At 72.3% G+C, this 56,775-nt stretch carries 50 protein-coding genes (2 of these 50 cut by a window edge); 36 read left to right on the top strand and 14 right to left on the bottom strand.

Annotated elements, in window-relative coordinates:
* A protein-coding gene (locus tag NOSIN_RS12030; RefSeq protein WP_077690824.1) for a phosphoribosyltransferase family protein crosses the window boundary here: on the top strand, positions 1–879 show its 3' portion. Its footprint begins 435 nt before the window's first position; 879 of the gene's 1,314 nt are visible here — the last part of the coding sequence; its start codon lies off the left edge, out of view; it ends in the stop codon at positions 877–879.
* Between the two features lie 195 nt (positions 880–1,074).
* Here the strand turns inward: NOSIN_RS12030 and NOSIN_RS12025 are convergent, their stop codons facing one another.
* Complete coding sequence (locus NOSIN_RS12025; protein ID WP_017588640.1) at positions 1,075–1,374, bottom strand: WhiB family transcriptional regulator; 300 nt, start codon at positions 1,372–1,374, stop codon at positions 1,075–1,077.
* A gap of 800 nt (positions 1,375–2,174) precedes the next feature.
* Here NOSIN_RS12025 and NOSIN_RS12020 point away from each other — a divergent pair.
* The 6 genes from NOSIN_RS12020 (at position 2,175) to NOSIN_RS11995 (ending at position 9,094) form a co-directional block, all read left to right on the top strand.
* On the top strand, positions 2,175–2,582 hold the full coding sequence (locus NOSIN_RS12020; protein ID WP_077690823.1) for a YccF domain-containing protein: 408 nt from the start codon (positions 2,175–2,177) through the stop codon (positions 2,580–2,582).
* A 142-nt stretch (positions 2,583–2,724) separates the two neighbouring features.
* Positions 2,725–4,032: an AI-2E family transporter gene (locus tag NOSIN_RS12015; protein ID WP_171986659.1), complete on the top strand. Its 1,308-nt coding sequence runs from the start codon at positions 2,725–2,727 to the stop codon at positions 4,030–4,032.
* 280 nt (positions 4,033–4,312) lie between these two features.
* Positions 4,313–5,911, top strand: coding sequence for an ABC-F family ATP-binding cassette domain-containing protein (locus NOSIN_RS12010; RefSeq protein WP_077690821.1), 1,599 nt, complete (start codon positions 4,313–4,315; stop codon positions 5,909–5,911).
* Positions 5,912–6,110: 199 nt separating this feature from the next.
* Positions 6,111–6,317, top strand: coding sequence for a helix-turn-helix domain-containing protein (locus NOSIN_RS12005; RefSeq protein ID WP_073703459.1), 207 nt, complete (start codon positions 6,111–6,113; stop codon positions 6,315–6,317).
* 89 nt (positions 6,318–6,406) lie between these two features.
* On the top strand, positions 6,407–7,240 hold the full coding sequence (locus NOSIN_RS12000) for an enoyl-CoA hydratase/isomerase family protein (protein ID WP_077690820.1): 834 nt from the start codon (positions 6,407–6,409) through the stop codon (positions 7,238–7,240).
* Positions 7,241–7,723: 483 nt separating this feature from the next.
* Positions 7,724–9,094 carry a DEAD/DEAH box helicase gene (locus NOSIN_RS11995; protein ID WP_227014377.1) on the top strand — a complete coding sequence of 457 codons (1,371 nt, stop codon included), beginning with the start codon at positions 7,724–7,726 and terminating at the stop codon, positions 9,092–9,094.
* Between the two features lie 73 nt (positions 9,095–9,167).
* Here NOSIN_RS11995 and NOSIN_RS11990 read toward each other — a convergent pair whose 3' ends face one another.
* Positions 9,168–10,505, bottom strand: a complete 1,338-nt coding sequence (locus NOSIN_RS11990) for an MFS transporter (protein ID WP_171986586.1) — start codon at positions 10,503–10,505, stop codon at positions 9,168–9,170.
* Positions 10,506–10,715: 210 nt separating this feature from the next.
* Here NOSIN_RS11990 and NOSIN_RS11985 point away from each other — a divergent pair, with 210 nt between their 5' ends.
* From NOSIN_RS11985 to NOSIN_RS11965, 5 genes are all read left to right on the top strand, one after another.
* Positions 10,716–12,299, top strand: coding sequence for an alanine/glycine:cation symporter family protein (locus tag NOSIN_RS11985; protein WP_077690818.1), 1,584 nt, complete (start codon positions 10,716–10,718; stop codon positions 12,297–12,299).
* Between the two features lie 52 nt (positions 12,300–12,351).
* Positions 12,352–13,074 carry a DUF6518 family protein gene (locus tag NOSIN_RS11980; protein WP_077690817.1) on the top strand — a complete coding sequence of 241 codons (723 nt, stop codon included), beginning with the start codon at positions 12,352–12,354 and terminating at the stop codon, positions 13,072–13,074.
* Between the two features lie 103 nt (positions 13,075–13,177).
* Positions 13,178–14,308 (top strand): permease, encoded by a 1,131-nt coding sequence (locus NOSIN_RS11975; protein ID WP_171986585.1) that lies wholly within the window; start codon positions 13,178–13,180, stop codon positions 14,306–14,308.
* Positions 14,305–15,108 (top strand): TIGR03943 family putative permease subunit, encoded by an 804-nt coding sequence (locus NOSIN_RS11970; RefSeq protein WP_077690815.1) that lies wholly within the window; start codon positions 14,305–14,307, stop codon positions 15,106–15,108. Before NOSIN_RS11975 ends, NOSIN_RS11970 begins: the two co-directional genes overlap by 4 nt.
* A gap of 204 nt (positions 15,109–15,312) precedes the next feature.
* On the top strand, positions 15,313–16,746 hold the full coding sequence (locus tag NOSIN_RS11965) for a sensor histidine kinase (protein ID WP_375539643.1): 1,434 nt from the start codon (positions 15,313–15,315) through the stop codon (positions 16,744–16,746).
* A gap of 156 nt (positions 16,747–16,902) precedes the next feature.
* Here the strand turns inward: NOSIN_RS11965 and NOSIN_RS11960 are convergent, their stop codons facing one another.
* Positions 16,903–18,225 carry an ABC transporter substrate-binding protein gene (locus NOSIN_RS11960; RefSeq protein ID WP_077690813.1) on the bottom strand — a complete coding sequence of 441 codons (1,323 nt, stop codon included), beginning with the start codon at positions 18,223–18,225 and terminating at the stop codon, positions 16,903–16,905.
* Between the two features lie 411 nt (positions 18,226–18,636).
* On the bottom strand, positions 18,637–19,626 hold the full coding sequence (locus NOSIN_RS11955) for a LysR family transcriptional regulator (RefSeq protein WP_227014378.1): 990 nt from the start codon (positions 19,624–19,626) through the stop codon (positions 18,637–18,639).
* Positions 19,627–19,845: 219 nt separating this feature from the next.
* Here NOSIN_RS11955 and NOSIN_RS11950 point away from each other — a divergent pair, with 219 nt between their 5' ends.
* A complete protein-coding gene (locus NOSIN_RS11950) occupies positions 19,846–21,003 on the top strand; it encodes an acyl-CoA dehydrogenase family protein (protein WP_077690812.1) in 1,158 nt (385 codons plus the stop codon).
* A gap of 78 nt (positions 21,004–21,081) precedes the next feature.
* Here NOSIN_RS11950 and NOSIN_RS11945 read toward each other — a convergent pair whose 3' ends face one another.
* The gene (locus tag NOSIN_RS11945) at positions 21,082–21,876 is read right to left on the bottom strand and encodes a 4'-phosphopantetheinyl transferase family protein (RefSeq protein WP_077690811.1); all 795 of its coding nucleotides are present in this window, start codon (positions 21,874–21,876) and stop codon (positions 21,082–21,084) included.
* 102 nt (positions 21,877–21,978) lie between these two features.
* On the opposite strand from NOSIN_RS11945, the gene NOSIN_RS11940 reads away from it, so the two are divergent.
* The 4 genes from NOSIN_RS11940 to NOSIN_RS11925 all read left to right on the top strand — a co-directional run bounded on the left by NOSIN_RS11940 (position 21,979) and on the right by NOSIN_RS11925 (position 24,704).
* Entirely contained in the window at positions 21,979–22,158 is a 180-nt protein-coding gene (locus NOSIN_RS11940; protein ID WP_077690810.1) for a hypothetical protein, read from the top strand.
* A gap of 53 nt (positions 22,159–22,211) precedes the next feature.
* Positions 22,212–23,018, top strand: coding sequence for a DeoR/GlpR family DNA-binding transcription regulator (locus NOSIN_RS11935; protein WP_077690809.1), 807 nt, complete (start codon positions 22,212–22,214; stop codon positions 23,016–23,018).
* 121 nt (positions 23,019–23,139) lie between these two features.
* Positions 23,140–23,955, top strand: a complete 816-nt coding sequence (locus NOSIN_RS11930) for a polyprenol monophosphomannose synthase (protein WP_077690808.1) — start codon at positions 23,140–23,142, stop codon at positions 23,953–23,955.
* 182 nt (positions 23,956–24,137) lie between these two features.
* Positions 24,138–24,704: a hypothetical protein gene (locus NOSIN_RS11925; protein WP_236743355.1), complete on the top strand. Its 567-nt coding sequence runs from the start codon at positions 24,138–24,140 to the stop codon at positions 24,702–24,704.
* Between the two features lie 70 nt (positions 24,705–24,774).
* On the opposite strand, the gene NOSIN_RS11920 is transcribed toward NOSIN_RS11925, so the two are convergent.
* From NOSIN_RS11920 to NOSIN_RS11910, 3 genes are all read right to left on the bottom strand, one after another.
* On the bottom strand, positions 24,775–26,217 hold the full coding sequence (locus NOSIN_RS11920; protein WP_236743465.1) for an MFS transporter: 1,443 nt from the start codon (positions 26,215–26,217) through the stop codon (positions 24,775–24,777).
* Between the two features lie 194 nt (positions 26,218–26,411).
* The gene (locus NOSIN_RS11915; RefSeq protein ID WP_077690806.1) at positions 26,412–29,204 is read right to left on the bottom strand and encodes an ABC transporter permease; all 2,793 of its coding nucleotides are present in this window, start codon (positions 29,202–29,204) and stop codon (positions 26,412–26,414) included.
* 5 nt (positions 29,205–29,209) lie between these two features.
* Positions 29,210–29,977, bottom strand: a complete 768-nt coding sequence (locus tag NOSIN_RS11910; RefSeq protein WP_077690805.1) for an ABC transporter ATP-binding protein — start codon at positions 29,975–29,977, stop codon at positions 29,210–29,212.
* Positions 29,978–30,320: 343 nt separating this feature from the next.
* On the opposite strand from NOSIN_RS11910, the gene NOSIN_RS11905 reads away from it, so the two are divergent.
* From NOSIN_RS11905 to NOSIN_RS11885, 5 genes are all read left to right on the top strand, one after another.
* Entirely contained in the window at positions 30,321–31,613 is a 1,293-nt protein-coding gene (locus NOSIN_RS11905) for a sensor histidine kinase (RefSeq protein ID WP_077690804.1), read from the top strand.
* Complete coding sequence (locus NOSIN_RS11900; protein ID WP_077690803.1) at positions 31,588–32,247, top strand: response regulator; 660 nt, start codon at positions 31,588–31,590, stop codon at positions 32,245–32,247. The genes NOSIN_RS11905 and NOSIN_RS11900 overlap by 26 nt, the downstream gene beginning before the upstream one ends.
* Positions 32,248–32,480: 233 nt before the next feature.
* Positions 32,481–33,185 carry a 3-oxoacyl-ACP reductase FabG gene (gene fabG, locus NOSIN_RS11895; RefSeq protein ID WP_077690802.1) on the top strand — a complete coding sequence of 235 codons (705 nt, stop codon included), beginning with the start codon at positions 32,481–32,483 and terminating at the stop codon, positions 33,183–33,185.
* 79 nt (positions 33,186–33,264) lie between these two features.
* On the top strand, positions 33,265–34,029 hold the full coding sequence (gene fabI / locus NOSIN_RS11890; RefSeq protein ID WP_077690801.1) for an enoyl-ACP reductase FabI: 765 nt from the start codon (positions 33,265–33,267) through the stop codon (positions 34,027–34,029).
* Between the two features lie 177 nt (positions 34,030–34,206).
* Positions 34,207–34,968 carry an SDR family NAD(P)-dependent oxidoreductase gene (locus NOSIN_RS11885; protein ID WP_077690800.1) on the top strand — a complete coding sequence of 254 codons (762 nt, stop codon included), beginning with the start codon at positions 34,207–34,209 and terminating at the stop codon, positions 34,966–34,968.
* A 48-nt stretch (positions 34,969–35,016) separates the two neighbouring features.
* Here the strand turns inward: NOSIN_RS11885 and NOSIN_RS11880 are convergent, their stop codons facing one another.
* Positions 35,017–35,208: a hypothetical protein gene (locus NOSIN_RS11880; protein ID WP_077690799.1), complete on the bottom strand. Its 192-nt coding sequence runs from the start codon at positions 35,206–35,208 to the stop codon at positions 35,017–35,019.
* Positions 35,209–35,549: 341 nt separating this feature from the next.
* Between NOSIN_RS11880 and NOSIN_RS11875 the strand changes: the two genes are divergently transcribed.
* On the top strand, positions 35,550–36,089 hold the full coding sequence (locus tag NOSIN_RS11875; protein ID WP_077690798.1) for a TetR family transcriptional regulator C-terminal domain-containing protein: 540 nt from the start codon (positions 35,550–35,552) through the stop codon (positions 36,087–36,089).
* Positions 36,090–36,346: 257 nt separating this feature from the next.
* Here NOSIN_RS11875 and NOSIN_RS11870 read toward each other — a convergent pair whose 3' ends face one another.
* The gene (locus tag NOSIN_RS11870) at positions 36,347–36,856 is read right to left on the bottom strand and encodes a MarR family winged helix-turn-helix transcriptional regulator (protein ID WP_077690797.1); all 510 of its coding nucleotides are present in this window, start codon (positions 36,854–36,856) and stop codon (positions 36,347–36,349) included.
* A gap of 108 nt (positions 36,857–36,964) precedes the next feature.
* On the opposite strand from NOSIN_RS11870, the gene NOSIN_RS11865 reads away from it, so the two are divergent.
* Positions 36,965–37,546, top strand: coding sequence for a hypothetical protein (locus NOSIN_RS11865; protein WP_077690796.1), 582 nt, complete (start codon positions 36,965–36,967; stop codon positions 37,544–37,546).
* A 36-nt stretch (positions 37,547–37,582) separates the two neighbouring features.
* Here the strand turns inward: NOSIN_RS11865 and NOSIN_RS11860 are convergent, their stop codons facing one another.
* Together NOSIN_RS11860 and NOSIN_RS11855 are read right to left on the bottom strand one after the other, a co-directional pair.
* Positions 37,583–39,499 carry a helix-hairpin-helix domain-containing protein gene (locus NOSIN_RS11860; protein ID WP_077690795.1) on the bottom strand — a complete coding sequence of 639 codons (1,917 nt, stop codon included), beginning with the start codon at positions 39,497–39,499 and terminating at the stop codon, positions 37,583–37,585.
* A gap of 63 nt (positions 39,500–39,562) precedes the next feature.
* Positions 39,563–40,174, bottom strand: a complete 612-nt coding sequence (locus tag NOSIN_RS11855; RefSeq protein WP_077690794.1) for a MarR family winged helix-turn-helix transcriptional regulator — start codon at positions 40,172–40,174, stop codon at positions 39,563–39,565.
* A gap of 98 nt (positions 40,175–40,272) precedes the next feature.
* On the opposite strand from NOSIN_RS11855, the gene NOSIN_RS11850 reads away from it, so the two are divergent.
* Both NOSIN_RS11850 and NOSIN_RS11845 read left to right on the top strand, forming a co-directional pair.
* Positions 40,273–42,546: an LLM class flavin-dependent oxidoreductase gene (locus NOSIN_RS11850; RefSeq protein ID WP_077690793.1), complete on the top strand. Its 2,274-nt coding sequence runs from the start codon at positions 40,273–40,275 to the stop codon at positions 42,544–42,546.
* A gap of 514 nt (positions 42,547–43,060) precedes the next feature.
* Positions 43,061–45,289, top strand: a complete 2,229-nt coding sequence (locus tag NOSIN_RS11845; protein WP_077690792.1) for a bifunctional serine/threonine-protein kinase/ABC transporter substrate-binding protein — start codon at positions 43,061–43,063, stop codon at positions 45,287–45,289.
* A gap of 125 nt (positions 45,290–45,414) precedes the next feature.
* On the opposite strand, the gene NOSIN_RS11840 is transcribed toward NOSIN_RS11845, so the two are convergent.
* The gene (locus tag NOSIN_RS11840; RefSeq protein ID WP_171986584.1) at positions 45,415–46,368 is read right to left on the bottom strand and encodes an aldo/keto reductase; all 954 of its coding nucleotides are present in this window, start codon (positions 46,366–46,368) and stop codon (positions 45,415–45,417) included.
* A gap of 217 nt (positions 46,369–46,585) precedes the next feature.
* Between NOSIN_RS11840 and NOSIN_RS11835 the strand changes: the two genes are divergently transcribed.
* The 4 genes from NOSIN_RS11835 to NOSIN_RS11820 all read left to right on the top strand — a co-directional run bounded on the left by NOSIN_RS11835 (position 46,586) and on the right by NOSIN_RS11820 (position 49,916).
* Complete coding sequence (locus NOSIN_RS11835; RefSeq protein WP_077690791.1) at positions 46,586–47,413, top strand: histidine phosphatase family protein; 828 nt, start codon at positions 46,586–46,588, stop codon at positions 47,411–47,413.
* 185 nt (positions 47,414–47,598) lie between these two features.
* The gene (locus NOSIN_RS11830) at positions 47,599–48,180 is read left to right on the top strand and encodes a DUF3090 domain-containing protein (protein ID WP_077690790.1); all 582 of its coding nucleotides are present in this window, start codon (positions 47,599–47,601) and stop codon (positions 48,178–48,180) included.
* Between the two features lie 55 nt (positions 48,181–48,235).
* Entirely contained in the window at positions 48,236–48,988 is a 753-nt protein-coding gene (locus tag NOSIN_RS11825; protein WP_077690789.1) for an SCO1664 family protein, read from the top strand.
* Positions 48,989–49,115: 127 nt separating this feature from the next.
* A complete protein-coding gene (locus NOSIN_RS11820) occupies positions 49,116–49,916 on the top strand; it encodes an HAD-IIA family hydrolase (RefSeq protein WP_077690788.1) in 801 nt (266 codons plus the stop codon).
* A gap of 182 nt (positions 49,917–50,098) precedes the next feature.
* Here the strand turns inward: NOSIN_RS11820 and NOSIN_RS11815 are convergent, their stop codons facing one another.
* The gene (locus NOSIN_RS11815; protein WP_077690787.1) at positions 50,099–50,482 is read right to left on the bottom strand and encodes an RNA polymerase-binding protein RbpA; all 384 of its coding nucleotides are present in this window, start codon (positions 50,480–50,482) and stop codon (positions 50,099–50,101) included.
* Positions 50,483–51,451: 969 nt separating this feature from the next.
* Between NOSIN_RS11815 and NOSIN_RS11810 the strand changes: the two genes are divergently transcribed.
* The 6 genes from NOSIN_RS11810 to NOSIN_RS11785 all read left to right on the top strand — a co-directional run.
* On the top strand, positions 51,452–52,855 hold the full coding sequence (locus NOSIN_RS11810) for an ATP-binding protein (protein WP_077690786.1): 1,404 nt from the start codon (positions 51,452–51,454) through the stop codon (positions 52,853–52,855).
* Between the two features lie 9 nt (positions 52,856–52,864).
* Complete coding sequence (locus tag NOSIN_RS11805) at positions 52,865–53,269, top strand: roadblock/LC7 domain-containing protein (protein ID WP_077690785.1); 405 nt, start codon at positions 52,865–52,867, stop codon at positions 53,267–53,269.
* The gene (locus NOSIN_RS11800; protein WP_077690784.1) at positions 53,266–53,625 is read left to right on the top strand and encodes a DUF742 domain-containing protein; all 360 of its coding nucleotides are present in this window, start codon (positions 53,266–53,268) and stop codon (positions 53,623–53,625) included. Before NOSIN_RS11805 ends, NOSIN_RS11800 begins: the two co-directional genes overlap by 4 nt.
* Positions 53,606–54,298, top strand: a complete 693-nt coding sequence (locus NOSIN_RS11795) for a GTP-binding protein (RefSeq protein WP_077690783.1) — start codon at positions 53,606–53,608, stop codon at positions 54,296–54,298. The genes NOSIN_RS11800 and NOSIN_RS11795 overlap by 20 nt, the downstream gene beginning before the upstream one ends.
* Before the next feature lie 142 nt (positions 54,299–54,440).
* Positions 54,441–55,655 (top strand): cytochrome P450, encoded by a 1,215-nt coding sequence (locus NOSIN_RS11790; RefSeq protein WP_077690782.1) that lies wholly within the window; start codon positions 54,441–54,443, stop codon positions 55,653–55,655.
* Positions 55,655–56,775, top strand: partial view of a cytochrome P450 family protein gene (locus NOSIN_RS11785; RefSeq protein ID WP_077690781.1) — the 5' portion only. Its footprint extends 136 nt past the window's final position; the window shows 1,121 of its 1,257 coding nt (coding positions 1–1,121); the start codon lies at positions 55,655–55,657; the stop codon falls past the right edge of the window. Before NOSIN_RS11790 ends, NOSIN_RS11785 begins: the two co-directional genes overlap by 1 nt.

Here is a 56,775-nt window from a genome sequence, read left to right as displayed (position 1 = left end):
CGCGCCGCGCTGCGCATGATCCGCCAGGCCGGACCGGCCCAGCTGGTCCTGGCCGTACCCGTCGCCTCTCCGGAGGCGGTCGAGCTGCTGCGGGAGGAGGCCGACGCACTGGTGGTGCTCAGCGCGCCGGACAACTTCCGCGCGGTGGGGGAGTGGTACCGCGACTTCGGCCAGCTCTCCGACAGCCGCGTCACCGAGATCCTGGCCGAACGCGCGCACACGCGCCCGCGGCCGCGGTCCGACACGGCCAGGGGCGTGCGCGTGCGCGCCGGCCGGGTCTACCTCGACGGCGACCTCACCGTGCCCGCCGACCTGCACGGAGCGGTGGTCATGGCCTCGGACGGGGAGCGCGGCGACCCGCGGTGGCGGTCGGTCGCCTCGGTCCTGCAGCGGGCCGGGTACGCCACCCTGGTCCTGGAGCTGCTGACCGGGCGGGAACGCTCCTCCGAGGCATGGAGCACGGGGGCCGACGTACTCGGTGAGCGGTTGAGCGCCGCGGTCACCTGGCTGCGCCGGGCCGCCGACGCGGCCGACGAACCCCTGGGCGTGCTGGCTTCCGGTGAGGCCGCGGCGGCCGCGCTGGTCACCGCGGCCGAACGGCCCCAGGACGTGGCCGCGGTGGTGGTGCACGGCGGGCGGATCGACATGGCCGGGGACAGCCTGCCGGATGTGCGGGCGCCGGTCCTGGTGCTGTTGGAGGGCGAGGACTCCTTCGTGCGCGAACTCGGGGAGTGGGCGCGCGGCAGGATGAGCGGTCCCACCGACCTGCGGGTGACGGCGGGCGCCGAACGGCTGCTCGGGGACGCCGAGGTGTGGCGCCGGGTGGCCTCGGACGCCCTGGACTGGTTCGACCTGCACCTGGGCCGGGGAGCCCGGTGAGCCGGGCCGGGGCCGCCCCGCCGGGGGACCGTGGTCGGGAGGCGCGGGAACCGCCGGCGGACGCGGGAGTCGCTGGGGACGAAGACGCGGGCATGAGAAAACCCGCGGCGCCCTCGACGTTCGTCGTCGGGGCGCCGCGGGTTTACTCGGGGGCCGGGGCCACCGGGGAAGATCCGTTGTGCGCGAATACCTCGGCTATGCGGCGTTGGCGCGGCGCATACGGCGACGGCGCTCGGAAGCGCGCTCGTCCTCGTTCAGGCCGCCCCAGGTTCCGTACTTCTCCGGACGCGAGATCGCATAGTCCAGGCAGTCGGTCCGAACAGGGCAGGCCGCACAGATCTCCTTGGCCTTGCGCTCGCGAATCTCCCGCTCCGGCTGGCGTTCGCCGTCCGGGCCGAAGAAGAGCACAAGGTCCTCGCCCCGGCACGCGGCGGCATCCTGCCACCCCCAGCTCGGGCGGGGGCGCAGCGCGGCCTGCCGACGTACCTGAGACATGCTTGAACCACCTCTACTGAAATCACTAGTAAGCTGTCGAAAAAGCTTCAGTCACCAAAAATTGGTCATGCGGCGTGAGCGGCCACCCCGCACGACGCAAACGCCATGGGGGACTGGCGATGTTCCCCGGTGTGTCTGAGACCACGAGAAGCACAGCCTTGCGGCACTGATCCGCCGATGACGGAGTGCTCTCACGCGAACGGCTGCGGAGGCGGTGACGGCCTCCGTCCGAGCCGGTACGTAATCATGCCATCCCCACTCCCGCTCCTGCACGGGGGGTAGGGAAATTACTCGCACAACCGTTACCGAAATCTGATGGCTGTAGAACGATCTACGGTTGTTTGTCCGAGTTTGTCGCAGATCGTCAGATCTGACGTCTTGCGAAGGACACAGCACATCGTATGGTGCGATGTCCCTCCTGCCTAGGGGCTTCTGCTGATGTACCGATCACATTGTGGTCCGCGCGGAGTCCCGGGTTCGAGCCTGACCGTATGTCCTCACCCTCCGTCGCTTCCGGCCGGATGCCCGCAGAGCCCTCCCCCTGCCCTCAGCGCAGCCCCCCACACCTCCCAGGGCCCTTCCGTGCCCCTCGCGACACGCCCGGAGCCGGGCACGGGCCGGTCCCCGCGTCACCCGCCCACATGCGCTGGTGCCCTCTCCCCTAGGGGAAGGACCAGGGGGCGGCGCCGGAACAGGTCGTGGTGCGAAGGCGTCCCAGACGGTAGAAAGCAACGGAAGCGGCCCCTACTTCCGGCCGCGCTCCCGCCAGCGGGACCCGACACAAGGAGGAACGAGACACTGTGGCCCTCTTGCGGCTCGTCCTGAACGTCATCTGGGTGGTCCTCGCCGGGCTCGAACTGGCGATCGGCTATGTCATCGCCGGGATCATCTGCTGCGTCCTGATCGTCACGATCCCGTTCGGGATCGCCTCCTTCCGCATGGCCAGCTACGCCATCTGGCCCTTCGGCAGGGAACTGGTCCGAGACCCCGACGCGGGCGGCGGCAGCACCGTCCTCAACGTCATCTGGGTGATCGTCGCCGGATGGTGGCTGACCATCGGCCATATCGCCGCCGCGATCGCCCTCGCCGTCACTATCATCGGTATCCCCATGGCCTGGGCCTCGCTGAAGATGATCCCCGTCGCCCTCGCACCCTTCGGCAACGAGATCGTCCGCAGCGGCCGCTCCCGGGAGCCCTGGCAGTTCTGACGGCCCCGGCCCCGCGGATCCGGGAGAACCGGAGGGGCCGGTCACGCATCCTCCCCAACACCCCCACGCGGCTGTCGGACCCCAGGCGTCCACCGTGCAACGTCCAGAGAATGGAGTCCATGTGCAAGCCCAACGGCCGGGAGTGTGGGCGCTCCTGAACAAGTGGCTCGCCTCCCGTCGAGCCCGCGCCGAGCGCCTCGCCAGGCTGGAGGCGGAGAAGGAACAGGCCCAGGCCGAGGCACAGAGCGCGAAGGACGGACCGGACGAGCCCCAGCGGTCCAGCGACGACGACCTCCTGCGGTCGATCAGCAACGTGGCCTGGCGGATCCTGATCATCGGCGTGGTGGCGGGCCTGCTCATCTACGCGCTCGTCTACCTGTCGGTCGTCACCCTGCCCGTGATCCTGGCGGTGTTCATCACCGCGCTTCTCATGCCGGTCGCCAACTGGCTGCGCCGCAAGGGGCTGGGCCGGGGCAGCTCGACCGCCATCTCCCTCCTGACCGGGCTCATCGTGTTCGGCGGCGTGATCTCGCTGATCATCACGCCCGCCATCCAGGGCTTCGGCCCCCTCGTGGACAGCGTCACCAGCGCGGTGGGCGAGCTCCAGAACATCCGGGTGCCCTTCGGGCTCGACCCGGCGCTGTTCACCGACATGATCGACGACGCCTGGGGACAGATCCAGGGCATGATCACCCAGAACCAGGACCAGCTGCTCAGCGGCGCCTGGACCGCGACCTCGGCGGTGATCTCGGTCCTGGTCGGCATCGTCCTGATCATCGCCCTGACCGTGTACTTCGTGCACTCGGGCGACCAGCTCATGGACTGGTTCCTCACCCTGCTGCCGCCCCGCTCCCGTCCGGGCCTGAGCCACGCGGGCGACGTCGCCTACGGGGTGATGGGCCGCTACGTGCGCGGTGTGGCGGCGGTCGGCTTCTTCGACGCCGTCGGCATCGGCATCGTCCTGGTCATCGTCCTGGACATCAACCTGGCCATCCCGCTGATCGTGCTGACCTTCGTCGGCGCCTTCCTGCCGATCATCGGCGCCTTCGTCACCGGTCTGCTCGCCGCCATGGTGGCGTTCGTGACCGAGGGCTGGATCGTCGCCGTGATCGTGGTCGGCGCCGTGGTCGTGGTGCAGCAGCTGGAGAGCAACGTCTTCGCGCCGCGCATCTACGGCGCGTCCCTCGACCTGCCCTCGCCCATAGTGCTCATCGCGATCTCCGTCGGCGCCGTCGTCGGCGGGGTCCCGGGGATGTTCCTGGCCACCCCGGTGGTCGCCGTGCTGGCCGCGCTGCTGCGCAACCGCCCGCCCGCCGTCGAGGACGAGCTGTCGGACGGATCCGAGGACGCCGCCCAGGAGCAGGAGAAGGCGGGCGACACGGTCGTGGTCGGAACCGACGGGGAGAACGCGAGGGGCGGCGGGTCCACCCCCGCCGACACCACGGAGTAGGCCGACACCGCGGGGGAGGGGGAGGGGCGCCGCCGGGGCGATGACCGGCGGCGTCCCTCCCCCCGTCCGTCGCCGGGGAATGCGCCGCGCCCCCGTCCCGTTGGCCGAAAGGGTGTCCGCGTCCCGCGGAAGCGGGGAAACCCCTCGTGTCCTCCCCCACCTGTGCCGTTAGTCTGGGTCGGTTGGCCCGAGGCGAGCGCGTGGAAGAGCCGTGCCCCCACGCCGCACACGCGCGCCCGGCCGTACCGAACCGTTCCGCCACTCTTGAGGAAGCCCCACCATGCTGATCGCCACCGACCTCGAACTGCGCGTCGGTCCTCGACTCCTGTTGGAGCCGACCACCTTCCGTGTCGCCGCAGGGGACCGGATCGGACTGGTCGGCCGCAACGGTGCGGGCAAGACCACGATGACCAAGGTGCTGGCGGGCGAGGGCCTGCCCACCGGAGGCACGGTCACCTCCTCGGGCAGCATCGGCTACCTGCCCCAGGACCCGCGCACCGGCGACCTGGACGTGATCGCCCGGGACCGGGTGCTGTCCGCGCGCGGCATCGACGAGGCCTTCCGGGGCCTGCGCGAGGCCGAGAAGAAGATGGCCAGCACCGACACCAAGACCCGCAACAAGGGCGTGCGCGCCTACTCGCGCTGGGACGAGCGGCTGCACGTCCTGGGCGGATACGCCGCCGAGGCCGAGGCCTCCGCCATCGCCTCCAGCCTGGGCCTGCCCGACAAGGTGCTCTCCCAGCCGCTGCACACGCTCTCGGGCGGCCAGCGCCGACGGATCGAGCTGGCGCGCATCCTGTTCAGCGGCGCGGACACACTGCTGCTGGACGAGCCCACCAACCACCTGGACGCCGACTCCATCGCCTGGCTGCGCGACTTCCTCAAGTCCCACCAGGGCGGGCTCATCGTGATCAGCCACGACGTGGAACTGGTCGAGCACGTGGTGAACAGGGTGTTCTACCTGGACGCCAACCGCAGCGTCATCGACATGTACAACATGGGCTGGAAGCTCTACCAGCAGCAGCGCGAGGCCGACGAGCGGCGGCGCAGGCGCGAGCTCGCCAACGCCGAGAAGCAGGCCGACACCCTGCGCAAGCAGGCGGACAAGTTCCGGTCCAAGGCCACCAAGGCGCGCGCCGCCCAGCAGATGCTCAACCGGGCCGACCGCCTCCTGGACGGTGTGCAGGGAGTACGCAAGTCCGACAAGGTGGCCAAGCTGCGCTTCCCCGACCCGGCGCCCAGCGGCCGCACGCCGCTCATGGCCGAGGGGCTCTCCAAGTCCTACGGCTCCCTGGAGATCTTCACCGGGGTGGACCTGGCCATCGACCGCGGCAGCCGCGTGGTCATCCTCGGCCTCAACGGCGCGGGCAAGACCACCCTGCTGCGGCTGCTGGGGGACGTCGAGAAGCCCGACACCGGCCGGGTCATCCACGGCCACGGGCTCAAACTCGGCTACTACGCCCAGGAGCACGAGACCCTGGACGTGAACCGGAGCGTGCTGGAGAACATGATGAGCGCGGCCCCGGATCTGCCGGAGGTGGAGGCGCGGCGCACACTCGGATCGTTCCTGTTCACCGGCGACGACGTGGACAAGCCCGCGAGTGTGCTCTCCGGCGGTGAGAAGACCCGGTTGGCCCTGGCCACGCTGGTGGTCTCCAGCGCCAACGTGCTGCTGCTCGACGAGCCCACCAACAACCTGGACCCGGCCAGCCGCGAGGAGATCCTGGGAGCACTGCGCAGGTACAAGGGCGCGATCGTGCTGGTCACCCACGACGAGGGCGCGGTGGAGGCGCTCCAGCCCGAGCGGGTCATCATGCTGCCCGACGGCGTGGAGGACGTGTGGAACGCCGAGTTCGAGGACCTCATTGCGCTGGCGTGAGGCGGTGGCGCCGACCGACGCCCAGTGCGTCGGGAGGTTCACCTCCCTCCTTTCGGGTCGGTGATTACTGCGTTCCGAAACCGGGTTTGGGAACGCAGTACCCCGTGTGACGCCGGAAGATGTGGCGGAGCGAGAGCGGGATGCCTGATCATGAAGGGGTTTCCGCGAAGGGTGACCGAACGACTCGGAGGAGTGATCCGTGAACGACGTGCCGGGAAAGGGCAGGCGGTTGGTGGGAGCCGACCGCTCCGAACTCGCCGCCCAGCTCAAACGCCGCTACGAGGCGGGGGAGAGCATCCGCATGCTGGCGGCGGCCACGGGGCGCTCCTACGGCTTCGTCCACCGGCTGCTGAGTGAGGCCGGGGTGGACCTGAGGGGCCGTGGCGGAGCCACACGCAAGGCGTGATCCTCCGGCGCGCGGGCCCCGGCCCGCGCGCCCCTCTCGGTTACTGATGAGTAATATCCTGGGTGATACCGAACACGACGGAGGAACCCATGACACAGGCGTCGAACGGCCCCACGCTGCCGCCCACCGAGGAGGAGCTCTCCCGGGCCCGGCTCGAACTGGTGGTGGAGGGCCCGGTCGCCCGCGTCACCATCAACTGCCCCGAGCGCCGCAACGCGATGACCGGACGCACGTGGACCACGCTGGCCCACATCGGCCAGACCCTCCCCGAGGATGTCCGAATCGTAGTGATCTCCGGGAAGGGTGACATCTTCTCCGCCGGAATCGACCTCGGCATGTTCAGCCCCGAGGGCGTCGACGGAGAGCGCTCCATGGTCTCGGGCCTGGCCGACGGCACCTCCACCGAGGCCGAGGTCCAGGACTACATCGCCGGCCTGCAGGAGGGCTTCCTCTGGCTGCGCCGCCCCGACCTGGTCACGATCGCCGCCGTACGCGGCCACGCCGTCGGAGCGGGCTTCCAGCTGGCCCTGTCCTGTGACCTCCGCGTCCTGGCCGACGACGCCCAGCTGTGCATGAAGGAGCCCGCCCTCGGCCTGGTTCCCGACCTCACCGGCACCAAGCCCCTCGTCGACATCGTCGGGGTCCACCGCGCCGTCGAGATCTGCCTGACCGCACGCCGCGTCGGCGCGCAGGAGGCGCAGGCGCTGGGCCTGGCCGAGCTCGTCGTCGCCTCCGACGAACTCCCCGGCGCCGTGGACGACGCCGTCGCCGCGCTGCTCGCCACCGACCGCGAGGCCGCCACCGCCACCAAGGCCCTGCTCCAGCAGGCGGCGGGCAACACGCTCCAGCAGCAGGCCGCGGCCGAGCGCGGGGCCCAGGTGGGCCGGCTCGCCGCCCTGGCCCGGGGAGCGGCCGGGCGCTAGACCCGTCGGCGCCCGTGCGCGCGGGACCCGTGCGCACGGGCGGGGCCTCCACCGGCGGCCGGACCCTCGTCGGCGGCCGGGCCGCCACCTGCGGGAAGGGATCTCCGACAGGTTCGGCAGCGGTGCGGAGAGACCCGTATCACCGGCGGAAAACAGGGGTCCGGTCCCCGTCGCGAGACGATTTCTAGTAGGCTTTCGGAAGCGGTCGAGACATGCCGCGCGCATCCGAGCGCGCCGAGGCCGCGCAAGACGCGGAGAGCGTGTCGACCCGGTCGGCACCACTCTTACCCGAGAGTTGCTCGTCCCCCACAGCAGTGTGGAAATCGCGAGCTCAGGAGCCCCGCACCATGCAGGGGCCCGCTTCCGCGTGTGATCAGGCGCGTTTGTGTGATTTCTTCGCTGGCCCGGCCGTGTGGAGCCTTCCTCGAAACGCTGCCAAACGATGAGGAAGGTATACGTCACTTGACGACGGACACTGCCGTAATGCCTGCTTTCGACACGCTGGGGCTTCCCCAGGACATCGTCGGAGAGTTGGCCAAGAACGGTGTGACCACCCCGTTCCCGATCCAGGCCGCCACCATCCCCGATGCTCTCGAGGGCCGCGACGTCCTCGGCTGCGGCCGTACCGGATCGGGTAAGACCCTGGCCTTCGGCCTGCCGGTCCTCGTGCGCGCCGCCGAGCGCCGCGCCGCCTCCAGGCGCCCCCGGGCCCTGATCCTGGTGCCCACCCGCGAACTGGCCCACCAGGTCCGCGACGCCCTGCGCACCTACGCCCGCATCGTGGGAGCGCGCGTGGGCGACGTGGTCGGCGGCAGCTCCTACACCCGCCAGATCAACGAGCTGCGCCGCGGTGTCGAGGTCCTGGTCGCCACTCCCGGTCGTCTCAGCGACCTCATCGACCAGGGCGTCTGCGACCTGGGCGACGTGGAGGTCTCGGTGCTCGACGAGGCCGACCAGATGTGCGACATGGGCTTCATGCCGCAGGTCAGCGAGCTCCTGGACCAGGTGCGCCCCGGGGGGCAGACCCTGCTCTTCTCGGCCACGCTCGACGGCGACGTCGACAAGCTGGTCCGCAAGTACATGACCGACCCGCGGACCCACTCCGTGGACCCGCCGGTCTCGCAGGTCACCGCGATGGAGCACCACCTGCTCAAGGTGCTGCCCCGCGACAAGAACAAGATCGTCACCCAGATCGCCGCCCGTGACGGCCGCACCCTCCTGTTCGTGCGCAGCAAGTACCGCGCGGACAGCATCAGCGAGCAGTTGGCGGCGGCGGGCGTGCCCTCCGCCTCCCTGCACGGCGGAAAGACGCAGAGCGTGCGCACCCGCACCCTCGCCAAGTTCCGCGAGGGCAAGATCCAGGCCCTGGTCGCCACCGACGTCGCCGCGCGCGGCATCCACGTCGACGGCATCGACATGGTCGTCAACATCGACCTGCCCACCGGGCACAAGGACTACCTGCACCGCGGCGGCCGCACCGCCCGCGCGGGCGCCTCCGGCCTGGTGGTCTCCCTGGTCGCGCCCAACCAGCGCCGCCTGGCCCGCCGCCTTCTCGGTGACGCCGGCGTCGAGGCCAAGCAGCACCTGGTCAACCCCGGTGACGAGCTCCTCTCCGAGGTGACCGGAGCCAAGGAGCCCTCCTGGGAGCCGTGGATCGAGCCGCCGGAGCCCGTGCGCGACCGCCGTGGCCGTGGCGGCCCCCGCCGCGGTGGCGGCGGCTACCGCGGGGGTTACCGCGGCGACCGCAGCGGTGGCGGACAGCGCGGCGGCGGCTACCGCGGCGAGCGCCGTGACTCCGGTCCCCGCGGCGGCGGTCCGCGCCGCGGCGACCGCTACGACTCCGCTCCCCGCTAGGCGGCGGCAGAACGCGAACGGGCCCGGGCCCGGCAGGTGGCACCTGCCGGGCCCGGGCCTTTTCCGGGGTTGGTCACTTCTCTCGGACACCGGCGACCCGGCGCAGGTCGCTGCCCCGGGTCTCGCGGGCGAACGCGACGGCGACCAGGGTGATCGCGCACATCGCCGCCACGTACAGCGCGATCGGCGTGCTGGTGCCGAACGAGGCCAGCAGCGCGGTCGCGACCAGCGGTGCCACTCCGCCCGCCACGATCGACGCCAGCTGGTATCCCACCGACGCGCCCGAGTAGCGCACCCGGGTGCTGAACAGCTCGGAGAAGAAGGCCGCCTGGGGGCCGTACATGGCGCCGTGCAGGACCAGCCCCACCGTCGCGGCCAGCGTCACCGCCCCGAAGGTGCCCATGTCGATCAGCGGGAAGAACGCGAACGCCCAGACTCCCATGCCCGCCGCGCCGATGGCCGTCACCGGCCGCCGGCCGATCCGGTCCGACAGGGCGCCCCAGGCGGGGATGGTCACCAGGTGCACCGCCGAGGCGGCGAGCACCGCGTTGAGGACCTGGCCGTTGGGCATCTGCGCCTGCTGGGTGGCGTAGACCAGGATGAACGCGGTGACGACGTAGTAGGACACGTTCTCGGCCATGCGCACGCCCATGGCCACCAGCGCCTCGCGCCAGTGGTCGCGCAGCACGCCCAGGATCGGGGCGCGCTCGGGCCGGGCCGAGACCGCGGCCTGCTCACGCGCGTCGCGAAAGACCGGGGACTCGCTCACCGCCAGGCGGATCCACAGGCCGACGAGCACCAGCACGCCCGAGATCAGGAACGGGATGCGCCAGCCCCAGTCGAGGAAGGCCGATTCGCTCATCACCACGGCCAGGACCGCCAGCACGGCGGTGGCCAGCAGGTTGCCGCCCGGCGCGCCCGCCTGCGGCCAGGACGCCCAGAACCCCCGGTTGCGCGGGCTTCCGTGTTCGGAGACGAGCAGGACGGCGCCGCCCCACTCGCCTCCCAGGGCGAATCCCTGGACCACCCGCAGCAGCGTCAGCAGCAGCGGCGCGAACACGCCGACCGCCGCGTAGGTCGGCAGCAGGCCGATCGCGAACGTGGCGCCCCCCATCATCAGCAGGCTGACGACCAGTAGCTGTTTCCGGCCGATCCGGTCTCCGAAGTGGCCGAAGACCAGGCCTCCCAGGGGGCGGGCGACGAACCCCACAGCGTAGGTCGTGAACGCCAGCATGGTGCCGATCAGGGGGTCGGACTCGGGGAAGAAGACGTGGTTGAAGACGAGGGCGGCCGCCGAGCCGTAGAGGAAGAAGTCGTACCACTCGATCGTCGTGCCTATGAGGCTGGCGGCGACCACGCGGAGGAACGGGGACCTGCGCCGGCCGGACGCGGAGGAGGTGTTCTGCTTCATGCCGGAACCGTAGGGAGCGCCGGCGGGACTGGCCATGGCCGCCTCCACCACAGGTCGTGGCGCGATCATGTGCCCACGGCGGGTTGTTGTTCCGTTACGGTCCTTTGCCCTTCCTTCGCGTGTCCGTCCGGGGCTCACCGCGGGTGGCGTGCGAGGTTGCGGGATGGCCCCGATCCGCCCGGGGCGTCCTGGCCGCACGAAGGGGAGCGCGTGAACGTCCTCAACGACGCCATCGTCGCCGTCAACGACGTCTTCTGGAGCTACTTCCTCATCCCGCTCCTGATCATCCTGGCCGTCTACTTCACGCTGCGCTCGGGGATCGTGCAGCTACGCCTGCTCCCGGAGATGTTCCGAGTCATCCGCAGCGCCCCCGGGATCGCCCCCGACGGCCAGAGGGAGATCTCCTCCTTCCAGGCCTTCGCCGTCTCGGCGGCCTCCCGAGTGGGTACCGGCAACATCGTCGGCGTGGCCACCGCGATCGTCCTCGGCGGCCCCGGCGCGGTGTTCTGGATGTGGGCGATGGCCGCGCTGGTGGGATCGGCGGCGTTCGTGGAGTCCACCCTCGCCCAGCTCTACAAGGTGCGCACCAGCACCGGCTTCCGGGGCGGCCCCGCCTACTACATGAAGTACGGGCTGGAGAGCCGGTGGATGGGCGTGCTGTTCGCCGTCGTCATCACCGTGACCTTCAGCCTGGTGTTCAACACGGTGCAGGCCAACAGCATCACCTCCGCCGTCTCCGCCTCCGTGGGCGCCCTGGGCGGATCTCCCGGGCTGCTGCTGTCGACCGTGATCGGCCTGGCCCTGGCGGGCCTGACCGCACTGGTCATCTTCGGCGGCATCCGGCGTATCGCCCACGTGGCGCAGGGCCTGGTCCCTCTGATGGCGATCCTCTACATCCTGATCGGCCTGTACGTGGTGGTCGTCAACATCGGCGAGCTCCCCCGGGTCGTCGGCGACATCTTCGCCTCGGCCTTCGGGGTACGCGAGTTCGTCGCCGGGGGAGTGGGCACGGCGATCGTCCAGGGGATGCGGCGCGGCATGTTCTCCAACGAGGCGGGCCTGGGCTCGGCGCCCAACGCCGGTGCCACCGCCTCGGTCTCCCACCCGGCCAAGCAGGGACTGGTGCAGACCCTGGGCGTGTACTTCGACACCTGGCTGGTGTGCTCGGTGACGGCCTTCATCGTCCTGCTCGGCGACCCCGACTTCGGAGGGGAGCCGGGCGTCCAGGTCACCCAGAACGCGCTGGAGGCCAACCTGGGGGAGTGGGCGATCCACGCGCTCACGGTCATCCTCTTCCTGCTGGCCTTCACCTCCGTGCTGGGCAACTACTACTACGGCGAGACCAACCTGCTGTTCCTGGACAGCACCCCCAGGCACATGACCTACTTCCGCTACGCGGTCCTGGCCGCGGTGTTCCTCGGCTCGGTGGCCCCGCTGACCCTGGTGTGGAGCCTCGCCGACGTCTTCATGGGCGTCATGGCCACCGTCAACCTGCTGGCGTTGGCACCGCTGTCGGCGACCGCCTTCCGACTGCTGGCCGACTACAGCCGCCAGTTGCGCAACGGGCTGGACCCCCAGTTCACGCTCTCCAAGATGCCCCAGTTGCGGAACGTGGAGTGCTGGGGGCCGGCCTCCGGCGCCCTGCCCGAGGACGTCCAGCGATCCGAGGGCGAGGCGCCCTCCGACCCGGGCCTGGACGCGGCCGACCGGGAGCGGGCCGCGGAGGAGGAGACCGGCCGGGAGCGGTCCGACGGGGACGAAGGCCCCGAGGAGGAGGGGCCGCGGGAGCCCTAGGGGCCCGCCGGGGCGGGGAACCGGGGCCCCGGCACGGAGCGATAGCGAGGACATGCAGAAGGTATCCGCCACCCCCCGCGCCCCCTCTCCCCGCATGGCCGCCCTGGCCGCCCTGGCCGGGCCCGCCCTGGGCGCACTGAGCCTCCTCGGGGCGGTCGTGCTGCCCTGGCCGGTCTGGACGCTGTTCCTCGACGCGTCCGCCGGCTGGTGCTTCGTGGTGATCCTGCTGGGCATGTGGGCGGGAACCCGGCTGCGTCCCTGGCAGGTGCCGGTCTCCGGGGCCGTGGCCCTGCTGGGCGCCGTGGTGTGCTACTACGCCGTGGCGGCGGTCCTCACCGACGGACCGGGCGCCCTCCCCGACCTCGCGGCGTGGCTGTTCCCGGCCTGGCCGTGGCTGCTGGCCGCGTGCGTGGCCGGTCCGCTGCTGACCGGGGCCGGGGCGTGGATCCTCGACGAGCGCCGGTCGCGCCGCCTCGCGGGACTCGGCCTGGCAGGAGGGGTCTTCCTCGCCGACGCGCTGCTCCCGGTGCTGGACTGGGCGCACTTCCGGCTGGTGTCACCGGAGACGCCCCTGCCGCTCTCCCCGGTCCCCATGTTCGTCCAGTCCGGGGTCTACACGCTGGTGGGCGTCGCACTCGTCCTGGTGATGGCCCGCGTGCCGGGGGACCGGCCACGCGCGCTCGCGGCGACAGTGCCCGCGGGCCTGGTGTGGTACGTGGGTGTGTGGGGAGCGCAGAAGGTGATGTTCCTGTCCGGGACGGGCCATCTCGGCTGACGCCGGGAGCCGGCCGTCCACCGGTCGGAGTGGGATGCCCACGGGCGAAAACGATTTTCGGTACTATGCCTCCAGTTCTCGCCCGACCACCCGGAGTACCACCGTGCCCGACCGGACGACGTCCGACGCCGCCCCTGATCCAGCCGAGCCCGGCTTCGGCCCGGCCCCCGACCCCGCACCCGCCTCCACTACCTCCACCGCCTCCCTCGGCGACACGCTCGTCGGGGGATGGGACGACCGGGGCGGGGAGCTGCCCCCCGAGGACTGGGGGCGCGACGGGGGGCGGCGCAGGACCGGGACGGTCTGGCTGTTCGCCCTGTTCATCACCCTGATGGCGGTGGGGCACGCCTGGCTGTCCGACCAGCTCACCAGCCAGGCCTTCCTCGCGTGGGCCACCATCTTCACCGCGATCAGCTTCCAGGCGCTGCCCTTCCTGGTCTTCGGGGTGGCGCTGTCGGCCGCGCTCACCGCGTTCGTCCCGACCTCGGTCTACCAGCGGCTCATCCCCTCCAGGCCCAGCCGCGCGGTACCGGTGGCCGGTGTCTCCGGAGCGCTGCTGCCCGGATGCGAGTGCGCCTCGGTCCCCATCGCCGGAAGCCTGATGAAGGGCGGGGTGGCGCCCGCCGCCGCGCTGACCTTCCTGCTGGCGGCGCCCGCCATCAACCCGATCGTCATGATCGCCACCGCGGTGGCCTTCGCGGGACAGCCCGAGATGGTGCTGGCCCGGTTCACGGCCTCCCTGCTGACCGCCGTGGTCGTCGGGTGGGTCTGGGTGCGCTTCGGCCGCGCCGACTGGCTGCGCCTGCCCTCCCACGCCCACACCCCCGGCGACTCCCGGTGGAAGGTCTTCCGCGAGTCGATGCTGCACGACACGATGCACGCGGGCGGCTACCTCGTGGTCGGCGGCCTGGCCGCCGCCACCCTCAACGTCATGGTGCCGCGCGAATGGCTGCTGACGGTGGCCGGGCTCCCGGTCGTCTCGGTGCTCGTGCTCGCCGTGCTCGCCATCCTGCTGTCCATCTGCTCCGAGGCCGACGCGTTCGTCGCGGTCAGCCTCACCGACTTCTCGCCCACCGCCAAGCTCGCGTTCATGGTGATCGGTCCGATGATCGACCTCAAGCTCATCGCGATGCAGGCGGGGGTGTTCGGCTGGCGCTTCGTGGCGCGCTTCGCGCCGCTGTGCCTGCTGGTCGGACTGCTCAGCACGTTCCTGATCGGAGGCCTGGTCCTGTGAACCGTATCGCCCAGGGGCTCACCCTCGTGCTGCTCGGCGCCGCCGCGCTGACCAGCACCGTGGCCACGGACCTGTACCTGAACTGGGTCAAGCCGAGTTTCGGCCCCTTCCTCATCGCCGCGGGCGTGGTCATGGCGGTACTCGGCGTCCTCGTCATCGCGGCCGAGCTTCGGGGGGAGAGGAAGGAGGCGGTCACCGGCGGAGGGGCCGAAGGAGCCGAGGGGGCCGGGCAGGCGGATCCCGGAGCCCACCACGGCCACGCCGACGGGCACGGACACGACCACTCCCGCGCGCCCGGGGTGGCGTGGCTGCTCCTGCTGCCCGTGCTCGCCGTCTTCGTCGTCGCCCCGCCCGCGCTGGGCTCCTACACCGTGGAGAGCACCGCCGGTTCCTCCGGCCCGCCGCCGGAACAGCCCCGCTCGGGCCGGTTCGACGACGAGCTGGCGGAGGCGGTTGCGGGCGAGGTCGTCGAGATGGACATCCGCCAGTTCGTGATGCGCGCCTGGGTGGACGAGGAGCGCGAGATGGCCGGGCGCGAGATCGAGCTGACCGGGTTCGCGGTACCCGCATCCGAGGGTGAGGGGTGGTACCTGGCGCGCCTGCAGATGTCCTGCTGCGCCGCCGACGCCATCGTCAACAAGGTCCGTGTCCTGGGCGAGCCCGCGCCGGAGACCGACACCTGGTGGACGGTGCGCGGCACGTGGGTCGAGCCCGAGGGCGAGATCTCCGAGGTCAGCGAGCACGAGTTCGAGGCCCTGGAGATGGAGGAGGTCACCGACCCGCCGGACCCCTACGAGTAGCGCGCGGGGGACGGCCTGGGAAGGGGCGGTCCGGGGAAGGGCGCAAGGCCCGGGAGGCCGCCGGGAGCCCGTACGGCCCCTCCGGGAGTCCGGGGATCCCCGTCCGAGACCTCCTGGAAGCGGACGTTGGTCCTCTCATGTCCGCTGTTCGCCACACCGCCGACGTTTCGACGGATGACAGAGCCCCCGGGTGACAATGGGCGGGTGCCAGGACGGAGGGATGGACTCAGGAGGGCGTGGGGCCGGATACGCCCGCACTCGATCCGTGCCCAGGTCACCTTCGGCGCGGTCATGGTGCTGGTACTGGTCCTGGGACTGGACCTGTCCCTGACCACCTTCCTCATCCGCGAGGCGGTCGTGGAGCAGGTCCGCGACATGGCCGCCGAGGAGGTCCGTGAGGTATCCGAGTACATCGAGTCCGAGCGCTATCCCGGAGCGATCCCGAACGGCGGGCCCGTCCTGCGGTTCCAGGTCATCGCGCGCGGCACCGACGAGGTGCTCGCCTCCAGCAGGGCCCTGGACGACGCACTCCCGTTGACCGCCGAACGCCCCACCCCCGACGAACCGTGGATGGACACCACGGTCTGCGTGCCGGAGCGGGGCGTTGAGTCCGAGACCTGTCTGCTGGTGGTGGGCCACGCCGTCGACGGCACGGCCTACGGAGACGTCGTCGTCCTGGCCGCGGTCGTGATGCCCCCGATCGTGGTCACCCACACGCTGGAGGCCACGCTGCTGGGGATGTCGTGCGTCCTGATCCCCACCATCGGACTGGTCATCTGGTACGGGGTCGGCCGCGCGCTGCGCCCGGTGGAGGAGATCAGCGCACGGCTGGACGCCCTCTCCGCCAAAGAGCTGCACATGAGGTTCCCGGTACCCACGAGCCAGGACGAGATCGCCCACCTGGCCCGTACCGCCAACGCCGGTCTGGGGAGGCTGGAGGAGGCCGTCACCAGGCAGCGGCGGTTCGTCTCCGACGCCTCCCACGAGCTGCGCAACCCCATCGCGGGGATGCGGACCAAGCTGGAGGTGGAGCTCTCCGACCCCGACCCCGACCCCCGGATGCGCGAGCTGCTGCTCACCGGCCTGCTGTCGGACACCGAGCGGCTGGAGAACATCGTCAACGACCTGCTCGAACTCGCCCGCCTGGACGCCGGCACCGCCCTGAAGCGGGAGAGGGTGGACCTGACCGCCCTGGTCGAGGAGGAGTTCGTGGACCGGCGCCGCCACCCCGACCTGACGGTGCACTCCTCGGGGCCGGTCCACGCGGAGATCGGCCGACTGCACGCGACCCGTGTCCTCACCAACCTGATCGCCAACGCGCAGCGGCACGCCAGGTCGCGTATCGACGTCATCGTTCGCCGCGAGGAGGGCTTTGCCGTGGTGGAGGTGCACGACGACGGCGGGGGGATCCCCGCGGGAGAACGGGAGCGGATCTTCGAGCGCTTCGCGCGGCTGCGGGAGTCGAGGGAGCGCGATCCCGGCGGCAGCGGCCTGGGCCTGCCGATCTCGCGGGAGATCGCGCGCGGTTACGGGGGCAGCCTCGTGGCCGGGCACAGCGAGCTGCTCGGCGGAGCGGCGTTCGTCCTCCGCGTCCCCGAGTACTCCGAGGCCGTCGACGCGGAGGGAGGCCCCGGGTAGCCGGGGCCCGCGTGGCCGGACTTCCCGAGCGGCCGGGCCCCGACCCGTGCGGGTGCTTTGTGCCGTGCGGGCCTCCGGCACGGATACGGCCGCGTTCTTCGGGGCGCGGCCGGGACCGGCGCCGCCTCCGCGCGGCACCGCGCACCCGGAGGCCCGCTACCCGCCGCTGCCGTTGCCGAACAGGGCCACCTCGTCGGGAGAGGGGCGGTCCATCTCGAAGGGGAGGACCTCCCCGCCGGCGCTGTCGGTGACCATGGGCTCCTGGAGGATCTCGGGCTTCTCGCCGGCGCGGTGCCGCACCACCATGACCCCGGTGTAGCCGCTGTGGTCCTCCTCGGTGGCCGCGAACGGGACCAGGCCCGGTCCCCTCCACTCATGGGAGTTCAGGGTGTCGAGCAGCTTCTGGCGGGTCAGGTCGGGCCCGGCCTTCATCAGTACCTGGGCGAACAGGGTCGCCTGCACCATGCCGTAGACGGTGGTGTCGGTGAAGGGCGTCCCGGAGTTGTACTTCTCGTGGAGCTCCAGGAAGAACCTGGTCCAGGGGTCATCGCTCTGGGTGACCATCGGCAGGAACGCGGTGATGATGAGGCCGTCGGTGAAGGCCTCGGGCGGCACGTCCTCCGCGGGGGTGCCCTTCGCGTACTCCTCGATGAGGCCGGTGATGACCTTCACGTCGCCCCCGAAGCTGGGCGCCACCCACTGCGGCGTGTAGCCGATGGCGGTGGCCTCCAGGATGGCCAGTCCGAGGAAGGCGGGGATGCAGTAGCAGACGGCGACGTCGGCGCCGGAGTCCTTGAGCTCCTTGACCTGTCCCGCGAGTTCGGGGACGCCGGGGTCGTAGGACTCCCAGGCCACGATCTCCTCGGTGAGGTACTGCTCGATCCCCGCGTGGGAGGAGGGGCCCACGTCGTCGTTCTGGTAGAGCAGGCCGACCTTGTCTCCGGGGAACTCCTCGGAGATGAACTTGCCCTGGATCTTGGCCTCCCTGGTGTAGTCGACCTGGAAGCCGTAGCTGTAGGGGTAGACCTCGGGCTGGTCCCAGGCCAGGGCGCCGGAGGAGACGAAGAGGTCGGGGACGTGCTTCTCGTTGAGCTCGTCGATCACGGCCTGGTGGGTGGGGGTGCCCAGGCCGCCGAGCATCGCGAAGATCTCGTGGTCCTCGATCAGGCTGCGGGTGGACTTCAGGGTCTGAGCGGGGTCGAACGAGTCGTCCTGGACCTGGTACTCGATCCGGCGGCCGTGGATCCCGCCGTTGTCGTTGATGTAGTCGAACACGGCACGGGCGCCGGTGGAGACGTGGCGAAAGCCCGGAGAGGCCGCCCCGGTGAGGGGCTGGTGCGTGCCGATGACGATGGCCTCGTCGGAGACCCCCATGGTGTCGGCCTCCGTGGCGGCGTCGTCCGAGCCCTCACCGTTGGAGCAGGAGGCGAGGAGGACCGCGACGGCCAGTGTCGAGGCGAGGATTCTCAGTGGTCGCATGATGGTGTCCTGGACTCGTTCGTCTTGTCGGGACAGACGCGAGGGCGCCCGGGGGGATGGAGGTACGTGGTATGGAGAGGGCGGCGGGGGTCTACCTACTCACCAGTACGTCACTGCGTAGACACTGTACGCGTGTCAACCGACGCCGCAAACCGACCAGTAGGTCTGCATAAATGGTGTCGGATGTAAAAGAAGCGGGAATGCCGGGTTTCAGTGCGTTCGCGCGCTAATTGTGGTGTGGGTCACGGTCCCGTTGTGGAGCGGAGAACCGACTGGAGCCGGGGCCTCGCGCATGGGGCGGTGAGGGCGCGCGCCTTTTCGGGACGCGAAAGGAAAGACACCTTCCCTCGCGTCTCTTACGTGGTTCTCCGCGCGAATTCCATTTCGCGGGGCGACCGGTACGCGGCCGGGTCAGCCGGCGGGAGCGTCGGACGCGCGGCCGCCGCGGTGGTTTCCCAGCGCCTCGACGGGCACGGGGGTGCCCTCCGGCGGGACGGGGGACAGCGCGCGGGACGAGCCGCGCAGGATCTCGCGGGCCAGCCGGGCGATGCTGTCGGAGACCTGGTGGACCGGGCCGTCGCGCCGCCAGACCAGCAGGTGGCGCAGTTGGATGGGCGCGCCCTCCAGGGGGCGGACCACCACACCCGCGTCGGTGTCGAAGTCCGACTGGCACGGCGCGACGGCCCGGCGGTCGGCGATGAGGTCGTGGATCTCGGAGCGGTCGTAGAGCCGGTAGGGCACCTCGGGGGTGAACCCGGCCCGCTGGCAGGCGAGGTAGAAGCACTCGGGCCAGCCGGTTCCGTCCGGCGGGGTGAGCGCCCACGGGGATCCGGACAGGTCGCCCAGGCGGACCAGCGGCCGGTCCGCCTGGGGGTGGTCGGCCCACAGCGCCACGTGCAGCGGTTCCACCGAGAGCATCGCCCAGGACAGGGGGCCGTCCGTGGACAGGTCGCGGTCCACGTAGTCGATCGTGGTCCCCAGGTCCAGGCGGCCCGCGCGCACCAGGTCGGTGACCAGCTTGGGGGAGTACTCCGTACGGACGTGGACGGGCACGTTCGGGAACACCTCGGGCAGGCGGGCCGACAGTTCTATGGTCAGCGGCCCCACCCCGCCCGCGCGCAGTGTGGCGGGAGAGGCGCCGCGCGCGGTGATGTCGTGGAGCAGGTCGTCCATGGACAGCAGGACCGAACGTGCGCGGACCAGTACGAACTCACCCAGCTCGGTGGGGCGGACGCCGGAGCGGCCGCGGTGGAACAGCGGTCCGCCGACCTCGCGTTCGATCCGCTGGAGCTGGGTGGTCAGCGCGGGCTGGGACGTGGAGAGCGCGGCGGCCGCCTTGGTCACACTGCCGGTGTCAGCCAGGAGGCAGAGGGTGCGCAGATGGCGGAGTTCGAGGTCCATGCGTGGAATCTAGGACGGGGAGGGGCCTCGTGTACAGACACGCCGTCCCCGCGGTCGGGGAGGAGCACGCTGTCCAACGGATCGGCGGCCCGCGCCCCGGCTGTCGAAACCAGGACGTCGGGCAGGCCGGCTTGTGGGGTAGGGTGCCCTGCGTCACCATATAGTTGGACGTCCTACTAGATCCACATGCTGGACAGTCCGAAAGCGCGGGAGAAGCCCATGACGGTCGAACGCACGCTGCACACCCCCGAGGCGAAGCAGCTCCTGGAACTGACCCGGGAGATCGTGGACAAGGAACTCACCCCGCGTGCGGCCCATGACGAGGAGGGCGGCCTCTTCCCGCGCGACGTCTTCGGCGTGCTCGGCGGGTCGGGACTGCTCGGACTGCCCTACCCCGGCGAGTACGGCGGCGGCGACCAGCCCTACGAGGTGTACCTCCAGGTGGTGGAGGAACTGGCCCGCGGCTGGCTGGCGGTCGGCCTGGGCGTCAGCGTCCACTCCCTGTCCTGCTACCCCGTGGCCGCCTTCGGCTCCGAGGAGCAAAGGGCCGCACTCCTGCCGGACATGCTCGGCGGCGACCTCCTGGGCGCCTACTGCCTGTCCGAGACCGCCTCCGGTTCGGACGCCGCCGCCATGACCACCCGCGCCGAGCGCGTCGGGGACGGGTACCGGATCAACGGCGCCAAGGCCTGGATCACCCACGGCGGCCGGGCCGACTACTACACGCTCTTCGCCCGCACCGGCGCCCCCGACTCCGGATCCCACGGCATCAGCTGCTTCCACGTCCCGGCCGGCGCCCCCGGCCTGGACTCCGCGGCTCCCGAACGCAAGATGGGCATGAGCTCCTCGCCCACGGCGGGGGTGCTCTTCGACGACGTCCGGATCGGCGCCGACGCCCTGGTCGGGGAGGAGGGCAGGGGGTTCGGCATCGCCCTGGCCGCCCTGGACTCGGGGCGCCTGGGCATCGCCGCCTGCGCCGTCGGCCTCGCCCAGGCCGCCCTGGACGCCGCCGTCGCCTACTCCCGCGAACGCCGCCAGTTCGGCAGCGCCATCGGCGACTTCCAGGGCCTGGGCTTCATGCTCGCCGACATGGCCACCCAGGTCGCCGCCTCCCGCGAGCTCTACCTGGCCGCCGCCCGCCTGCGCGACGCCGGACGCCCCTTCGGCAAGCAGGCCGCCATGGCCAAGCTCCTGGCCACCGACACCGCGATGAGGGTCACCACCGACGCCGTGCAGGTCTTCGGCGGCTACGGCTACACCCGTGACTTCCCCGTCGAGCGCTACATGCGCGAGGCCAAGGTGCTCCAGATCGTGGAGGGCACCAACCAGGTGCAGCGCCTGGTCATCAGCCGCCACCTGGCCCGCGAGGGCGGCTGAGGGGCGCCGCCGGGAGAGGGCGCGCCGGCGCGTCGGCGGCGGGCCGGGAGGCCTCCCCGCCGACCGGGGATCCGGGCCTCAGACGCCTCCCGGCCAGGAGCGCAGCAGCCTGGCGGTCTCCTCGTGGGGACGCACCGCCAGTTCCACCGGGCGGTCGGTCAGCACGGCCAGCGCCGACCGGTACTCCTCCCCCCGCTCCAGGTCCAGCAGAGCCGCCGCCTCCGGGCCGCCGCCACCGGCCCAGGACAGCAGTTCGGGTTCGGCGTCCACCGGGCTCACCAGGACACGGCGCAGACCGCCAGACAGTCCCAGACCGGTCGCCTTGAGCAGGGCCTCCTTGCGTGCCCAGTAGCGGAAGAAGGCGCCGACCCGGTCGGCGGGGGAGAGGCGCTCCCAGGCGCGGCGCTCCGGGTCGCCCAGGGTGTAGGCCACCAGGCCCTCCAGGTCGCGGGCCGCGGAGACGCGTTCGACGTCCACGCCCACGGGCACGCCGGAGGCCATGGCGAGCGCGACCCACTCGCCCGAGTGGCTGACGGAGACCTCCCACCCCTCGGCGGGGCCGGTGGGGTGCGGCTTGCCGTGGGGCCCCTGGCCGGTGCCCGCGCCCTCATCGGCACCCGTGCGCTCCTTCTCCTCACAGGAACGGCAGCGCAGGGCGAAGGTCACCTTCTCGGGCGGGCACCCGGCACGCTCGGCCAGCAGCAGCCGGGCCGTGGCGCGGCCCAGCAGGTGCCGGTCGCGGTCGGCCTGGTGGCGGAAGCGGGAGTTGCGGGTGAGCTCCTCCTCGTCGAGCAGGCGCAGCAGGCGGTCGTCGGCGGCGGAGGTGTGGGCCCACCAGACCTCGGTGGCCAGTGGTGCCGGATCGGGCTTCATACCCCCATTGTGGCGTGATCTTTCCCGTGTCCGGTGGTGTGAGGTCAACCGAAACCGGGAATTTGGTTATTGGCAGGTCAGCCCGTCCCCTGGGAGGCCCATATGTCCGTCGTGGTGCTGTTCGGAGTGGGAGCACTCATCGGCCTCGTGGCGCTCACGGTAGTCGTCATCGTCACCCTCCTCATGGAGAGACCGGAGTCCGCCGCGGAGGAGACCCCCTCGGAGCCCTCGGACACCGCCGAACCGGCGCGGGCCCCCACCCGGGACGGTTCCGTAGTCTAGGAACCGCGCGGGACCACCGCCCGTGCCGGGACCAAGCACGGAAAGTGGGCCGCATGTCCGAGGAGAGCCGTCCGGCGTTCGCCGCCGAACGCCGGGAGCGCATTCTCGAACTCGTGCGCGCCAACGGCACCATGTCCCTGCGCGACATCGCCACCAAGGTCCGCGCCTCGGAGGTCACCATCCGCCGCGACGTGCGCGCGCTGGAGGCCGAGGGGCTCGTCGACCGGCGCCGGGGCGGGGTCGCCCTGCCGGGGCGCATCGGCCACGAGCAGAGCTACTCCGGCAAGAGCGGCCAGTGCGCCGCGGAGAAGGCCGCCATCGCCGTGGCCGCGGCCCGCCTGGTCCGCCCCGGCGACGCCGTCACCATCGGTCCCGGCAGCACCACCGAGGCCCTCGCCCGCGAACTCCTGAACCGCACCGACCTGACCGTGGTCACCAACTCCCTGCGCGTGGCCGACGTCCTGTCGGGGGCGACCGGAGTCGAGGTGGTCGTGACCGGCGGTACGCTGCACGGGCCCGTCAGGGCGCTGGTCGGGGCCGCCGCGGAGCAGAGCCTGGCCGGACTGCGCGTCAACCGGGCCTTCCTCTCCGGCAACGGGGTCAGCGCCGACCGCGGTCTGAGCACCCCCAACCCGGCCGTGGCCAGTGTGGACCAGGCCCTGGCGGCCTGCGCCGAGGAGACCATCGTCCTGGCCGACCACACCAAGATCGGTGCCGACACCATGGTGCCCACCGTCGCCCCCGAGGAGATCGCCCACCTGGTCACCGACAGCAGCGCCGACCCCGAGGTGCTCATGACACTGGAGGAGACGGGCGCCCTCGTCCACGTCGCCGTGGTCGTCGGGGAACGGGGGCAGTGAGGAACAGCGGACGCGACGTCCTCCTCCCGGCGGACACCGGGAGCGCATACCCTACCGTTCACACCCGTCACGGGGCCGACGTCCACCACGCGGTCCCGATCCGCCCCAGGAGCCGCCGCGCATGTCCTCCCAGCCGACGCCCCAGCACTCGCCTTCCGAACCCGTGCGCGTCACGCCGGAACCCGTGGCGCTCCCCGGGGCCTGGGCCGGTTCCCGGCTCACGGTGGTCGTGCCCACCTACGACGAGGCGGACAACCTGCCCGCGCTGGTGGGACAGCTCATGGCCCTGGACCTGCCCCGCCTGCGGGTCGTGGTCGTGGACGACAACTCCCCGGACGGCACCGGGGAGATCGCCGAGAAGCTCTCCGTCGAGCACGCCGGACGCGTCGGTGTCATCCACCGCACCAGCAAGGACGGACTGGGCCGCGCCTACGTCGCGGGCATGACCCGCGCCCTGGAGGAGGGCGCCGAGTACGTGGCGCAGATGGACGCCGACCTCAGCCATCCCGTGGGCTACCTCCCCCAGTTGCTCGGCACCCTGCACTCCACGAACGCGGGTGTGGTGATCGGCAGCCGGTACGTGCCCGGCGGCAGCCTGTCCGAGCAGTGGGGGCGCAGCCGCCGCATCCTCAGCGGCTGGGCCAACGCCTACGTCAAGACCGTGCTGTCCATGCCCGTGCGCGACGTCACCGCGGGCTTCAAGCTCTGGCGGGCCTCGGCGCTGCGCACCCTGGACCTGCCCAGCATCGAGAGCACCGGCTACACCTTCCAGGTGGAGATGCACTACCGGGCCTACCGGCGCGGCCAGAAGATGGTGGAGATCCCCATCCACTTCGAGGACCGCGCCGCCGGCCAGAGCAAGCTCGACGGGGCCGTCGCCCTGGAGGCCGCCCTGCGCCCCCTGCTCCTGCGCCGCTCCGAGCGCGCCCGCCGCTAGGGCCGCCGGTGCGCGTGGACGAGACCGCGCACCGGAGGATCCCACCGCCTCCACCCCTTCGGCGGCCTGTCCGCGCACGCCGGAGGCCTCGGCTCCTTTCGCGCGCCCGTGTTTTTCGGCCGGAAAGTTGACATACGCGGGACGGTTTGGGGCAGCGGACTAACGAGGGAAGGGGGGAGACAGTGACTGAAGAGCCCTTTGACGAGAAGACCGGCTCGGGCGACACTGATGAGCCCTACGACGTGGACACCGACATGGGCGACGACCCCGAGCTGAGCAAGGCCGTCGCGCGGGAGCGGCGGATCGAGCCGGACTACGGCATCCAGGAGTACGACTTCGTGGACCCCGAGACGCCGGGAACCGACAGCTCGGCTCCCCGGGGCATCGACGAGGCGGTGCGCTCCGAGCGCAGCGACCTCTACCCGCGCGAGAACTGGGGCGGGGAGACCCGCAGCGCGGAGCAGGAGGCCGTGCACGAGGTCGACAACACGGACGCGCCCGACACCGGCGAGGGGGCGGCCGTCAGGAGCGAACACCCCGTCAGGCCGTACGAGCACCCGGCGGACACGCCCCACGGCGAGCGGGACGACGAGCGCGACCGGACCACCGACACGTCCGGCTACGTTCCCGACGCCGAGGATCCGAGGGACACCGGCACCCCGGACACCGGGGCCCCGAAGGACACCCGCGCCGCGGATCCCGGAGCCGAGGACACCGAGATCCCCGGCACCGGCACCCGGGACGTCTGATCCCCGCTCCGGTGGCTCCGTGGGGTGACCGGCGGTCCGGCCGCCGCGGACCTCCCGGAGCCACCGGAGCCTACTCCCCGGCTCTGGAGCCCGGGCACGAGCGCAGCGGCGGCCCCGAGGCCCCGCAGAACCGCGGGGGCGGCTCCGCGGCGGGCGGCTCCGCCTTCTCCGCGGCCTCCGGCATCCGCCCGCACGGCAGCGCCAGAGCGCACAGCGAGGCCGACGCACACAGGCCCGCCAGTATCAGCATCGCCGGACCGAAGCCCTGCGCGAGCGCCTCGGGACCACCGTTGGCCCCCGCGCTCCCACCACCGGTCCCGCCGATCCCGGCGAGCACCGGGACCGCGGCCACCCCGATCAGCTGGGCGCCGCGCGCGAGGGTGTTGTTCACCCCCGAGGCCAGGCCAGCGTGCCGCTCGGACACCGACGCCAGCACGGTCGCCGTCAGCGGCGCCACCGTCGTCGACAGCCCCAGCGCCACCAGCAGCACACCCGGCAGCACACCCGTCAGGTAGGGCGCCTCCGGCTCCAGCCGCGACAGCAGCACGAACCCCGCCGCCAACAGCAGCGGGCCCGCGAACAACTGCGGCCGGGGACCGATCCGGGCCGCGAGCCTGCCCGACCCCGCCGAGAGCGCCAGCATCATGAGCGTGATCGGCAGTGAGGCCGCCCCCGCCGCCACGGGAGAGTAGCCGCCCACCTCCTGCAGGTGGATCACCAGCAGGAACAGCAGTGGCCCCAGGGACCCGTAGATCAGCACCGTCGCGGCGTTGGTCGTGCTGAAGGCCGTCGAGGAGAAGACCCCCAGCGGCAGCATCGGGTTCCGGCTGCGCGCCTCCACCAGCAGGAACCCCGCCAGGGCCAGCACACCCAGCGCCGCCGCGGTCCACACGCCCGGTGCCGCACCCACCGCGCCCCACTGGATGAGCGCGTAGGTGATCCCGCCCAGCGCGGCCACGCCCAGCAGCGCCCCCGGGTAGTCCAACCGCCCGGAGGCGTCGGCGTCGCGCGACTCGGGCACCCTGAACCAGGCGATCGCCAGCACCGCCGCCGCGACGGGCAGGTTGATGAGGAAGATCAGCCGCCAGTCGCCGACCTGCACCAGCCAGCCGCCCACGAAGGGCCCCACCGCCGCGGCCACGCCCGTCAGCCCCGACCACGCCCCGATCGCCCGCGCCCGGTCCTGCTCGCGAAACCCCGCCTGGAGGATCGCCAGGCTTCCCGGCGTCAGCAGCGCTCCGCCCACGCCCTGCGCCACACGTCCCGCGACCAGCCATCCCAGGGTCGGCGCGAACGTGCACAGCGCCGACGCCAGAGCGAACACCGCCACTCCGACCATGAACAGGCGCACCCGGCCGAACCGGTCCGACAGCGAACCGCTGAGCAGGATCAGCGCGGACAGCGTCACCATGTAGCCGTTGACGATCCACTGCAATCCCGACAGCCCCGTGTCCAGGTCGTCCTGGACGGCGGGCAGCGCCACCGTCACCACGGTCGAGTCCAGGAAGGCCATCCCCGAACCGAGCACCGTGGCCGTGAGCGTCCACCGGGCCGTGGCCGTTCCCCACACCACCCCGCCCGCCGGGGCCGGTACCGAAGCAGACTCCACCGCGCACCTCCGGGCCCACAGTACGGCGCGGGCCCCTCCCGCCCGAAGGCTGGGAAGGGCCCGCGTGTCCTCTTCCATGCGCGGAGGGGCCGAAGCGCCTACTCGCTGGCCAGCGCCCCCGTGATCGAGGTCCCGGCGGCCCGGCGGCCGGGCAGCACCGAGGCCAGGAGCCCCGCCAGGACGGCCACCGCGATGAACATCGCGATCTGGCCGACCGGAACGGCGAAGATCATGTTCGGCAGCACCGAGGCGCCGGCGGCCCATCCGAACACCACGCCCAGCACGATGCCGATACCCGCGCCGATCAGGCAGAGCAGCACGGCCTCCACGCTCAGCATCCGGCGCAGCTGCCCCCTGGCCAGGCCCAGCGCCCGCAGCAGCGCGGACTCGCGGGTGCGCTCCAGTACCGAAAGGGCCATCGTGTTGGAGATGCCGAACACCGCGATGATGATCGCCAGGCCCAGCATGGCCGCGATGGTGTAGAAGGCGATGTCCAGGATCTGGGAGAACTGGTTCTTCATCTCGGCGGCAGAACCGACCTGCATGGTCGGGTGGTCCTCGACCGCCGTGTAGACCGCGTCGCGCACCTCGGCGGGGTCGGCGCCCTCCGCCGCGCGGACGAAGAGCATCTCGTTCCCGTCCACTTGGGGGAAGGCCTTGGCGAAGTCCTCCTCGGCGACGGTCACGCCGGAGAGCATCTGCATCTCCTCCACCACGGCGACGACCTCCAGGGACAGGTCCTCCCCGTTCTCGGACGGGAGGGTGGCGGTGTCACCGATCCCGACGCCGTCGAGGTGCCCCTCCGCCACCACGGCCCTGCCCGGACCCATGTCGGCCAGGTCGCCCTCGACGACGTCGCTGGTGAGGTCGGCGCCGATCTCGGCGCCCGGATAGGTGTAGACGAAGGCCATCCGGTCGTCGTCCGTCTCGACGGTGGCACTGCGCCGGCCGAAGACCTGGCCCAGTTCGGGCTGGCTCTCCAGCGCCGCCACGACCTCGGCGGGGACGGTGGGCATCACGGGCGTCTCCGGCGCCTCGCCGGCTCCGCCCTCCTGGTCGGCGGGCTCGCCGCCGGTTCCCTCGGCGGCGCCCGCCTCGCCGGTTCCCTCGGCGGCGCCCGCCTCGCCGGTTCCCTCGGCGGCGCCCGCCTCGGCGGATCCCTCGGCACCGTCGGCCGGGCTTTCGGCCCCCTCAGCGCCCTCAGTGCTCCCAGCGCCCTCGGAGCCCTCGGCGGACGCCTCCTGCGGTTCCCCGGCCTCCTCGCTCTCCGGCTCCTCCATGGAGAACTGCGGTGAGATCTGGTAGTCCACCGGGAACTGCTCCTCGAGCATGGTGGTCATGGTGGCCTCGGTGGAGGCGCTGATGACCGAGTACCCGGTGATGAGCGTGGCGCCCACGGTCAGGGCGATCATCGCGGTGGCCGCGCGGCGCGGGCTGCGGGTGGAGTTGTCCACCGCCAGCATGCTCGGCACGCCCACCTTCCGCAGGGGGACGCCGACCAGGCGCACGATGCCGCGCACCAGCAGCGGACCCAGCACGACCACGCCCACGAACGTGATCAGGGCGGCGGCGGTCACGACGACCAGGCCCACCTGGGCCAGGTCCGCCATCTGGGTCACGGCGACCAGACCGGCCGAGACCGCGAAGGTCAGCAGGCCGAAGACGACGCGGATCCAGCCCGTGCCCTTCTCCAACCCGGCAGCGGTGGCACTGGTGCGCAGCGCCGCCAGCGGTGCCACCCGCGTGGCGCGCGTGGCCGGGATCAGGGCGGAGAACACGGTCACCACGGTGCCGACCGCCAGGCCGACCACGACAGCCAGGGGTGTGACCACGACGGGGACCGCGTCGCCCGTGCCCAGGAGCGGACCGCCGAAGGTCGCGCCGGCCATGCCGATGCCCACACCGGCCAGCACGCCCAGGGCGGAGGCGACCAGTCCCACGACCACCGACTCGGCCAGCACCGACCGGAAGACCTGGCCGCGCTTGGCGCCCATGCACCGCAGCAGGGCCAGTTCGCGCTGGCGCTGGGCGATGAGGATGGCGAAGGTGTTGTAGATGACGATCCCGGCGACGAACATCGCGATGAACGCGAACAGCAGCAGGGCGACGCGCATCATCTCGGTCTGGCCGCCCACGTTCTCGGCCATCGCCAGGCCGTACTCCTCACCGGTCCGCACCTCGGCCCCCGAGCCGAGCGCCGCGGTCACGGCGTCGGCCGCCTCCTGGGGAGTGCGGCCCTCGGCGGCGCGCGCGTCGATCTCGGAGTAGCCCGTCACACCGGTCATCTCCCGGACCGTGTCCGGGTCGAAGACGACGGCGCCCCCGAGGCTGTAGGACGGGTCCACGCCGAACTCGACCAGCCCGGTGACGGTGAAGTCGCGCTTCTCCTCCTCGGCGTCGAGCACGGTCACCGTGTCGCCGACGGCGAAACCGGTCTGGTCGGCGGTGGAGGTGGCCAGGGCGATCTCGTCCCCGTTCGAGGGCAGCGAGCCCTCGTCGGCGGAGAAGCGGCTGACCCCCTCCAGGCCGACCGCGGCGGGCGGCGTGAAGCCGACCGCGCGGCCGTCGGCGTCCAGGAGCACGGCCTCGCTCCTCAGGAGCCCGCCCGCCTCGGAGACCTCGGGCAGGGCCCGGACCTCGTCGAGCTGCTCCCCGGTGAAGGGGATCGGCTCCTCGGGGGCCCCTTCGCTCCCCGGCTCCGGCTGGGAGGGGACGGCGATGGCGTCGACACTGGTCGCGGAGCCCATCACGGACTCCTCGTAGCTGGCGTTCAGCGTGTCGGCGAAGACCATGGTGCCCGAGACGAACATGACCCCGAGCAGGATGGCCAGCACGGTGGTGACGTACCGGGACTTGTGCAGCTTCAGCCCGGCGAGTGTGGTGCGCAGCATGTCCTCTAGGCCTCTTCCAGCTTCAGCAGTCGCGCGGAGACCAGCTCGGCGGTGGGTTCGGTGACCTCGTCCACCAGACGGCCGTCACGCAGGAAGACCACCCGGTCGGCGTAGGAGGCGGCGACCGGGTCGTGGGTGACCATGACGATGGTCTGGTGCAGGTCACGGGCCGAGTCGCGCAGGAAGTGGAGCACCTCGGCGCCCGAGCGCGAGTCCAGGTTGCCGGTGGGCTCGTCGGCGTAGACGACCTCGGGTGCGTTGAGCAGGGCGCGGGCCACGGCCACGCGCTGCTGCTGGCCGCCGGAGAGCTTGGCGGGCAGGTGGCTGAGCCGGTCGCGCAGGCCCACCACGTCGACGATGTGGTCGAACCGCTGCTTGTCGACCCCGCGCCGGGCGATCTGGGAGGGCAGCATGATGTTCTGCTCGGCGGTCAGCATCGGCAGCAGGTTGAACGACTGGAAGATGAACCCGATCCGGTCGCGGCGCAGCAGGGTCAGCTCGGCGTCGCGCAGCCCCGTGATCTCGGTGCGGCCCAGGTGCACGGTGCCGCCGGTGGGCACGTCCAGCCCGGCCAGGCAGTGCATCAGGGTGGACTTGCCGGATCCGGAGGGGCCCATGATCGCGGTGAAGGCGCCCCGGTGGAACTCCACGTCCACCCCCGCCAGGGCGTGGACCTGGTTGTCGCCGGTGTCGTAGGTCTTGGTGAGGCCCCGGGCGACCACCACCGGCGGTGCGTCGACCGGGGGGACGGGCTTCACAGTGGACTCGGTCACGGCAGACAGCTCCAGGAATTCGGGAAAGGGATGGTGGTGCGGTCCGGGCGGAGGCTCCGCCTCGGTACCCCCACCACGCTAGGGCCGCTCGGCCCCCCGGGGCGTCCCCCGGGGGGCCGATCCCGGACCCGGCCAAAGGGAGGGCGCCGGACGGGTTCGGGACTCCTTCGTCGGGTCGGAGCACCGACTTTCGTCGGGGGCGGGCGCGTCACCGTCCGTGGTGTATTCGAGTGAACAGGTGCCTTGAGCTGGGGATACGCGGAGCCGGCGACGTCCGGCCACGGGGGTGTGTCCCCGTGCTCTCACGCGGAGTCACCGGAGGCGCCGCCGTAGACTCCGCAGCATGAGGAGCTGGGTCAACGACCGGGGCGGCGCCGCCGGTGCCCTGTGGGACAGGAACCGGGAGTGGTGGTGGCACCGCCGGCTGGGCATCGCCGACTGGCTCTACGCCGTCCTACCCCTTCCGTTCAGCGGGCTCATGCAGCTCTCCGCCGCAGCCGGGGCCGAAGGGCTCGGCCTGCTCGGCGGCGTCTTCGCCGCCTTCGTCGGCTCCCTGATCGCAATGAACCCCCTGCTGGCCCTGCCCCTGGGGATGATCCTCTACGTGATCCCGGTGCTGTGGGCCGGGCTGACGGTACTCCTGCGGCGCAGCCACCCCCGGTGGCTGCTCGTCACCGCGTTCGTACTGCTGCTGTTCTTCGCCAACTTCGTCCCGGCGGCGATCGCGCTGTACTCCTACGCGGTCTACTTCGACAACCGGCGCCTGCTGGTGGGCTGGTTCGCCCTGTACGGCCTGGCCATGATCCTCGCGTACGAGGCCAACCCCTTCGGCCAGATCTTCATGATCGGGATGTTCCTGGTCGTGCCCATGACCTTCGGCCTGTGGGTGGGCACCCGCCGCCAGCTCATCGACCGGCTCCACGAGCGCGCCGAGCGCCTCGAACGCGAGCAGCACATGATGGCCGAGCGGGCCATCACCGCCGAACGCACCCGCATCGCCCGCGAGATGCACGACGTGGTCGCGCACCGGGTCAGCCTCATGGTGCTGCACGCGGGCGGACTGGAGGTCTCCACCGACGACCCGCGCACCGTGGAGGCCGCCGGGCTGATCCGTACCACCGGCCGCGAGGCCCTGTCGGAGCTGCGCGGCATCCTCGGGGTGCTGCGCGACGACACCGCGGCCGCGCCCACCGCGCCGCAGCCGGTCCTGGCCGACCTGGACCGCCTGGTGGGGGAGTGGCGCGCCGCCGGGATGCGGATCATCCGCGAGGACAGCGGGCAGGGGCCGCCGCTTCCGGCGGGCGTCCAGCGCACCGCCTACCGCATCGTCCAGGAGGGGCTGACCAACGCGGCCAAGCACGCGCCCGGCGCCGCCGTCGCCCTGCGCCTGCACCGGAGCGCCCATCGGCTGGAGGTGGAGGTGGCCAACGAGCCCGTGCCGGCCCCGGCCGCTCCCATGCCCCGCAGCGGCTTCGGACTGACCGGGCTGCGGGAGCGCGTCGTCCTCGCGGGCGGCAGCCTCAGCGCCGGGGCGTGCCCCGACGGCGGATGGCGGATGCGCGCTATCTTGCGAACCGACAACCCACCCGGCACGGAAGAGGTCCCCGACAGTGATCCGCACGCTCCTGGTCGATGACGAACTCCTGGTCAGATCCGGCCTGCGGATGATCCTGGACGCGGCCCCCGACATCGAGGTGGTGGGGGAGGGAGGTGACGGGGACGAGGCCGTGCGCCTGGCCCGGGAACTCGCCCCGGACGTGGTGCTGCTCGACATCCGCATGCCGGGTACCGACGGCATCACCGCCGCGTCCCTGCTCACCGCCCTGCCCGAGCCGCCCCGCGTGGTCCTGCTGACCACCTTCGACCTGGACGAGTACGTGCACGGCGCGCTGCGCGCCGGGGCGGTGGGCTTCCTGCTCAAGGACACCCCGCCGCGCGACCTCATCAGCGCGGTGCGCACCGTCCATGAGGGAAACGCCATGCTCTCCCCCAGCGTCACCAAGCGCATGCTCGAACGCTTCGCCTCTCCCGCGCCCGCCGACTCGACCGCGGGACGCGACGAGGCCGGGCGCCGCCTGTCGGTGCTCAGCGAGCGGGAGCGCTCCGTGCTCGTGGCGGTGGCCCGGGGCATGTCCAACGCCGAGGCCGGGCGTGAGCTGGGCATGCGCGAGGCCACGGTCAAGGCGCACGTCAGCCGGATCCTGGCCAAGCTGGGCATGTCCAACCGGGTACAGGCCGCCATCCTGGCCCACGACGCGGGCTGGGCCTGAAGGCTCCGGCCCGGCGCGCCCGGTGCGGTGCGGTGACACACCTCACTCCGGGCCGGCGCGCTCCGGGAACCCGTCCCCATGTCCGGAAAAGGCCTGTGTGCGGGGGAGGAGTACCGTTCCTCACCTCGGTTGCGTTTACCGACCGGTAGCTCGGTACGCTGCAATGCGATCCCACCCCCTTGGAACGTCACGTCGTGGCTGATCACAGCAGCCGCAGGAGAAGAGGAGCCCCTATGTCGCGCTCGGTACTGGTCACCGGCGGCAACCGCGGAATCGGCCTGGCCATCGCCCGTGAGCTGGCCGCGGGCGGAGACGACGTCGCGGTGACCTACCGTTCCGGCGAACCCCCGGAGGGCCTGAGGGGCGTTCGCTGCGACATCACCGACTCCGCCCAGGTCGACGCCGCCTTCAAGGAGGTCGAGGAGACGCAGGGCCCCGTCGAGGTGCTCGTCGCCAACGCCGGGATCACCAAGGACCAGCTCCTCGCCCTGATGAGCGAGGACGACTTCTCCTCCGTCGTGGACACCAACCTCACCGGCTCCTTCCGTGTCGCCAAGCGCGCCGTGCGCGGCATGATGCGCAAGCGCTCGGGCCGCATCGTCCTCATCTCCTCCGTGGTGGGCCTCATGGGCTCGGGCGGGCAGGGCAACTACGCCGCGTCCAAGGCCGGCCTGGTCGGCTTCGGCCGCTCCCTGGCCCGCGAGCTCGGTTCGAGGGGCATCACCGTCAACGTCGTGTCCCCCGGCTTCGTCGAGACCGACATGACCGCGGCCCTGCCCGAGGAGCGCCAGGCCGAGATCAAGAAGAACGTTCCCCTGGGCCGCATCGGCGCCGCCGAGGACATCGCCCGGACGGTGGCCTTCCTCGCCGGCCCTGGCGGCTCCTACATCACCGGCGCCGTCATCCCCGTCGACGGCGGCCTGGGCATGGGCCACTGACACACGCCCGCGCCCCCTTCCACTTCCCGGAGGACCACCCCCTCCGGAACCGACCACAGACAGGACGGACAACCCCGACATGGGAATCCTCGAAGGTAAGCGCATCCTCGTCACCGGGGTGCTCACCGACTCCTCCATCGCCTTCCACGTGGCCCGCCTCGCCCAGGAGCAGGGCGCCACGGTCGTCCTCACCGGCTACGGCCGCATGAGCCTGGTCGAGCGCATCGCCAAGCGCCTGCCCGAGACGCCCCCGGTCCTGGAGCTGGACGTCACGGACGAAGAGCAGCTCGCCAGCCTGGCCGGGCGCGTCGGCGAGCACGTCGACGGCCTGGACGGCATCGTGCACTCCATCGGGTTCACCCCGCAGGAGGCGCTGGGCGGCAACTTCCTCAACACCGAGTGGTCGGACGTGGCCACGGCCATGCACACGTCCACCTTCTCCCTGAAGTCGCTGACCACCTCCCTGACGCCGCTGATGGGCAACGGCGGCTCGGTCGTGGCCATGGACTTCGACAACAGCGTCTCCTACCCCATCTACGACTGGATGGGCGTGGCCAAGTCCGCGCTCACCTCCACCGCCCGCTACCTGGCGCGCTACGTCGGAGAGCAGGACATCCGGGTCAACCTGGTCTCCGCCGGGCCGCTGAGCACGATGGCCGCCCGCAGCATCCCCGGGTTCGCCGACCTGGCCAAGCACTGGCCCGAGCGCGCTCCGCTGGGCTGGGACGTCACCGACCCCGAGCCCGCCGCCAAGGCGGTCGTGGCCCTGCTGTCCGACTGGTTCCCGGCCACCACCGGTGAGACCGTCCACGTCGACGGCGGTTTCCACTCCACCGGAGCCTGAACCCGCCGGACGCACGTGCGGTAGGTTGACGCGGGCGGGTGCCCCCTCGGGGGCGCCCGCCCGTCTGCCGTTCCACGGGTCCGGCGCGGCGTGTACACCCCGTGTGCCCGCCGTGGTCCGTGTGACCCTGGCAGACGGTGGTGAGAGCCGGTGAAGCGCGTCGGAGGACGGGAACGTATGGATCTGGGACTGTCGGGGGCACGGGTCGCGGTAACCGGGGCCAGCAGGGGGATCGGCCGGGCCATCGCCCAGGTGTTCGCCGAGGAGGGCGCCGACCTGGCGGTCTGCGCGCGCACGCCCGAGCCGCTGGCCGAGGCCGCCCGCGAGCTGGAGGCGACCGGGGCGAGGGTGTTCTCGCGCGCCCTGGACGTCACCGACCACGACGCGCTGCCCTCCTTCGTCGACGACGCGGCCGCCGAGCTCGGCGGCCTGGACGTGCTGGTCTCCAACGTGTCCGGCGGCAGCGCGCCCACCCCGGACCAGTGGGAGCGCGGCTTCGCTGCCGACGTGATGCCGTTCGTGCGCCTGTCCGAGGCGGCCGGGCCGCACCTGCTGGAGTCCGAGCGCGGCGGCGCGGTGGTGCTGGTCTCCAGCACCTCGGCGCTGCACACCACCGCGCCCGCCGGTCCGCGTGCCTACGGCGCGGTCAAGGCCGCGCTCAACCACCACGCGTCCTCGCTGGCCCGCGCGTGGGCGGGCGGGGGAGTGCGGGTCAACACCGTCTCGCCCGGCCCGATCGAGTTCCCCGGCGGGGGATGGGCGCGCCGCCGCGAGAACGACCCGGAGTTCTACGAGTCCATCCGCGAGCGCATCCCCTACGGACGCCTCGGGCGCCCCGAGGAGGTGGCCCGGGCGGTGGCCTTCCTGGCCAGCCCGGCGGCCGCCTTCACCACCGGACAGAACCTGGTGGTCGACGGCGCCTTCCTCGACCAGGTCTGAGGAGCGCGGGGGGCGTGGCCCCCGGTGCCCGGGTCAGGAGCGCGCGGGTCAGGAACGGGAGCGCCCGGCGTGGCGGTGCGCCAGGAGGCGCAGGGCGGTGACTGCGCCGCCGGGCACGCACACCGCCAGCACCGCCGCCGACGGACCGGGCAGCCATACCAGCGCCGACCGCGGCCCGAGACCCGCCACCAGCCACACGGTCGCGCACACCCCGGCGAGTCCGGGCAGCGCCCAGAGCACGGTCGCCCAGAACCACGACCGCCGCGTACCCAGGGGTCGCGCCGCCGTGGAAGACGATGGGTTCGCCGAGGTCGGTCAGGGCGGTCTCGCGCCAGCCCAACTCGTACTCCTGCGTCGAACCTGGGACCGGGACCGTTCCGTTGCGCGCCCGGGCCAGGGCGTCGGCGTCCAGCACGCCCGGGTCCGCCTCCAGTTGCGCACGGGCGAAGGCGGCCAGGGCCGCCAGGGTCCCGCCCGGGTAGCCGTAGGACGCACCGGCGTCGTCCACGCCGTTCGCTTTCGCCACCGGGACTCCCCACGGCGTGCGGTGGCCGGGAGCCAGCCCCGCCTCGCGCGCCGGGATGTCCGTGGGCCTCGTGCAGCACTACTTCCGGTCCAAGGACGACATGCTGCTGCACGCGTTCGAGCGGGTCAGCACGGCCGTCGCCGTCCGTGTCTTCGGCATCGTCGGCGAGGGGACCCGCCACGAGAGGTCCATCGCCGAGGTGCTGCTGGCCGCCCTGGCCGAGCACCTGCCCCTGGACGGGCCGCGCCGCGCGGAGTTTCGCGTCACGCGCGTCTTCGCCGGCCGGGCCCTGGACAGCCCCGCGCTGGCCGAGGTGGACGCGCGCACCGCCGCCGCCCTGCACGCGGAGATCGCACGGGCGGTGGGCAACGGGATGGAGTGCGGCGAGGTGGAGTCGGACGTGGACGCCGACACGGCCGCCGCCCGCATCGCCGCAGTGGCCGAGGGGCTGGCCACCCAGGTCCACCGGGGAGGGCCCGGCGCGGCCGGGCGTGCGCGGGCCGTGCTGCGCGACGAACTGGCCGCCGTGTTCACCGGGGAGTGCCGCCAGTACGTCCGTTGGGGCCCGTTCCCCTCGCTGGCGGGCTATTGCTGATCTACGACGTAAAGGTGCGATGCTCGAAAGTCATTTATGTTCGTGACACTCGAACATCCACCCGGAGTGGACGAGCGGCCCGCAGCGACCGGGTGAGCCTGAACCCGGGGTCGTCCACGCGCGAGGCGGGGCGGCTCCTGCGGCGGCACGGGCCCGGCGTCCGCGGGGGTGGTCCTGTCGGCCCCCGCCGCGGAGAACGCGGTACGGCTCGCGGGTCACGGGACGGGCGCCGGCCGGAAGGCTCCGACCTCGACCCGTCAGTCCGCTCCCGTGCCCTCGCCGTGAGGGGTGGTCCTTCCGGTGGGGCCGGGCGCGCCGAGCCGCCGGGTCTGTGCGTACAGGATGTCGATCGTGTTGGTGACGTAGTCGGTGATGGCGGCGAGTTCGGTGTCGTCGTACTTGGCCACCAGGTCGCCCATCGCCCGCGACAGGCCGGTGAAGGCGTCGGCGAGGTCGGGGCGCGCCTCCGTGTCCGCCGAGACGAGGACGCGCCGCCGGTCGGCGGGGTCGGGGACGCGCCGCACGTAGCCCAGGCGGCTCAGCCGGTCGACGAGTCCGGTGACGGCTCCGGGGGTCAGGCCCGTCAGCTCGGCCAGCGCACCGGCGGTGAGCGGGCCCTCGCGCTCGATCAGCCCGAGTGCGCGGTGGTCGAGAGCGCGTAGTCCCAGGCGCTGCCCGACGGCCTCGTGGAAGAGCACGACGGCGGTGCTCAGCCGCCACCCGAGTTCGGCGCCCGTGGCAGCCGGATCGGTGTCTGCGTCACTCACGCCTCGATGGTCCCTTCTCCAACGTGCCGCTGATTATTTTAGTCTACTGTACATTTTAGTTTAGTGAACTAAAATAAGCAGCGCGGACGTCGAGACCGGGAGAGCACCATGACGGAGAACACGACCACCTGCACACCTTCCGCGCGCACCCACCTGCGCCTGGCCCTGGAGGTTCCGCGCTGGGCGCTGGCCTTCTACCTCCGCCACATCGTCCTGGTGGCGGGTGTCTCCCTCGTCCCCGCGGCCGAGCGCTTCGCGGCGGCGCTGTGGGGCGACACGTGGTCGACGGCGGCGCACATCGCCCTGGAGGTGCTCGCGGAGGGCACACGGGTGGTCCTGGTCGTCCTGCTGGTCCGCGTCGCCATCCTGGGGGACGAGCGGGTCCGGGGCGGACGGCACCTGGGCGACGGCCGCCGCGTCCGGGCCTTCCTCGACCGGAGGTGGCCCAGCCTGCTGTTGCAGGGAGCGTTCCTGCTCGCCCTCGCCGCGGTCCTCGACATCGTCCCCGAGCGGGTCGTGCCCCTGTGGATCCCCGCTTCGGCGGAGGACCTCTACTGGGCGCTCCTGCTCGCGGTCAAGAACGTCACGGTCATCGCCTTCGCCTTCGTCTGGATGGTCGCGGCGGTCCGCCAGATGCTCGTCGAGGGCGGCCGCCTGCTGGAGGAGCCGACCGGGTCCACCGAGGTGTGAGGGACCGTCCCCGCGTCCCGGGAGCGGGCGAAGCACCTATCCCTCCCGGAGGATGCCCACCAGGCGGGTCGTCCGCTCCTTCGCCGCGTTCTCCCGCACGCCCGTCTCCAGGCCTCCGCCCGTGGCGTCCACCAGCGACACGTGCCGCGTCGCCCGGGTCAGCGTCGTGTACACCTGCGGGCGCGACACCGGCACCTCCGGCGGGAACACCGCCACCACGGCGGGCCAGCGGCCCCCGTGCGCGGCGGCCACCGTCACGGCCCAGCCCGGGCGCAGCGCCGAGGGGTCGGCGACCCTCACCCGCCCACCGCCGGTCAGTTCCACCACGGCGCCCCCGTCCACCTCGCGCAGGTACCCCGTGTCACCCGGCCCGTAGCCGGGGCCGTCCGCCGTGAACAGCACACGGTCGCCCACGTCGAACCCGCCGTGCGCGCCCGGACCCGGGTTCAGCCGTTCCTTGCACGCGGCGTTGAGGGCACGCGCGCCCGCCGGTCCGTCCCCGCGCGCGGCCACCACCTGTACGTGTTCGGCCCCGATCTCCAGCGCGCGCGGGATCGAGTCCGTCACAAGCTGCACCACCCGGTGCGCCGCCTCCTCGGCCGACGCGGCGGGTACCCGCACCACCTCGCGCCCGGGCGCCTCCACCCGGGGAACCTCACCCCCGGCCACGGCCGCCGCCAGTTCCGCGATCGGCCCCGGCTCGGCGGGGTCGGACAGTTCGGCCACGTGCGCCGTCCGCGACACGGCCACGTCCATCACCACCTGGCCCGGTGTCGCGGACGGGGCCTGGTCCGGGTCGGCCAGCAGCACGAGGTGGGCGCCGTCGGCGCACACCGACGCCAGTTCGGCGGCGCGCCTCACACCCACCGACATCGCCTCGCACAGCACCACCAGCCCGGCCTCCACCGGAGCGCCGGCCAGGAGTCCGGCCAGTGACACCGCGCGTACCGGGGGCGTTCCCGGCTTCCGGGCGCTCTCGGATCCCCGGGTGTCACCGGTCCCCGGGGACTCTCCGGTTTCCTGAACCTCTTCGGTCCCCTGGGCGTCCTCGGCTTCCGGGGGCGCCTCGGGCCTCTCCTCCTCCCCGGTGCCTTCGGGGGCCGCGGTGTCCCCGGTCCCCGCGGACGCCGGATCCCCGCCCGTCCCGCGGACTCTCGCCAGGTCGGCGTTGACCGCCGCCGCGGCCTGAGCGGTCGGCGCCGCCACCACTATCCCCACCTGGCTGTCGGTGGCGACCGCTTCCATGCACACCAGGGCCCGCGCCACCTCCGCGGCGTCGCCGGGGCCGTGCCGCAGCACCGTGACCGGGCGCAGGGCCACCGTCACCAGGGCGTCGCGCGTCTGCTCCGAGACGGTGAACCCGCCCCTCTCCGCGGCCTCGTCCACCGTCTCGGTGGCGGTCGCCAGGTCCATGATCGGGTCGTTGCCCCCGATGAGCCGCAGCAGTTGGTCGCCCAGCCGCTGTTCGGCGTGTCCCACGTCGGGCAGGGCGTAGAAGCGGTCCGGGTCGGGCAGCTCCGGTACCCCGCCCTCCTCGAAGTCGAAGTCCTCGTCGCCCTCGTCGATGCTCTCCAGCACCACCGCGCTCTCCTCGGCCACGGCCGCCTCCAGCGCCGCGGCGGGATCGGCCACCCCCAGCCTGCCGACCACCGTGGCCAGCTGCCTCTCCTCCACGGCGGTGTGGCCCCGGGCCTCGGACATCCGCAGCACGTGTGCGGTGAGCGCAGCGAGCCTTCGGGGGTCGTCGGGCCGGGCGCCCTCGCCCAGGTGTTTGCGGGCGCAGAAGTCGGCCTGCTCCACGGTCACCTGCGGCAGGCGCAGCAGCAGCCACGGGTCGGCGTCCAGCCGCTCGGCGGCACCTGCTCCCAGCGCGGCCAGCAGCCGGGGCGCCAGGGCGCGCGGGGCGCCCATCCGGTCAAGGACGGCACTGACCTGTTCGATGGCCTCGGACACCTCGGGCGGTTCCCCTCGTCATACGGTTCGCGACTCTGGGAGCCTACCGACTCGCGGCGACGCTCAGTTCCTGGTCCCGCGGCCCGTGCGCCGCCGTCCTCCCCGGTTCGCCGTGCCCACGGGGCCCTCGGCGCCGTCGCCGACCACCTGGCGCACGGCCGCGCACGGGTCGGTGGCGGGGGAGGCCTCCTGGATGGCCACGGCCGCGCGCTGGGCGATGTGCCGGAACAGTTCCCGGGTGGGCGCGTCCAGTCCCGCCAGCACCTGCTCCTCCGTGTGCTCCACCCGCTCGCGGACCACGGCCAGGACCTCCCGGCCGTGCTCGGTGGCGCACACCCGCCGCACCCGCCGGTCGCCGGGGTCGATCCGGCGCCGTACCAGGCCGGCCTTCTCCAGGTCGTCGAGCAGGTAGGTCATCACACTGCGGTCGATCAGCAGCCGTTCGGCCAGGGCCGCCTGGGTGGGGGGTTCACCGGGCGAGACGGCGGCGAGCACGTGGTAGCCCCGGCTGCCGTGCGGGAGGTCGGACAGCGCCGACTCCATCCGCTCGTGCCAGCGGCGCAGGACCACGGCCAGCGACCACCCCAGGTTCGTGTCCGCGCCCGGGTCCGCGCCCGGGTCCGCGCCCGGACGCGTGTCCGGGAGCCGTGCGGGTTCCGGAGTGGTGGATGCCATGGCCCGAGGCTACCAGGAATAGGTGTTCGCCAAGATAAGTTGTTGTCGGCATCGTTTGACGAACAAACTAGTTTTGGCGTCCCCCGAGGAGAGCACCCATGTCCGACTACGGACACCCGCTACGGTTCGGCACCTTCGTCACACCCGCGGCGCAGGACCCCGACCGGGCCGTCACGCTCGCCGAGCTCACCGAGGCGGCGGGCCTGGACCTGGCCACCTACCAGGACCATCCCTACAACCCCGCCTTCCTCGACACCTGGACCCTGCTCAGCTGGGTCGCCGCGCGCACCACCCGCCTGCGGGTGTCGGCCAACGTGCTCAACCTCCCCCTGCGCCCGCCGGCGATGCTCGCCCGCTCCGCGGCCACCCTGGACCTGCTCTCCCACGGCCGGCTCGAACTCGCCCTGGGCGCCGGGGCCTTCTGGGACGGCATCGAGGCCATGGGCGTGGAGCGCCTCACCCCGCGCCAGGCCGTGGACGCCCTGAGCGAGGGCATCGACGTCATCCGCGAGGTCTGGGACACCGACGCCCGCGGCGGCGTCCGCGTCGACGGCGACCACTACACCGTGCGCGGCATGAAGCGCGGCCCCGCGCCGGCCCACCCCATCGGCATCAGCCTGGGCGCCTACAAGCCCCGCATGCTCCGCCTGGTCGGCGCCAAGGCCGACGGCTGGCTGCCCAGCCTGGGCTACCTCCGGCCCGAGGACATGGCCGCCTCCAACCGCACCATCGACGAGGCCGCCCTGGCCGCCGGGCGCGACCCCCGCCAGATCCGCCGGATGCTCAACCTCGCCCAGAGCGCCTTCCTGCCCACCGGCCGGGGCTTCCTGCAGGGGCCGCCCGAGCAGTGGGTCGAGGACCTGTTGCCCCTGGTCCTCGAACACGGGTACTCCACCTTTCTCGTGGCCACCGACGACCCGCGCACCGTCCAGACCTTCGGCGCCGAGGTCGCCCCCGCGCTGAGGGAGGCCGTCGCGCGCGAGCGCGCCGACGCGGGCACCGTCACCGGACCGGCCCGGGCCGCCGCCTCCCTGGCCGCGCGCCGTTCCGGTATCGACTACGACGCCGTTCCCGAGGACCTGCGCGACCACGCCGTCGAGCCCGGCGACCGCGCCTACGCCAAGGTGCGCCACGGGTACATGCAGAAGGGCTCCCCGGGCCTGGTGCTGCGGCCCGGCTCCGCCGAGCAGGTCGCCGAGGCCCTGGCCTACGGCCGCGCCCAGGAGGCCGACCTGCACGTGCGCAGCGGCGGCCACGGCATCAGCGGCCGCTCCACCGGTGACGGCGGTGTCGTCGTCGACCTGGCCAGGATGGACGGGGTCGAGGTCCTCGACGACGGCGCCGGCCTGGTCCGGCTCGGCGCGGGAGCCCGCTGGGGCGGGGTGGCCAAGGCCCTCGCCCCGTACGGCATGGCGATCAGCTCGGGCGACCACGGGGGCGTCGGTGTCGGGGGCCTGGCCACCACGGGCGGTCTGGGCTACATGGCCCGTGCCCACGGCCTGACCATCGACAACGTCACCGCGGTCGAGGTGGTCACCGCCGACGGCCGGATCCTGCGCGCCGACGCCGACCACCACCCCGACCTGTTCTGGGGGATGCGCGGGGCGGGCGCCAACCTCGGTGTGCTCACCGCGGTCGAGGTCACGGCCGCGCCCGTGCGCGACGTCGTCCTCGGCCAGTTCGTCTACGACGCCACCGACACCGCGGCCTTCCTCCGGGCCTGGGGCGAGACCGCCGAGGCGGCGCCGCGCGAGGTCACCGCCTTCCTCACCATGGGTCCTGGGCGCGGCGGCGAGGGCCCCGTCGCCCAGGCCATGGTGGTCTACGCCGGTGAGGACACCGACCTCGCCGTCCGGGCCCTGGAGCCCTTCCTGGGGGTGGGTCCGGTCCTGGACCAGCGGGCCCAGCTCGCGCCCTACCCCGCGGTCCTGGTCGGCGCGGACGGGCCGCACCAGGGCCACGGGCTGCCCGAGTCGCGTTCGGGCCTGCTACGCCACATCACCCCGGAGGCCGCCGAGGGGATGGGGGAGATGCTCGCCTCGGGCGACGCGATGTTCATGCAGTTGCGCCAGGCGGGCGGCGCGGTCAACGACGTTCCGGCCGAGGCCACCGCCTACGCCCACCGGTCGCAGAACTTCTCGCTGGGGGTGATGACGGGGGCCCGGCGCGCCGCCGGGCTGGACACCCACTGGTCGGCCCTGGAGAAGCACCTGGAGGGCATGTACCTGAGTTTCGACACCCGTACCGGGCCCGAGGTCCTCGCGCGGGCCTTCCCCGAGCCGGTCCTCTCCAGGTTGCGCGCGCTCAAGGCCCAGTACGACCCGCACAACGTGTTCGACAAGAACTTCCCCGTCACGCCCGCCCGCGGCTAGGGCGTGTTCTCTTGAGGCTGTGCCGTGCCTCGCCTCGTGCCCGGACGCCGAAGGCACGGGAGCCCCCGGTCCCCGCGGGTGCGCCCGCTCCCACCCCACGGGCGCACCCGCGGGGCCTGCGGCAACCCCGTCGGCGCCCTCGCCGCCCCCAGCGGCGCAGGACCGAGTCCACCGGACGGACCCCGGGCGGCGTTCCTCGGGCCGTCGGATCCGCACTTCCCAGGCCGCCCTTCGCATCGCTTTCACTTGGCAGCCGAAGATGCGAAGTTCCTAAGGGTATTTAATTCTTGTAGTGATCGGCCCGGATATGTCTGTTGGCTGATTTTGATGAGTCCTCTGCGCGCATGCCTCGCTGAAAGGGTACCAGGGCATCGTCCGTGGTGCCGGTAACGCGAAACCAATACGGGGAACAAGGCATCTCTCCGGCCAGGTGCAGTGGTTCACTGGAACCCGGCATCAGCCCGAATCCCTAGTCGAGAGACATTCCGTGCTTCCCACGCCCAGGCCCTCGTCGATGGCGTCCCTGCATCCCTCGGATCCGCGTACCATTCACTCCTTTCACATCAGAGGACGTCTCGGTGCGGGCGGGATGGGAGTGGTCTACGCGGCGACCACCCCTGAGGGGCGGTGGGTCGCGGTCAAGGTGATACGCCCGGAGCTCGCCGCCGATCCCGCCTTCCGGAACCGGTTCTCCCGTGAGGCCGAGCTGCTGAGCCGGATCAGGTCGCCGTGCATCGCTTCGGTCCTGGACTTCGACACCCGGGCGGACCAGCCCTGGCTCGCCACCGAGTACCTGTCCGGTCCCACCCTCTCCCAGGAGGTCCTCGACAACGGACCGCTGCCCCTGCCCCGGGCGAGGGCGGTGGCCGTGAGCATCGCCGGGGCCGTCGCGACCATCCACGCCGCCGGTGTCGTCCACCGGGACCTCAAGCCGGCCAACGTGATCCTGGCGCCGGACGGACCCAGGGTGCTCGACTTCGGGATCGCCCGCACCGTGGACGGAACCTCCCTCACGCGCACGGGCGGTGTGGTCGGCTCTCCCGGATGGATGAGTCCGGAACGGTTCCGCGGGTGCGCCGGACCGGAGTCGGACGTCTTCGGGTGGGGCGGCCTGGTGGTGTACGCCATGACCGGGCGCCCGCCCTTCGGAACCGGGTCGGCCGAGGAGCTGATGTTCCGGCTGTTCAACGAGGAACCCGACACCAGTGGGGTGCCGGAGGAGCTACGGGGGATCGTCACCCGGTCCATGGCGAAGAACCCCGCGAAGAGACCCACCGCGGTCGAACTGGTACGGCGACTGTCCGCCGGAACCGGGCTGGAGCCCACATCGCCGGGCGGGGCGACGACGACCGCCGTTCCTCCCGTCGGGCGGCACCGGACGTCCCCGCCCGCCCCTGGCTCCGTGACGGCTCCTCCGACGGTGACCGGCGCCCCGGGGCCGGCGGAGGTCCGAAGGCGCGCGGGCCGGATGCTCGGAGCGGCGGCCGCCGCGGTACTGCTGGTGGGAGGCGTCGGTGGCTGGTCGGTCGGGGACGGCCCCGGTCCCGCCCCGGTGGATCCGGGACACCACGGTGAGCCGCTCGGCCTTGGAATCCTCGTCCCCCACACAAGCGAAACGTTCCCGTTCGACTCTCCTCAACAACTCGGGGCCGAGTTGGCGATTGCCCAGGTCAACGCGGCGGGAGGGGTGCTCGGACAGGACATACCCGACATCGTCGTGGGCGATGAGGGCGGGGATCCGGATGTGGCCGTCGCCTCCGCGAACGAACTGGTGGCCCAGAACGTCAGTGCGGTCATCGGTCCCACCTCGCCCGGAATGGTATGGGCGACCTGGGAGACGATCACCCGGAGCGGAATGGTCCATTGTTCGGCTCTGGACGCGGCAACGGATATGGAGGTGCCAGGACACGGAGGCCTGTACTTCCGCACAACGCCGTCCTCCGCGATGACCGCGCGGGCTCTGGCCCGGAAAATCGACGAGAACGGCCACCGGGAAGTCGCCGTGGTGGCTCACAGCCACGACCACAGCGGGGATTTCATGTCCTCCGTCCTTGGCGAGCTGGACGCACGGGGAATGCGGTCGAGTTCCGTCATCGTCTCCGAATCGGTGATTCCGGTTCCCGCCATGGCCATGGACGGTGCCGGTTTCCTGGGTGAGGAGGTCGACGCCGTCGCGATCGGTGACCTTGAGGAGAGAGGCATGTTCGTCTCCGGCCTTCTGGCCTCGAAGCGCACCGGCGACCAGATCTACCTCACCGGCGGAGTGCACGACCTCAACACACCCTCGGAGGAGCTCGACGGAGTCACGGGCATCGCTCCGGGCTTCGAGGCTCCCGCGTTCGAGCAGCGACTGCTGTCAGCGTCTGAGGCGGGGCTGCTGAGCGGACCGTTCGATCCCTTCGAGCCGGGAGCGGTCGAATCCGCGGCGCATGCCTTCGACTGTGTCACCACGATCGCACTCGCGGCCGAGGCGGCCGGTGACACCGCCCCGGCGGCGATCGCCGACCACATGGCACACGTGGCCGACGACGGCACACCCTGCACCGGCTTCGCCGCCTGCTCCGGCCTTCTCCGCAGAGGCGGGGAGATCGACTACCAGGGTGTGAGCGGGCCGATCGCGTGGGACGACAACGGGGACCTCACCGCCGCCGGCTTCGAGATCTCCCGATGGGACGGGGAAGACGTGGAGTCCGAGTACACCGTGGTGGACTTCGGCTCCCAGCCGACCCGCGAGGTGAGGTGAGCGGGTACTGGAACGCCGTGCGGCGGGTGGGTGTCCGCCGGGACGCGCCTGACAGCGATGATCTTGCTCCGGGTGGCACTCCCGACCGCCGACAGTGCCACTGGGAGCAAGATCATCCCGTCGGGTCAGCGCTCGGGGCGCGCCGTGGCGTCGTCGAGGGCGTCGCGGATCTTGGGCGGCAGTTCCACGCCCTCCACGCCCAGGATCTCCTCCAACTGGGCGAGGGTGCGCGGTCCGACCACCGCCGCCGCCACGCCCTCCTGGTCGCGTGCCCAGCTCAACGCCACCGCCAGCGGCGACACCCCCAGCCCCTCGGCCGCCGTGCACACCGACTCCACCACCCGGCGGCTGCGGTCGTCCAGGTAGGGCTCCACGTACGGCGCCATGTGCGGGAACGCCGCACGCGAGTCCGGCGGCGTCCCGTTGCGGTACTTGGCGCTGAGCACCCCCCGGCCCAGCGGCGACCACGCGATCACGTGCGCCCCGGACGAGGCCGCGGCGGGGCGCAGCCCGTGGTCGGCGCCGCGGTTGAGCAGCGAGTACTCGGTGCCCACGCTCACCAGCGGCACACGTCCGGGCTGCGCGCGCTGCCAGGTGGCCAGGGACGCGAACTGCCACGCCTCCAGGTTCCCGGTGCCCACGTAGCGGGCCTTGCCCGACGCCACGGCGGTCTCCATCGCGGCCAGCGACTCCTCCGCCGGGGTGGCCGGGTCGAACACGTGCAACTGCCACAGGTCCACGTAGTCGGTCCGCAGGCGCCGCAGCGAGGCGTCCAGGGAGGCCAGCAGGTGCTTTCGGGAGGCGTCCACCGGGCGGTAGCCCTCGGGGGTGTGGCCGCTCTTGGTGGCCACCACCACGTCCTCGCGGCGTACCGAGTCGTGCAGCAGCCGCCCCAGGATCCGCTCGCTCTGGCCGCCGGTGTAGATGTCCGCGGTGTCCACGAGCGTGCCGCCCGCGTCGACGAACGCGGTGAGCTGCTGCCCGGCCTCCTCCTCGGAGGTGTCCTTTCCCCAGGTCATCGTGCCGAGAGCGGTACGAGAGATCCAGAGCCCTGATCTGCCCACCTGTCGCTGTTCCATGCGGCGGAGAGTACCGTGTCCGTCCGACGGCGTCCCAGGACACACCCTGGCCGTGTACCGTCGGCGCGGCCCTGACCAGGGTGTTCTCCGCGACCGGGGCCGGAGGTGGCCGTTGGGACCTGGTGGCCCGGTCGGTGCGCACCGGTCCCGGTGCGGGACCGAAACCGGGGCCCGCCCTACCGCCCCCCGCGCCCGGTGCGGGCCTACCCTGGTGCCCATGGCGACACCCGCAGCATCCCAGGACACCCCTTCCACTCCTGAGGCGGTCACCCTCATCCTCGTCCGGCACGGGATGACCGACGTCACCGGTCCCCGCCTCGCCGGGCGCGCCGAGGGCGTCCACCTCAACGACACCGGCCGCGCCCAGGCCGCCGACCTGGCCGCGCGCCTGGACGGACTGCGCCCGGCCGTTCTGGTCTCCAGCCCGCTCGAACGCTGCCAGGAGACCGCCGGGGCCGTCGCGGAGCGGCTCGGCGTCCCCGTCACCACGGACGAGCGCTTCATCGAGTGCGACTACGGCTCCTGGACCGGCCGCGGTATCGGCGAACTGTCCGAGGAGCCCCTGTGGCGCGTCGTGCAGGACCACCCCAGCGCCGTCCGCTTCCCCGGGGGCGAGGCCCTGGCCGCCTCCTCCGCGCGCGCGGTCGAGGCCGTCCGCGACTGGAACAGCCGCCTGCTCCTGGCCTCGCCGGCCCCCTCCGCCGGTCCCGCTCCGACCGCCGGGGCCGAAGCCGCCGCCGCGCCCCCGCCTCCGCCCGTGTACGTGGTGTGCAGCCACGGCGACATCATCAAGTCGATCGTCGCCGACGCCCTCGGCATCCACCTGGACCTCTTCCAGCGCCTGCGCGTGGACCCCTGTTCGATCACCTCCATCACCTACACGCGCACCCGTCCCTTCCTCAACAAGCTCAACGACACCGGCGAGAGCCTGGCCGCCAGCCTGCCCACCCCGGCCGAGGCCGGAGGTGACGCGGTCGTCGGCGGCGGTGCCGGTTCGCAGGAGCCTCCCGCCGTGTACCAGGAGCCCGCGGCCGACGCCTCCTGAAGGGGGCCGGCCGCGGGTGGACCGCCGCGAGGCCCCGGCCCGGCGGCCCGCTCCGCGGGAACGGCCCGGGCCCCGGCCGGAGGCGTCGGTGACACGTGGGAGGGATCCTGATCCCGCGATCCCGGCTCACCAGCGCGTCCGGGAGGTTTGGCGCCGGACCGTCCGTATCCCGTAAGGTTCTTTGCATGCCCGTCTTTCAGTTCAATCCGCCGGAGCGGTTCGTCGCCGGAACCGTGGGCCAGCCGGGAGACCGCACCTTCTTCCTCCAAGCCGTGGGCGAGGGGCGCATCACCAGCGCGGTGCTGGAGAAGGCGCAGGTCGAGGCGCTCGCCACCCGCATCGAGGAACTACTGGAAGAGGTGCACCGGCGCTTCGGCTCCCCGCCGGAGGACGTCGTCGAGCCCGAGGACGAGGACCCTCTGGAGCAGCCCATCGAACAGGACTTCCGGGTCGGCACGCTCGCCCTGGCCTGGGACGCAGAGGCCGCACGCGTGATCATCGAGGCCCAGGAGATCGACGAGACCGCCGCTGAGGACCTGGTCGAGGACGACGAGGAGGAACTGGAGGTCTTCGCCGAGGAGGCCCCCGCCCACCGCGACGTCCTGCGCGTCTACCTGACCCCCGGCGCCGCCCGCGCCTTCGCCGCACGCGCGCTGAAGGTGGTCTCCGCCGGACGGCCGGACTGTCCGCTGTGCGGACGCCCGCTCGATCCCGCCGGCCACGTCTGCCCGCGCCAGAACGGCTACCGTCCGGACAGCCTCGTCTGAGCCGGATGGGGACGACACCGGCGGGCCTTCGCGCACGCACACCCGGGAGCCCGCGATGACGGACACCGCCGACGCCTTCGACGGCCTCAGCCCGGCCGTCGGGCTCGACCTGCTCCGCACCGGTGAACTCACCGTGGAGGGGCGGCTGACCGTCGCCTCCAACACCACCCTGTACTGCACCGTCTCCGACGGCGTCCGCTCCGCCGCGTGCGTGTACAAGCCGGTGGCGGGGGAGCGCCCGCTGTGGGACTTCCCCGACGGGACCCTGGCCGGGCGCGAGGTCAGCGCCTACGCCGTCTCCGAGGCCCTGGGCTGGGCGGTCGTCCCGCCCACGGTCCACCGCGAGGGCCCGTTCGGCGAGGGTATGGTGCAGTTGTGGGTGCACGGTGACGCCACCGTCGACCTGGTCGACCTGTCCCGGCGGACCGACGACGCGGCCCTGCGCCGCATGGCGGTCTTCGACGCGGTTATCAACAACTCCGACCGTAAGATCGGCCACCTGCTGCCCACCCCCGGCGGCCACCTGTACGGCTGCGACCACGGCGTCTCCTTCGCCGAGGAGTACAAGCTGCGCACCGTGCTGTGGCAGTGGCAGGGGCAGCCGCTGCCCGAGGAGGCCGTGGAGGCGCTGTCAGCGGTGCGCGTCCGGCTCAGGGAACCCGACAGCGTCCTGTCCCGGGAGCTGGCCCTGCACCTGACGGGCCCGGAGGCCTACGCTGTGCGCAACCGGGTGGACCTGCTCATCGACCACGGCATCCACCCCTACCCGGCGCCGGACTGGCCCGCCGTGCCCTGGCCGCCGATCTGAGCCCTCCCCGGCCACCGCCCGGTCCCTCGCCCCCGGCCACCGCTGCGTACCATGGCCGCCGATCCGGTGTGAGGATACTCAACTACCGGGAGGTAACAATGGCGTGCCCGTCGCCCCGGACGGCACAATGGGGCACGTGAGCAACCAGTGGAACTACCTTTTCGACATGGACGGCGTGCTCGTACGCGAGGAGCACCTCATCCCCGGCGCGGACGCGCTCATCGCGGAGCTGCGCGAGAACGGGACCGCGTTCATGGTGTTGACCAACAACTCCATCTACACCCCGCGCGACCTGCGCGCGCGTCTGCTCAACACGGGACTGGACATCCCGGAGGAGTCCATCTGGACCTCGGCCCTGGCCACCGCCCAGTTCCTCCAGACCCAGCGTCCGGGCGGTACGGCCTACGTCGTCGGCGAGTCCGGCCTGACCACCGCCCTGCACAACGTCGGCTACGTGATGACCGAGCGCGACCCCGACTACGTGGTGCTCGGTGAGACCCGCACCTACAGCTTCGAGGCCATCACGCGCGCGATCCGCCTGGTCCGCAACGGTGCCCGGTTCATCGCCACCAACCCCGACGTGACCGGCCCCAGCACCGAGGGCCCGCTGCCCGCCACGGGCGCGGTCGCCGCGCTGATCGAGAAGGCGACGGGGCGCCGCCCCTACTTCGTGGGCAAGCCCAACCCGCTGATGATGCGGTCGGCGCTGCGCCGGATCGGCGCGCACTCGGAGAACACGCTGATGGTCGGCGACCGCATGGACACCGACGTGCTCAGCGGCCTGGAGGCGGGATTGCAGACCGTCCTGGTGCTCTCGGGCATCTCCGGGCGCGACACCGCCGAACAGTTCCCCTACCGCCCGACCCGGGTGATCGACTCGGTGAAGGAGCTGGTGGGCACCACCCACGCCCCCTTCGCCGCCGAGTGACCGAGCCCGAGCACGGCCCGCGCCCCCACCCCTGAACCGCCGGACACGCACACGGCCCCGAGGAGCCCCGGGCGGCCGGGGCACCGCCTCGCCCCCGGGGCCCGGTTCGCCGGCGCACCCCGACACGACGAAGGGGGCGGTGGACCAGTGTCCACCGCCCCCTCGTGTCCGTCGCGGGGTGGTCAGGCGCTCTGCCGCTGCTTGGCGAGCTCCTCCACCTTCGCTGCCTCCTCGCGGCGACGTGCGCGCAGCAGGGCCAGGCGCTCGGCGAGGACCTCTTCCAGGTCCTCCATGCTCCGGCGCTCCAGCAGCATGTCCCAGTGGGTGCGTACCGGCTTGGCGTTCTTGGGCTCCTCGCCGGTGCCGTCCCGGCGACGGGCGCGGTCGCCGCAGAATCGGCACTCCCACTCAATGGGGATCTCGGCCTCGGTCGCGAAGGTGACCGAGAAGCGGTGGCCCCGGGTGCAGTCGTAGGTGACCTCCTGCCGCGGAGCCAGGTCGGTGTTGCGGTCGTTCTCATAGCTCGTCGCCCCGAGCCGGGTGCCGCGAAGTGCTCGCTCGGCCATCGTGTGGGTGCCTCCAGGCGCTTGTGCGGTCTCGCGGGGTGTAACGCGTCGGTCCACGTCAAGATTCCCCGCTCACCCGAGGTCGAACCACCTTGGGCACCTTGGGCCCACCCCGCCACCGGAACGTCGTCCGGTGCGCCGAGTCTGGCACATGTGACCTGCGGCACTCGAGGGCGCCTTTTTCGGGTGTGTCTCTATTGCGGCCTCGGGGGGAAGAAAACATCCTCCTATTTCCTCATTCGATCCGTCGTGGATGTCCCCTCCCAGGTAAGGGCGCTGTTCCCCCAAAGGTCGGTTCATCCGTTCCCGTGGCCGAGCAGAATTCCGTTCCAATGCCCCCTGTGCCCTTTCCGTCACACGGAGGCACGGGTCCCGGTGCGGTCGGCGTGATTGCGCCATAATCGTCTCCCGTGTCCCGGAATCAACTTCGTCGTCCTGAAGTGTTCCCCGCCTGGGAACCACCCCCGACGCATCGGAATGGCTCGGCCGCCACAGTGGGCGTTCTCCGTACGGGCGTTCGTTGTGAGCACACCAGGGGTTCGGTGCCTCGGCGCCGCGTCCGGGAGCCCTCTGGCCCGGCCCCTCTCCACGTCTTCCGCCTCCCCTCCCCGCCTCGTACTCCCCGCGTCGCCCGTGCGCACCGTTCCCGCAGTTCACGAGCGGGGAAAGGCGTACCGCGGCAATGGCCGTCCGGAAATTCCCGGTACCTTCACGAAGGCGGACTGCCGTCCCCCGGCGAGTTCCAGCGCGCGGGGCTTACCGTGCACGCACCACGTGAGCGATAAAGAGTTCATTATCCCGGCATGGTCGCTTGTGGCGTCTGCTGGTATGTTGACTCGCTGTGCGCCGAAAAGTGCGGAACCAGGGAATTCTCCTCCCTTTCGGGGCCCGGCGTGCACGGAAAGAACTGCCCGGCACGCCCCTCCCGTGCCCGACCAGAGGTAACAGAGCGGCTGAACGTGGAGCCCGATGACTGCTTGGAACATCCCCCACCTGCGCGGAGCCGCGCCCTCGTGGCTGACGGCGCCGCGCTGGCTCCTCGTCCCCCTGGCCGCGCTGCCCCTGTGGGCCATGACTCCCTGGTTCGCCCCCGACGCGCGCACCCTGCCACTCCTGGCCGCCTCCGCGGTTCCCCTCCTGCTGCTGGCGGCCCTCGCACTGCTGCTCAACCGCCGCGACCACCAGGCGGGCGAACTGCGCGCCCGGCTCGGCGCCGCGCGCGCCGACACCGCCGCCCTGGCCGACGACCACCTGCCCCGCCTGGTCGAGCGCCTGCGCGAGGGTGAGTCGGCCGACACCGCCCTGCGCCGCCTGCCCGTGCCCGGGGACCACGGCGGGCGCACCCTCCTGCGGACCGTGGCCACCGAGATCGCCGCGGCGGAACGCCGCCGCTCCGCCGCCATGGTCGCTTGCGCCACCGCCGCCGGCCGCGTCCAGGCCCTGACCACCACCATGCTCGCCGACCTGCGCCGGATGCAGGAGCGCCACGGCGACGGTGAGGCGGGCACCGACGTCCTCGGCGACCTCATGCACCTGGACCACAGCACCGCCCAGGCCGGACGCGTCGCCGACAGCATCGCCGTCCTCACCGGCGCCCGCTCCGGCCGCCGCTGGGGCCGCGCCATCGCACTGGAGAGCGTCGTACGCGGCGCCATGGCCAGGATCGGCGCCTACCAGCGCGTCCGCATCCACAGTGTGTCCACCCAGGCGGTCGCCGGGTTCGCCGCCGAGGGCGTCATCCACGCCCTGGCCGAACTCCTCGACAACGCAGCCAGGTTCTCCCCGCCCACCGCGGAGGTCCACGTCCACGTGGAGGAGGTCCAGGCCGGGATCGCGGTCATGGTCGAGGACGGCGGCCTGGTCATGGGGGAGGAGGCCCTGCGCCGCGCCCGCCGCGCCGTCGAGGGCGGACTGGACCTGGCCACCATCTCCGGCACCCGCCTGGGCCTGTCGGTCGTCGGGCAGATCGCCCACCGCTACGGCCTGTCGGTGTCCTTCCGCTCCTCCGCCCGCGGGGGCACCGCGGTGATCCTGCTCCTGCCCCAGAAGCTCGTCAAGCCCCTCCCCGAACCCCCGGCACCCGACCCCGGGCCCCCGGCGTCCGGCCCCGCGGCGAAGGCGTCCGCGCCCGCCGCACCGTCCGCCGCGCCACCCACCGACCCCGCCACCACCCCCCTCCCCGCCGCGATCCCCTCCACCGCCGCGGACGCCGCCACCCCGGACACCAACGGGCTTCCCCAACGCCGCCGCGGCCAGACCCTCGCGGCGGCCGAGAGCGCCCGGACCGCTCCCGCCAGGAGCGGTCCCGCCACCTCGGCGCAGGGGTTGGGCGCCTTCCGCTCCGCGGTGCGCGGCCAGGACCCGACCGGATAAGGACGCATGATGGACCTCGACAAGTTGACCTGGCTGCTCGAAGGCCTGCTGGAACGCACCCCCGGAACCCGGCACGCGCTCGTGCTCTCCCGCGACGGGCTCAAGCTGTGCCACAGCGCAGGCCTGCGCACCGACAGCGCCGACCACCTCGCCGCGATCGCCGCCGGTGTGCAGAGCCTGGCGCACAGCGCGTCGGTGGAGTTCGGCGACGGCGCGGGCGGGGTCCGCCAGGCCATGGCCGAGTTCTACGGCGGCCTGCTGTTCATCGTCGAGGCCGGGCACGGCGCGCACCTGGCCGTCATCACCTCCGCGGAGGCGGAACCGGGCCTGGTCGGACACAACATGAACGAACTGGTCGAGCAGATGGGCGAGTACCTGTCCACCCCGGTCCGCGCCGCCACCGGCACCGCATGACCCGCTCCCACCGCCAGGAGGGGCCCGACCGCCTCTACGTCATCACCTCGGGCCGCAGCGGCGGAGCCGACGACTCCCTGGACGCGGTGACCCTCGTGGTGGCCGAGAGCGGGCCCGTCCCCGGCATGCAGTCCGAGCACGCCCGGATCCTGGAGCTGTGCCACAGCCCGATGGCGGTGGTGGAGGTCTCCGCCCACCTGCGCCTGCCGGTGATGATCGTGCGCATCCTGCTCACCGACCTGCTCGACACCGGGAGGATCACCGCGCGCCACCCCAGGCCGGCGCCCTCACCGGCCCGCCCCCTCGCCTCCCCGGACGTGTTGGAGAAGGTGCTCGTTGCACTCCACGACCTCTGAGTCCCCCGCCCCGGAACCCCCCTCCGGCTCCGGGCCGCCCGGCCCCCCCTCCGGAGCCGGGCCCTCCTCCGGAGCCCGACAGCCCGCGTCCGATGATGCCCACCCCCCGCTCCCCGCCACCGCCGAACAGGCCCTCAAGATCGCCGTCGTCGGCGGCTTCGGGGCCGGAAAGACCACCCTGGTCCGCTCGGTCAGCGAGATCCGCCCGCTCAGCACCGAGGAGACCATGACCCGTGCCGGGGACGGGATCGACGACACCGACGGGGTGGAGGCCAAGCACTCCACCACCGTCGCCTTCGACTTCGGCCGCATCACCCTGGACGCCACCTCGGTCCTGTACGTCTTCGGCGCCCCCGGCCAGGAACGGTTCTGGTTCCTGTGGGACCGCCTGTTCTCCGGCTCCCTGGGCGCGGTCGTCCTGGTCGACACCCGCCGCCTGGAGGACTCCTGGTACGCCATCGACCGGCTGGAGGCCCAGGGCACCCCCTTCATCGTCGCCCACAACGACTTCGGCGACACCGACCACACCCTCGAACAGGTGCGCGCGGCCCTGGACCTGGACCCCGGCGTCCCCCTGGTGCGCTGTGACGCGCGCGTGCGCGCCTCGGCCAAGCAGGTCCTCATCGCCCTGGTGCGCCACGTCCGCTCCCTCGTCTGCGAAGGCTCCCGGTGAGCGACCGCTGCGCCCGCCCCGCCCGCTCCCGTCCCCGCGCACCGGCGGGGCCGGGCGCGCGCGGCCGGGACCCACGACACCGACACGGCCGGCCTTCCGGACGTGTGCCCGACCGCCCCTCCCCACCAACGGAAGGTCCGCGATGGGTGAACCCGTCCGGCTGTACGACGACCGCTTCAACACCGACCCTGACGGCTTCTACCGGCAGATGCGCGCCGACCACGGCCCGGTGGTGCCCGTGCTCATGGAGGGAGACGTCCCCGCCTGGCTGGTGATCGGCTACCGCGAGCTCCACCACGTCCTGAGCAGCCCCGACGTGTTCGCGCGCAGCCCGCGCCGCTGGAACGCCTGGGACCGGGTGCCCCGGGACTGGCCGCTGCTCCCCGTCCTGGTGCCCCTGCCCAACCTGCTCTCCGCCGAGGGCGAGGAGCACCGGCGCCGCACGGCCGCGGTCAACGACGCCCTCGACGGGGCCGACCCCCACGAGCTGCGCACGGTCCTCACCCGGCTGGCCGACCGCCTCATCGACGGCTTCTGCGCCTCCACCGGCACCGACCTGCGCACCCAGTACGCGCAGCGGCTCCCCTCCCTGCTGCTGTGCTGGATGTACGGCCTGGACGACGACCGGGGCGAGGCGGTCACCACCCTCATGAGCACCATGTTCGACGCCGGACCCGACTCCGTCGGGGCCCACGCCGAGATCGCCGCCGAGTTCGCCGAGCTCATCGCCGCGCGCCGGGCCGAACCCGGGCCGGACGTGGTCTCGCGCATGATCGCCCACCCCGCGGACTACGGCGACGAGGACCTGGTCGCCGAACTGGTCGCGATCATGGGCGGGGCCCACCAGACCACCGCGGAGTGGATCGGCAACGCCCTGCGCCTGATGCTCACCGACGACCGCTTCTCGGCCTCCATGTCGGGTGCCCGCAGCAGCGTGGGGGAGGCCCTGGCCGAGGTCCTGTGGGAGGACTCCCCCTCCCAGATGAACGCCGGGCGCTTCGCCGCCCACGACGTGGAACTGGACGGCAAGCTCATCCGCAAGGGCGACCTCGTCCTGCTGGGCTTCGCCGCGGCCAACAAGGACCCCCGCCTGCGCGTCGGAGGGCACGCCGAGGCCGTCCGGGGCAACCACGCCCACCTGTCCTTCTCCCACGGCGAGCACGGCTGCCCCCACGCCGCGCGGGGGATCGCCGAGACCATGGCCGTCACGGCCGTCGAGGTCCTGCTGGACCGCCTTCCCGACGTCGAGCTGGCCATCCCCGCCGAACAGGTGCGCTGGCGGCCCTCACCCTGGGTCAGGGGAGTCGTGTCGCTGCCGGTCACCTTCACCCCCACACCCCCGCGAGGAGTGCACTGATGTCCTGCCCCGTGCAGCACACCGACGACGGAGTCCCCCTCCTGCACGCCGTCCCCGACGACGTGCAGGCCGACCGGGAACGCTTCTACCAGGCCGGCCCCCTCACCCGGGTCGAACTGCCCGGAGGGGTCCGGGCCTGGGCCACCACCCACCACGAGGTCAGCCGCGCCACCCTCAACGACCCCCGGTTCGTCAAGAGCGTCGACCACTGGGACGACTACCAGAGCGGGCGGGTCCCCGAGGGCTGGCCGCTGATGGGCACGATCCCCACCGACGACTCCAACATGCTGGCCCTGGACGGGGCCGCCCACCGGCGCATGCGCAGGCTCATCGCCAGCCCGTTCTCGGCGCGCAGGGTGGAGCGCCTGAGCCCGCGCATCGAGGAGATCACCGCCAGGGCGCTCGACGCCCTGGAGCCGCGCTCCGGCCAGACCCTGGACCTGAAGTCGGAGTTCACCTTCAGGGTGCCCATGGGGGTGATCGGGGAGCTGTACGGGGTGGCCGAGTCCGAGTACGCCCAGCTCGGCGAGATGTACGCCAAGCTCTTCTCCGGAACCACCGAGGAGGGCGAGCACCTGGAGATCTACGGCGCGCTGTTCCGGTTCTTCTCCGAGATGGTCGCCCGCAAGCGCGCCAGCGTCGACGAGCACGACGACTTCACCACCGACCTGCTCAGGGCGGGGGAGGACGGCGACGCCCTCAGCGACGCCGAGATCACCATCACCCTGCTGACCGTGGTGGCGGCCGGGCACGAGACCACCGTCAACCTGCTCAACAACGTCGTGCGCGCCCTGCTCGCCCACCCCGACCAGCTCGCCATGCTCAGGCGGGGCGAGGTCACGTGGGAGGCGGTGATCGAGGAGACGCTGCGCTACGACCCCCCGAACAACGTCATGATGTTCCGCTTCGCCACCGAGGACGTCGAGATCGGCGGTGAGACCATCCGCAAGGGCGAGGCCCTGATGACGCACTACGGCGCGGCGACCCGCGACCGCGAGGAGTTCGGGGAGGACCCGCACCCGGCCGTCTTCGATCCGACGCGGACCAGGGGGCGCCACATCTCCTTCGGGTACGGCCCGCACATCTGCCCCGGGGCCCCGCTGTCGCGCCTGGAGGCGAG

The organism is Nocardiopsis sinuspersici (assembly GCF_001998325.1).
GTDB lineage: Bacteria > Actinomycetota > Actinomycetes > Streptosporangiales > Streptosporangiaceae > Nocardiopsis > Nocardiopsis sinuspersici.
This window is presented reverse-complemented; position numbering and strand designations above follow the sequence as displayed.

Excerpts from the sequence above, each read along its gene's own strand:
- NOSIN_RS11905 (WP_077690804.1), top strand. The coding sequence starts at position 30,321 with ATGAGGAGCTGGGTCAACGACCGGGGCGGCGCCGCCGGTGCCCTGTGG.
- NOSIN_RS11790 (WP_077690782.1), top strand. The coding sequence starts at position 54,441 with ATGGGTGAACCCGTCCGGCTGTACGACGACCGCTTCAACACCGACCCT.
- NOSIN_RS11950 (WP_077690812.1), top strand. The coding sequence starts at position 19,846 with ATGACGGTCGAACGCACGCTGCACACCCCCGAGGCGAAGCAGCTCCTG.
- NOSIN_RS12025 (WP_017588640.1), bottom strand. The coding sequence starts at position 1,374 with ATGTCTCAGGTACGTCGGCAGGCCGCGCTGCGCCCCCGCCCGAGCTGG.
- NOSIN_RS11945 (WP_077690811.1), bottom strand. The coding sequence starts at position 21,876 with ATGAAGCCCGATCCGGCACCACTGGCCACCGAGGTCTGGTGGGCCCAC.
- NOSIN_RS11845 (WP_077690792.1), top strand. The coding sequence starts at position 43,061 with ATGGCGTCCCTGCATCCCTCGGATCCGCGTACCATTCACTCCTTTCAC.
- NOSIN_RS11875 (WP_077690798.1), top strand. The coding sequence starts at position 35,550 with ATGTCCGTGGGCCTCGTGCAGCACTACTTCCGGTCCAAGGACGACATG.
- NOSIN_RS12000 (WP_077690820.1), top strand. The coding sequence starts at position 6,407 with ATGACACAGGCGTCGAACGGCCCCACGCTGCCGCCCACCGAGGAGGAG.
- NOSIN_RS11835 (WP_077690791.1), top strand. The coding sequence starts at position 46,586 with ATGGCGACACCCGCAGCATCCCAGGACACCCCTTCCACTCCTGAGGCG.
- NOSIN_RS11820 (WP_077690788.1), top strand. The coding sequence starts at position 49,116 with ATGGGGCACGTGAGCAACCAGTGGAACTACCTTTTCGACATGGACGGC.
- NOSIN_RS11930 (WP_077690808.1), top strand. The coding sequence starts at position 23,140 with ATGTCCTCCCAGCCGACGCCCCAGCACTCGCCTTCCGAACCCGTGCGC.
- fabG (WP_077690802.1), top strand. The coding sequence starts at position 32,481 with ATGTCGCGCTCGGTACTGGTCACCGGCGGCAACCGCGGAATCGGCCTG.
- NOSIN_RS11805 (WP_077690785.1), top strand. The coding sequence starts at position 52,865 with ATGGACCTCGACAAGTTGACCTGGCTGCTCGAAGGCCTGCTGGAACGC.
- NOSIN_RS11810 (WP_077690786.1), top strand. The coding sequence starts at position 51,452 with ATGACTGCTTGGAACATCCCCCACCTGCGCGGAGCCGCGCCCTCGTGG.
- NOSIN_RS12010 (WP_077690821.1), top strand. The coding sequence starts at position 4,313 with ATGCTGATCGCCACCGACCTCGAACTGCGCGTCGGTCCTCGACTCCTG.
- NOSIN_RS11960 (WP_077690813.1), bottom strand. The coding sequence starts at position 18,225 with ATGCGACCACTGAGAATCCTCGCCTCGACACTGGCCGTCGCGGTCCTC.
- NOSIN_RS11840 (WP_171986584.1), bottom strand. The coding sequence starts at position 46,368 with ATGGAACAGCGACAGGTGGGCAGATCAGGGCTCTGGATCTCTCGTACC.
- NOSIN_RS11815 (WP_077690787.1), bottom strand. The coding sequence starts at position 50,482 with ATGGCCGAGCGAGCACTTCGCGGCACCCGGCTCGGGGCGACGAGCTAT.
- NOSIN_RS11855 (WP_077690794.1), bottom strand. The coding sequence starts at position 40,174 with ATGGCATCCACCACTCCGGAACCCGCACGGCTCCCGGACACGCGTCCG.
- NOSIN_RS11800 (WP_077690784.1), top strand. The coding sequence starts at position 53,266 with ATGACCCGCTCCCACCGCCAGGAGGGGCCCGACCGCCTCTACGTCATC.
- NOSIN_RS11990 (WP_171986586.1), bottom strand. The coding sequence starts at position 10,505 with ATGAAGCAGAACACCTCCTCCGCGTCCGGCCGGCGCAGGTCCCCGTTC.
- NOSIN_RS11915 (WP_077690806.1), bottom strand. The coding sequence starts at position 29,204 with ATGCTGCGCACCACACTCGCCGGGCTGAAGCTGCACAAGTCCCGGTAC.
- NOSIN_RS11920 (WP_236743465.1), bottom strand. The coding sequence starts at position 26,217 with ATGGCCTTCCTGGACTCGACCGTGGTGACGGTGGCGCTGCCCGCCGTC.
- NOSIN_RS11825 (WP_077690789.1), top strand. The coding sequence starts at position 48,236 with ATGACGGACACCGCCGACGCCTTCGACGGCCTCAGCCCGGCCGTCGGG.
- NOSIN_RS11995 (WP_227014377.1), top strand. The coding sequence starts at position 7,724 with ATGCCTGCTTTCGACACGCTGGGGCTTCCCCAGGACATCGTCGGAGAG.
- fabI (WP_077690801.1), top strand. The coding sequence starts at position 33,265 with ATGGGAATCCTCGAAGGTAAGCGCATCCTCGTCACCGGGGTGCTCACC.
- NOSIN_RS11935 (WP_077690809.1), top strand. The coding sequence starts at position 22,212 with ATGTCCGAGGAGAGCCGTCCGGCGTTCGCCGCCGAACGCCGGGAGCGC.
- NOSIN_RS11865 (WP_077690796.1), top strand. The coding sequence starts at position 36,965 with ATGACGGAGAACACGACCACCTGCACACCTTCCGCGCGCACCCACCTG.
- NOSIN_RS11850 (WP_077690793.1), top strand. The coding sequence starts at position 40,273 with ATGTCCGACTACGGACACCCGCTACGGTTCGGCACCTTCGTCACACCC.
- NOSIN_RS11955 (WP_227014378.1), bottom strand. The coding sequence starts at position 19,626 with ATGGACCTCGAACTCCGCCATCTGCGCACCCTCTGCCTCCTGGCTGAC.
- NOSIN_RS11980 (WP_077690817.1), top strand. The coding sequence starts at position 12,352 with ATGCAGAAGGTATCCGCCACCCCCCGCGCCCCCTCTCCCCGCATGGCC.
- NOSIN_RS11940 (WP_077690810.1), top strand. The coding sequence starts at position 21,979 with ATGTCCGTCGTGGTGCTGTTCGGAGTGGGAGCACTCATCGGCCTCGTG.
- NOSIN_RS11885 (WP_077690800.1), top strand. The coding sequence starts at position 34,207 with ATGGATCTGGGACTGTCGGGGGCACGGGTCGCGGTAACCGGGGCCAGC.
- NOSIN_RS11830 (WP_077690790.1), top strand. The coding sequence starts at position 47,599 with ATGCCCGTCTTTCAGTTCAATCCGCCGGAGCGGTTCGTCGCCGGAACC.